A 48,390-nucleotide genomic window follows, 5' to 3' on the forward strand; every position below is an offset into this window, starting at 1 on the left:
GCCGCCGGTGTCGGGCGCGGTGCCGGGCGGCGGCGGGCGCGAGCGCGGCGGCGCTGATGGGGTTGCGCCCCGGGCCCCGGGCCTTAAACGCCGGCGGGGCTGGGGGGCGGCGGGGTCAGGAGGCCACGCGGGCGTCGTGTGTTATCTCGACGTCGCCCGTGTCTGCGAAGGTCAGGCGGCAGGTGTCCGCGCGGTACGTGGCCACCGAGACGGCGGCCGTGCCCGCGGCCGTGAAGTAGCGGGTGGTGACGAGGAGCACCGGGGCGCCGGGCAGGCGGTCCAGCTCCTTGGCGTCGTCCGCGCGGGCCGAGCCGAGCTCGACCGAGCGGTCCTGCCCGTCGAGGACGAGCCGCTGCAGCTCCCGCAGGACGGCGCGGGCGCGCGCGGGTCCCGCCAAGGCGTCGATGGCGGAGAGCCCGGAGACGGAGGCGGCCGGTACGTACAGCAGCTCGGCGGCGACGGGCTGACCCTGCGTCACGCGGGTCCGGCGAACGGTGTGCACGGGCTGGTCGGCAGCGGTGCCGAGGAGCCCCCGGACGGCGGCCGCGGAGGGCACGGCCTCCGTCGCGTCCACGGCCTCCCAGCCGTCGGTGCCCTCGCCGGGCCAGCCGTGCTGCGCGCTGCCGACGGCCACGCCCACCCGCGGCGGGGCGACGGTCGTGCCCACGCCGCGCCGGCGCTGCAGACGGCCCTCGAGCTCCAGCTGCTCCAGCGCTTGGCGCAGGGTCGCGCGGGCGACACCGAAGCGGGCGGCGAGCTCACGCTCGTTCGGCAGCACCTCGCCGACGGCGAAATCCTGGTCGAGCGCCTCGCTGAGGACGGTCTTGAGGTGCCAGTACTTCGGCTCCGGCACCGATTCGAGCTGCGTGGTCCCCACCCTGACTCCTCCTGCAATCGCCGCAATCGCCGTGTTCCAGCGGCAGTTCCGCGCCTTTGTTTATTAAAGGTTCCTGCACTATCCCTCGTGACGATAGGACTACGCACCCCCTTGGTCAAGACCAATGCTCATCCCTTTGCCGGGCAGATCGGGCATATGTATCGAGCCGTTCACGGGATGTTCGCGATCTCCCCCAAGGCGTCCCGCATGCTTGGCACCGGGGGCTACCGGGCAGTAGCCAGGCAGCAGGGCTACTGACACCCTGTCTCGCAAGACACCCACCGCCGCCCCACCGACGAGGAGCAGCATGACCGCCACGGTCTCCTTCACGATCGATTCGCCGCTCGGCCCCCGCACCGCCACCGCCGCGTACGAGCGCAAGGGCGCGGGCGAACCGCTCCTCCTGCTGCACGGGATCGGCCATCACCTCCAGGCCTGGCACCCGGTGACCGACATCCTGGCCGCCGAGCACGACGTGATCGCCGTCGACCTGCCGGGCTTCGGCGTCTCGCAGCCGCTGCCGCACGGGGTCCCGTACGGTCTCGGCACCGTCGCGCCGGCCCTCGGCGCGCTCTGCGCGGCGCTCGGCGTCGAGCGCCCGCACGTCGCGGGCAACTCCCTCGGCGGGCTGCTGGCGCTCGAGATGGGCCGGAGCAACCTCGTCCGCTCGGTGACCGCCCTCTCCCCCGCCGGGTTCTGGACCGAGGGCGAGCGCCGCTACGCCTTCACCGCCCTGCGCGCGATGCGCGCCGGGTCCCGGGCGCTGCCCCGCCCCGCCCTGGAACGGCTCTCGCGCAGCGCCGCCGGCCGGGTCGCGCTCACCGGCACCATCTACGCCCGCCCGGGCCGCCGCTCCGCCGAGGCCGTGGTCGCCGAAACGCTCGCCCTGCGCGACGCCACCGGCTTCGAGGAGACCCTGGCGGCAGGCGGCTCCGTACGGTTCACCGACGACGTGCCCGGGCTGCCGGTGACCATCGCCTGGGGCGCCCGCGACCGGCTCCTCCTGCCCCGCCAGGGCGTCCGGGCCAAGCACGTGATCCCCGGCGCCCGCCTGGTGCGGCTCCCGGGGTGCGGTCACGTGCCGATGAACGACGACCCGGCGCTGGTCTCCCGCGTCATCCTGGACACGACCCGGCAGCGCAACTCATCGGGTGCGGCCGCGCTCTGACGCCGTCTCACCACCCCTCCACTCGCGTCCGCTCTCGTTCATCCGCGGTTCGCGTGGCCGACGCGGGCGGGCCGGTGTGCGGCGGCACACTGGTCCGGCCCGTCCCCGCCGGCCCCTGGAGACGCACCGATGCCCCCGCTGCCGCACACCCGACGCTCCCTGCTCGGCGGTTCCCTCGCCGTTCCGGTCGGCCTCGCCCTGTCCAGTGCCTTCGCCGCACCCGCGCTGGCCGCCCCCGCGCCGGCCGCACCCGGTCAAGCGCACGTCCCCGTCCCCGCCTTCACCCGCTCCGGCCGCCCCGGCGCACCCTGGGGCGTGCAGTCCGGCGAGATCACCGCCCACTCCGCCACCGTCTGGACCCGCTCCGACCGGCCCGCGCGGATGTACGTGGACACCTCCCCGAGCGAGTCGTTCCGCTACGGCGTGCGCCACCACCGCGGCCCGCTGCTCGGTCCCGCCACCGACTTCACGGGCACCACCACGCTGCGCGAACTCCCGCCCGGCCGTCAGATCCACTACCGGGTGGTCCTGTGCGACCCCGACGACCCGCGCCGCACCGGCGAGCCGGTGCACGGCACCTTCCGCACCACCCCCGTCTCCCGCTCCCGCGACGTGCGCTTCCTGTGGTCCGGGGACCTGGCCGGCCAGGGCTGGGGCATCAACCCCGACCTCGGGGGCTACCGCGTCTTCGAGGAGATGCGGCTGCGCGACCCCGACTTCTTCCTCTTCAGCGGGGACACCATCTACGCCGACGGGCCGATCCAGGCCTCCGTGCCCCTGCGCGACGGCAGCACCTGGCACAACGTGACCACCGAGGAGAAGTCGAAGGTCGCCGAGACCCTCGCCGAGTTCCGCGGGAACTTCCGCTACAACCTGCTCGACCGCAATCTGCGCGGATTCAACGCCCAGGTGCCCGTCCTCGCCCAGTGGGACGACCACGAGGTGCGCAACAACTGGTACCCGGGCCAGGTGATCGACGACCCCCGCTACACCGTGCGGGACGTGGACACACTGGCCGCCCGGGCCCGTCAGGCCTTCGGCGAGTACTTCCCCGTCACCGACCTGCGCGGCGGCCGCACCGAGGGCCGGATGTACCGCGTGATGCGGTACGGGCCGCTGCTCGACGTGTTCGTGCTCGACATGCGCACCTACCGCGACGCCAACTCCCCCGGCCGCCAGACCGAGGACCCCATCGGCATCCTCGGCCCCGAGCAACTGGCCTGGATCAAGCGCGAGCTGTCCCGCTCCCGCGCCACCTGGAAGGTCATCGCCGCCGACATGCCGCTCGGCATCGTCGTCGCCGACGGGGCCACGGACTTCGAGGCCGTCGCCCAGGGCGAGCCCGGCGCCCCGCTGGGCCGTGAGCTCCAGATCGCCGAGCTGCTGCGCCACATCAAGCACCAGCGCATCACCGGCACCCTGTGGCTCACCGCCGACGTCCACTACACGGCCGCCAACCACTACGTGCCCGAGCGCGCCGCGTTCCGCGACTTCGCTCCCTTCTGGGAGTTCGTCTCGGGCCCCGTCGGCGCGGGCGCCTTCCCCGCCGGGAAGCTCGACGCCACTTTCGGCCCGGAGACCGCGTACGTCCAGTCCGCGCCGCTCGCCAACATGTCGCCGTCGGAGAACCCTCCGTACTACGGCGAGGTCGAGATCGACGGGGGCAGTGGAGAGCTCACCGTCCGGCTGCGGCGCCAGGGAGACGGCGTACTCTTCACGCGCTCGCTGCAGCCGGGCCGCGTGGGCCAGTAGGGAAATCAGGCCGAAAACAGGGTGAATCGGCCAGATGGATACTTAACCAGTCGGTCACAGACCGTTCGTGATCACGCAACACCCCTGGGTCACAGTGGTCTGCATGACTGACCGCCTTCATGCCTCCGCCCATCGCCCCCAGCGCTCTCAGCGCTCCGGGCAGCCCCACCGCAACCACCGTCACCACTGGCGCCGCGACGTCGTCGAACTGGCCGCCCTGTTCTGCGCCGTCGCGGTCGCCGACGGCATCGCCAATCTCGTCGTGCACGGTCCGAGCGGCCCGATCCTGCTGGTCGTCTCGGCCGTCGCGCTGCTCGTGACGGCGGCGTTCCACACCTGGTGGGCCCGCCGCCACAGCCATGCGCCGCCGCCGCTGAGCACAGCCCCCTCCGATACGGGCACGCCGACGGCTCCCGCCCCGACCGGAACCCCGGCCGGGTCCCCGTCGGCGACCGCGGCCACCAGCGCCCTGTGGCGGATGCGCACGACCGTACGGGACGAGCCCGGCAGCCTCGCCGCGATCTGCACCGCTCTCGCCCGGGGCGGCGTGGACATCCTGACCCTCCAGACGCACCCGCTCCCCGAGGGCGGCACGGTGGACGAGTTCCTGCTGCGCGCCCCGCAGCAGCTGCCCTCCGCCGAGCTCAGCCGGGCCATCGCCGGTGCCGGCGGGCACAGCACCTGGATCGAGCGCGCCGACGCCCACGACCTCGTCGACACCCCGACCCGCGTCCTCGGCCTGGCCACGCGCACCGCGCTCGACGCCGCCGAGCTCCCGCTCGCGCTGCGCCAGCTGCTCGGCCGCTGCACCATCCACTCGATCCCGGCGACCACGCTCTCCGGCCGCCCCAACTCCGGCGCGGACGCCCCCGTCGAGGGCGTCCTGGAAGCCACCGTCATGCGGCTGCGCGACCCTTCGGGCGGCGCGATCACCGTCGAGCGGCCCTACCTGCCCTTCACCCCGACCGAGTTCGCCCGCGCTCGCGCCCTCGTGGAACTCGACGCCCGTCTCGGCCCCCGCGTACCGCGCAGCCAGGACGTGCTGACCCTGCCCGAGGGCAACGAGATCACCATCCGCCGGGCCGACGGATCCGACCAGGCGGCGGCCCGCGCGATGCACGACCGCTGCTCCGACCGCACGCTGTCGCTGCGCTACCACGGCCCGGTCCTCGACGCCGACCGCTACCTCGGCCACCTGCTGAGCCCCCGCTTCGGCCGCACGCTGGCGGCCACGACGGCCTCCGGCAAGCTCGTCGCCCTCGGCCACCTGCTGTGGGACGGGGACGAGACCGAGGTCGCGCTGCTGATCGAGGACGACTGGCAGCGCCGGGGCATCGGCACCGAGCTGCTCGGCCGCCTGCTCTCGATGGCCGTCGAGGCCGGGTGCGACAGTGTGTACGCCGTCACCCAGGCCTCGAACACCGGCATGGTCGCCGCCATGCGCGGTCTCGGCCTGCCCCTCGACTACCAGATCGAGGAGGGCACCCTGGTGATCACGGCCCGGCTGGACGCGACCCCGGTCAGCTCGCGGCTGCCGTACGAGCTTCCTCGTGAGCTCCCTCGCGAGCAGCCCCGCAACCACCAGCGCTGAGCGCCTGGTCCAAGTCGGCCCACAGGTCGTCCACGTCCTCCAGCCCGACCGACATCCGCAGCAGCCGGTCGCTCACGCCCGAGGCGTGGCGGTCGCCCTCGGCCACGATCCGGTGGCTGATGGAGGCCGGGTGCTGGATGAGGGTGTCCACGCTGCCCAGGCTGACCGCCGGGGTGATCAGCCGGACCGCGGCGATCACCTCGTGCGGATCGCCGGCGGTCTCGAAGGCGACCATGGCCCCGCCGATCCGCGGGTAGTGCACGCGCAGCACCCGCGGGTCGGCGGCGAGGCGCCCGGCCAGTTCGGCGGCGCTCGCGGAGGCCGCCCGTACCCGGACCGGGAGCGTCGAGAGGCCTCGTAGCAGCAGGTACGCGGCGAGCGGATGCAGCACACCGCCGGTCGCGAAGCGGACCTGGCGCAGCTTGCGGGCGAAGTCCTCGTCGCAGGCCACGACCCCGCCGAGCACGTCGCCGTGGCCGCCGAGGTACTTGGTGGCGCTGTGCAGCACCAGCCGGGCACCGCTCTCCACGGGCCGCTGCAGGACCGGCGTCGCGAAGGTGTTGTCGACCAGCAGCGGCACCTCCCCGCAGGCGTACGCGGCGGCCCGCAGGTCGATCTCCGCGAGGGTCGGGTTGGCGGGCGACTCGATCATGACCAGTCCGGTGTCCGGCCGGATGGCGTCCGCGATGCCCGCGGGATCCACCCAGGTCACCTCGGTGCCCAGCAGCCCGCTGCCGAGGAGGTGGTCGCTGCACCCGTACAGGGGCCGTACGGCGACCACGTGCCGCAGGCCCATGGCGCCGCGGACCAGCAGGGTGGCGGTCAGCGCGGCCATCCCGCTCGCGAAGGCGACGGCGCTCTCGGTGCCTTCGAGACGGGCCAGGGCGGTCTCGAACCGGGCAGTGGTGGGATTGTCCAGCCGGGAGTAGACCGGCGGCCCCTCCGGGCGGGCTCCGGTGGTGGCGAACTCGTCGATACGAGCGGCCTCCGCCCGGCTGTCGTACGACGGGTAGGTCGTCGACAGGTCGAGCGGAGGCGCGTGCAGTCCGAGCCGCGCGAGATCCTCGCGTCCGGCGTGCACTGCTTCGGTGGCCAGCGACCGTCGTGCGGTCTGGGCGTTCGTCTCCATGGCCGGTACTTTGCGGGCCGGTCCGGTTGTGAGGGGAAAATGCCGTGCTACGTTCGGCCAATGTCCGAATCCGTCCATCTGGATCCGGTCGATCTGCAGATTCTGCGGCTTCTGCAGAACGACGCCCGGACCACGTACCGCGATCTGGCCGCCGAGGTCGGGATCGCCGCCTCCACCTGCCTGGACCGGGTCGCGCGCATGCGCCGCTCCGGGATCATCCTGGGCAACCGGCTCCAGCTGGATCCGGCCAAGCTCGGCCGCGGGCTGGAGGCGCTGCTCCTCGTGCAGGTGCGCCCGCACCGCCGGGAGCTGATCGGGCCGTTCGTCGACCGGGTCCGCTCGCTGCCCGCCTCGCGGGCGGTCTTCCACCTCACCGGGCCGGACGACTACCTCGTGCACGTCGCCGTCTCCGATCCCGCCGAACTCCAGCGGCTGGTCCTCGACGAGTTCACCTCGCGGCGCGAAGTCGCCCGTGTCGAAACCAGATTGATCTTCCAGGAGTGGGACTGCGGCCCCCTGCTCCCGCCCACGTCAGCAGGTTGACGCCAAACGCTGATGACGCGGACCCGTCCCCCGTACGAAGATGACCGCATGTCACAGACCCACCACAGCGACAGCACCGAAGCCACGCGCCTGCCCCGCCAGGTCGCGGACGCCTACGTCGACGACCTCATCACCCTCGACCCGATCACGGGCACCTATCTCGGTGTCGCGGCGAGCTCGGGCAGGCTCCCGGACTACTCCCCGGCCGGCCGCGCCGCGATCGCCGAGCTGAACCGCACCACCCTCGCCCGCCTCGACGCCGCCGAGCGCCTGCCGGGCGCGGACAGCGACGTCGAGCGCCGCTGCGGCCGCCTGCTGCGCGAGCGCCTCAACGCGGAACTCGCCGTCATCGAGGCCGACGAGGACCTGCGCGCGGTCAGCAACATCCACTCCCCCGTGCACTCGGTCCGTGAGGTCTTCACCCTGACCCCGGCCGACACCGACGAGGAGTGGGCCGCCATCGCCGAGCGGCTGCGCGCCGTGCCGGCCGCCCTCACCGGATACCGCGAGAGCCTGCGTCTGGGCCTGGACCGCGGCCTGTACGGCGGCCCGCGCCCCACCGCCACCATGATCGAGCAGCTCACCGCCTGGACCGGCCGGGACGCCGACGGAAGCGACGGGACCGCCTTCTTCGAGGACTTCGCCTCCCGCGGCCCCGACTCCCTGCGCGCGGAGCTCGACGCCGCCGCCGCCGGCGCCACCGCCGCGGTGGCCGAGCTGCGCGACTGGATGACCGAGGTCTACGCCCCGGCCGTCCAGGGGCAGCCCGACCCGGTGGGCCGCGAGCGCTACGCCCGCTGGTCGCGCTACTTCAACGGCACGGACCTGGACCTGGACGAGGCGTACGCCTACGGCTGGGCGGAATACCACCGGCTGCTCGCCGAGATGAAGACCGAGGCGGCCAAGATCCTGCCGGGCGCCGGCCCCTGGGAGGCGCTGGGGCACCTGGACGAGCACGGCACCCACATCGAGGGCGTCGACGAGGTCCAGGCCTGGCTGCAGGGCATCATGGACGAGGCCATCGAGAACCTCGACGGCACGCACTTCGAGCTCGCCGAGCGGGTGAAGCGGGTGGAGTCCCGGATCGCCCCTCCGGGCGGCGCCGCGGCCCCGTACTACACCAACCCCTCCGAGGACTTCTCCCGTCCGGGGCGCACCTGGCTGCCGACCATGGGCCAGACCCGCTTCCCGGTATACGACCTGGTCTCCACCTGGTACCACGAGGGCGTTCCGGGCCACCACCTCCAGCTCGCGCAGTGGACGCACGTCGCGGACCAGCTCTCCCGCTACCAGGCGAGCGTGGGCCTCGTCAGCGCCAACGCCGAGGGCTGGGCGCTGTACGCCGAGCGGCTGATGGACGAACTGGGCTACCTCAAGGACGCCGAGCAGCGGCTGGGCTACCTGGACTGCCAGATGATGCGCGCCACGCGGGTCATCGTGGACATCGGCATGCACCTGGATCTCCGGATCCCGGCGGACTCGCCCTTCCACCCGGGCGAGAAGTGGACGGTGGACCTGGCGCAGGAGTTCTTCGGCCTGCACAGCGGCCGCCCCGCGGACTTCATCGAGAGCGAGCTGACCCGCTACCTGTCGATGCCGGGCCAGGCGATCGGCTACAAGCTCGGCGAGCGCGCGTGGCTGCTGGGCCGGGACAACGCGCGCGCCGCGCACGGCGAGTCCTTCGACCTCAAGGCGTGGCACATGGCGGCGCTGTCCCAGGGTTCGCTGGGGCTGGACGACCTGGTGGACGAGCTGTCGAAGCTCTGAGTCCGGTCCGGGCCCCGAGCCCGGGTGCACGCCACGGCGGGCCGCCCGTTCCCCGAGGGGAGCGGGCGGCCCGTTCGGGCGGGCGGCGGTTCAGCAGCCGCAGTCGTCGGAGTCGGTGGGCGCGGTCAGCGGGTCGGCCTCGGTCCGCTGCCGGCTGCCCTCCCAGGTCGCGACCTCGAAGCCCTCGCGGATCCAGTACTCGATGCCGCCGAGCATCTCCTTGACCTGGAAGCCGAGCCGGGCCAGGGCCAGGGCGGAGCGGGCGCCTCCGTTGCAGCCCGGCCCCCAGCAGTACGTCACCACGGGTACGTCCCTGTCGAGGAGCCGCTCGGCCTGCTCGGGGATGAGGGCGGTGGGCAGGTGGATCGCGCCGGGCACGTGCGCCTGGTCCCAGGACGGGGTGGAGCGGGAGTCGATCAGCTGGAAGCCGAGCTCCACGCCTTGCTCGCGGTGGGCCTTGAAGGCGGCGGCGACATCCGAGACGTCCGCGTGGAAGGCGAGGCCGGCCGCGAAGTAGGCGGCTGCCGCGGCGGGTGCGGCCGGGGGGACCCGGAGCACGGGGTTGGCGGAGATGGCGGGGGCGGAGCCCGCTTCGGTGGTCTGCGGCCGTGTCGTCGTCATGACTGGAAATCTACGAAGTGTTGATCATCTCGGGAAGTGGATTTCCCCGGCCTTTCCCTTGTTCATCCGGGGAATCCCCTGCTAGACCTGCGGCATGACCGGTTATTCCCCTGACGCCACCGACTGGCGGATCCTGGCGGCCCTCCAGCAGGACGGCCGCGCCAGTTTCACCGAGCTCGCGCGCGCCGTGTCCATGTCCGCCAGCGCCGTCACCGAGCGGGTCCGCCGGCTGGAGGAGGTCGGCATCATCACCGGCTACACGGCCGTGGTCGACCACGAGAAGCTGGGCAAGGCCATCCTCGCGCTGGTGCGGCTGCGCTATCCGCACGGCAACTACAAGCCGTTCCACGATTTCCTGGAGGCCACCTCCGAGATCCTGGAGGCCCATCACGTCACGGGGGACGACTGCTTCGTGCTCAAGGTCGCCGCCCGCTCGATGGCACACCTGGAAGAGGTCACCGGCCGGATCTCCGGCCTCGGCCCGGTGACCACCAGCATCGTGTACTCCTCCCCGCTGTCCCGGCGACCGCTCAGTCCGTGACCCCCGCGGCGCGATGGCGCACCACCGAGCCGCCGCGCTGCTTGACGATCTCCAACTGGGCCTGGACGCGGGTGCGCAGGTCGGCGACGTGGCTCACGATGCCGACGCTGCGGTCCCGTTCGCGCAGCGAGTCCAGTACGTCGAGCACCTCGTCCAGCGCCTGGTCGTCGAGGCTGCCGAACCCCTCGTCGATGAAGAGCGTGTCCAGCCGCATGCCGCCCGCCTCGTCGGTGACGACGTCGGCCAGGCCCAGCGCGAGCGCGAGAGAGGCGAAGAAGGTCTCGCCGCCCGAGAGGGTGGCGGTGTCCCGCTCGCTGCCGGTCCAGGCGTCCACCACGTGCAGCCCGAGCCCGGAGCGGCCGCGTCCGCTCGCCTTGGCGTCGGAGTGGACCAGGGTGTAGCGGCCGCCGGACATGCGCAGCAGCCGGACCGTCGCCGCGGCCGCGACCTGCTCCAGGCGGGCCGCCAGGACGTACGCCTCCAGCCGCATCTTGCGCTCGTTGTCGGCGGAGGTGCCCGCGGTGAGTCCGGCCAGCCGGGCCACCCGCTCGTACGCCTCGCGCAGCGGGCCCAGGGCGCGCAGCTCCTGCTCGGCCTGGCGGGAGAGCCGGTCGAGTTCGGCGCAGCGGACCCGGGCGGCGTCCACGGCGGAGCCGGCGGTACGCAGCTTCGCCGCGGCCTGCTGCGCGTACGCCTCGGCGGCGTCCGGCTCGGCGGGCGGCAAGGCCGCGGCGACGGCCGTGTCGCTCTCGCCGAGCCGGTCGGCCAGCATGGCCTCCTCGGCCTGCCAGGCGTCCAGCCGGTGCTGGAGGGCGGTGCGTTCGTACTCCGGGAGCACCGCGTCGGCCGCGGCGTCGGTGGTGTCGAAGCCCGCCCGGAAGGCGGCGTCGGCCAACTGGTCGTCGGCCTCCTTGAGCCGGGCGGCGGTGGTCTCGGCGCGGCGCAGCGCGGTGGCGGCCGAGGTGACCATCCGGACCCGGTCCTCCAGGGTCCGGGCGCGGGCGGCGACACTGGGCTCGTCCCCGCGCACCAGGGCCAGCTCCGCCTCCAGCGAGGCCTGTTCGCGGTCCAGGGCCTCGCGCTGGGAGGCCCGGGCGGCGGCCCGGCGCTCGGCGCCCTGCCAGTCGGAGCTGCGCGCGGCGTGCTCCCGCTCGGCGCGGGCGAGCTGCTCGCGGGCGGCGTGCAGTCCCGCGGCCGCGGCGTGGGCGGCGGCGTGCCGGGAACTCAGCTCCGAGGTCAGGGCGAGGAGTTCCCCGGTGGTGGCGTCCCCGGCGGCGGCCGCGGCCTCGGCGCGGGCCTGGCGCACCGCGGCCAGCTCGCCCTCGACGGTGGCCCGGCGCTCCTCGGCCTGCTCGTAGCGGGCGTGCGCCGCGTCCTCGGCGGCCCGGTCCACGTGTCCGGGGGCCGGCCGGGCCGGAGCGGGGTGCTGCGCGGACCCGCAGACCGTGCACGGCTCCCCCGCCACCAGCGCTTCGGCGAGTTCGGCGGCGATCCCGCGCAGCCGGGCCTCCTTCAGCTCCAGCCAGCGCTCCCGGGCGGCGGTCGACTCCTCGCGTACGGAGAGCAGTTCGCCCGAGGTGCGCTCCGCGGCGGCGTCCAGCTCGTCGCGCCGCCGGGCGGCGGTCAGGTGCAGCCGGGCGGGCTCCAGCTTGCCGGCGAGCTGCTCGGCCAGGGTGGCGGCCTGCTGGGCGGCGTCCACCCGCTCCGCAAGCGCGGCGCGGGTGGCCTCCCAGCGGCCGAGCCACTCGGCGGACTCCTGGTGCTGCTCCTCGGCGGCGCGGACCTCCCGCTCCAGGGTGGCCCGCTCGCGGCCGATCTCGGCGCTGCGCTGCTCGGCCCGGTGGGCGGCGCCCAGGGCTCCGAGGTCCTCGCGCAGCCGCTGCTCCACGGCAGCCAGGTGCTCGGTACCCGCCTCGGCGAGCGCCGGCGGGAGCTGCGCCCGGGCGAGCGTCTCCGCGTGCGCGGCGGCCATGTGCCCGGCGGCCGCGGCTCCGCGCAGCTCCAGGGCAGGGGCCACCAGGGCGCCGCGCCGGGCCCGGTCGAGCAGGCCGCGCACCCGTTCCCGCTCGGGGCCCGCCTCGGCGAGCAGCGCGGAGCGGCGGGCCGTCTCCGCGCGGCGGCGCTGCAACCGGTCCAGCTCCCGCGCCTCCTCGGCGGCCCGCCGGGCGGCGGCGTACCGTCCCTCGACGGCGGCCAGCGCGTACTCCGCGACGGCCAGCCGCTCCCGGGCGGCGCAGCGGGCGACGGCCGCCCAGGCGCGGACCGCGTCGGCAAGCCCGGGGTCGCCCGGCTGGTGGCGGGGCAGCGGCCAGGCCCGCAGATCGGCGCTGTCCCCGGCGGCCTGGGCGAGCCGCTGGGCGGTGGAGAGCACCTTCTCGTCGCCGGCGCGGACCTTGGCCTCGGCGGCGCGGCGGCGCTCGCCGAGCAGGGTCTCGACGGCGGCGAAGCGCCGGGTGTCGAACAGCCGGCCCAGCAGCCGGCCGCGCGCCACCTCGTCGGCCCGCAGGAAGCGCGCGAACTCCCCCTGGGGCAGGAGCACGACCTGGCAGAACTGCTCGCGGCTCATGCCGAGCAGCTGCTCGATCTCCTCACCGATCTCCTGGTGGGAACGGCTGAGCGCGAGCCAGCGTTCCCCGTCGTACTCCCGCAGCCGGCTCTGCGCCTTGTCCTTCGTCGTCCCGGTGCCGCGCTTCTTGGGCCGGTCCTGCTCCGGGCGCCGGGTGATCTCCAGGCGCCGCCCGCCCGCGGTGAGTTCGAGGGTGACCTCGGTCGGGGTGTCGGAGGCGGCGTGGTCGCTGCGCAGGCTGGTGCCGGGGGCCTGACGGGACCCGGGCACCGATCCGTACAGGGCGTAGCAGACGGCGTCGAGGACGGAGGTCTTGCCGGCTCCGGTGGGCCCGTGCAGCAGGAAGATCCCGGCGCCGGACAGCGCGTCGAAGTCGACCTCCTGGGGCCGGGCGAAGGGACCGAAGGCGGTGACGGCCAGCCGGTGCAGCCTCATCGGTGGGTCTCCTGCCGGCTGTCGTCGGCCCGCACCTCGTCGAAGGCGCCCTGCAGCACGGCCCGTTCGGCCTCGTCGGCGAAGCCGCCGCCGCGCACGTGGCTGACGAAGTCCTCGGCGATCTCCTGGTCACTGCGGCCCTTGAGGCGCTGGGCGTAGCTGGTCCCGCCGTCCTCCTCGCGGCCCTCGGGGTCGAAGCCGAGCGCCAGGGTGTGCGGGAAGCGGACGGCGAGCTTCGCCATGGGGTCCTCGGGCCGGACGGCGTCGGTGAGGGTGGCCTCGACCCAGCAGTCCTCGTACGGGGCGTGCGCCGGATCCTCCAGCAGTGCCTCGAGCCGCCCCCGCAGCCGGGCGAGCCGGCGGGGCACGGGGGTGTCGACGCGCTCGGCGCGCACGATCTCACCGGCCGCGCCGAGCTCGATCAGCCACATGCTCTTGCGGTGGTCGGCCTCGGAGAAGGAGTAGGCGAGCGGGGAACCGGAGTAGCGCACCCGTTCGTTGATCGTCTGGCAGCCGTGGAGGTGGCCGAGGGCCGCGTAGTCCACCCCGTCGAAGACGGCTGCGGGCACGGCCTCGACCCCGCCGACGGTGATGTCGCGCTCGCTGTCGCTGGCCTGCCCGCCGGTGACGAAGGCGTGGGCGAGGACCACGGAGCGGGTGCCGGGCGCGCGGCCGGCCAGGTCGGCCCGGATCCGGTCCATGGCCGCGCCCAGGACGGCCTCGTGGCTGACCTTGGCCGCGCCGAACTCGTCCTTGACCAGGGCCGGTTCCAGGTACGGCAGCCCGTACAGCGCCACCTCGCCGTGTACGTCGGCCAGCACGACCGGGTCGGCGCAGCCGGCCGGGTCGGTCCTGAGGTGGATCCCGGCCCGCCCGATCAGCCCGGCCCCGACGCCGAGGCGGCGGGCGGAGTCGTGGTTCCCGGAGATCATCACGGTGGGCACGCCGAGGTCGGCGAGCCGGTGCAGGGCCTGGTCGTAGAGCTCGACGGCGGGCAGCGGGGGCACGGCACGGTCGTAGACGTCACCGGCGACCAGGACGGCGTCGACCTCGTGCTCCCGGGCCGCCTCGACGAGGTGATCGATGAAGGCGGCCTGGGCGGCGAGCAGGTTCACGCGGTGGAAGGAGCGGCCCAGGTGCCAGTCGGAGGTGTGCAGGAACTTCACTCGCCGGCTCCGCCGCGCATACCGTCTCCCCCTGCTGAACAACCCTGCGAACGAACCCTGCCGAACCCGAACCCTGAGCCCTGCCGAACCCTGAGCCCCTCTACGCTAACGCGTCCCCGGGCCCCCTCGGCCCGCTCCACAGGCTCAGGGCGCGTAGGTCTCCCCGCCGAGGGTGAGGGTGGCGCTGCCGGCCGTACTGTCGGCGAGCCAGGCCTCGAAGGCGGGCAGATCGGCCTCCGGGAGGGCGACCTCGATCTCCACGGCGGCCCCGTAGCGCAGGTCCACCACGGTGCGGCCCGTCGAGCGCAGGTCGTTCTGGGTCTTGCCGGCCCGCTGGTGGTCGACGGTGACGGTGGCCAGCCGGTAACGGCGGCGGGTGACGGTGCCGAGCGCGTCGAGGGCCTCGCCGACGACGCCCCCGTAGGCCCGGATCAGCCCGCCGGCGCCGAGCTTCACGCCCCCGTAGTAGCGGGTGACGACGGCGACCGCGAACCGGATGTCGCGGCGCATCAGCATCTGGAGCATCGGGACCCCGGCGGTGCCGCCGGGCTCGCCGTCGTCACTGGCCTTCTGGACGGAGGCTTCGGCGCCGATGACGTAGGCGAAGCAGTTGTGCGTGGCGGTGGGGTGCTCCTTGCGGATGCGCGCAACGAACTCCTGCGCCTCCTGCTCGGTCGCGGCGGGCGCGAGCGCGCAGAGGAACCGCGAGCGGTTGATCTCGGACTCGTGCACACCCTCGCGGGCCACCGTCACGTACTGGTCTGCCTTCACCGCTCCACCCTACGGGGAATCGGACATGTGTCTTTTCGGTTGTTCCCGCTGCGACGCAGACCAGAGCAGCAGGAGGCGGCACCGTGTACGGCGATCCGAAAACCATCCGCAAGATCCTCACCGAGCTCGGCGACACCTGGGCCGTGGTGGGCCTGTCCGACAACCGGGACCGGGCGGCGTACGGCGTGGCCCGGGTGCTCCAGCGGTACGGCAAGCGCGTGGTTCCCGTGCACCCGAAGGCCGAGACGGTCCACGGCGAGCAGGGGTACCCGTCGCTGGAGGCGATCCCCTTCAAGGTGGACGTGGTGGACGTCTTCGTGAACAGCGCCTTGGCCGGGACGGTCGCGGACGAGGCGGTGGCCGCGGGGGCGGAGGCCGTCTGGTTCCAGCTCAACGTGGTCGACGAGGCCGCCTTCGAGCGCACCCGCGCGGCCGGTCTGGACATGGTCATGGACCGCTGCCCGGCGATCGAGATCCCGACGCTCGGCCAAGGGGTCTAGAGCTGTGGCCGGAAAGGTTCACCGCACTAGGAGGCCCCGCCGCGCTGTTCCGCCTCCGACAGCTGCGCCAGCGCGCGCAGCTGGTCCGGCGTGACCCCGTCGGGAATCGGCACGGGAGCCGGGGAGCGCAGCGGCGGCTGCCAGCCCGTCTCGGGTTCCCAGCGGCGTACGATCCGGGCCGGCGCCCCCGCCACCACGGCATGGTCGGGCACCTCGCCCCGTACGACGGCCCCTGCGGCCACCACGACGTTGCGGCCGAGCCGCGCCCCGGGCAGGATCACGGCGCCCGTGCCGAGCCAGCAGCCCGGCCCGATCTCCACCGGGGCGCTGCGGGGCCACTGCTTGCCGACGGGCTCGTGCGGGTCGTCGTAGCTGTGGTTGGTGGAGGTGATGTACACCCCGGGGCCGCAGAAGGTGTCGTTGCCGATGGTGATCCGGGTGTCCGCGATCACATGGCTGTCGCGGCCGATCACCACGCCGTTGCCGAGGACCAGGACGGGTTCGGCGCCGAGGTCGAGGTCCGGCATCATCCCGGCGGTGAGCGTGACCTGCTCGCCGATGATGCAGTGGTCGCCCAGCCGGATCCACGGATCGCCGAAGACCGTGCCCTGCGGGAAGGCGAGCCGGGTACCGTGCCCGATCGCGCCGAACCGCAGCCGTCCGGGGGTCTGCGCGGTCACGGCGCCGGCCCGCTGCATCCATTGCCAGCCCGCGTGCACGGCGCGGTTGGCGAGCCGACGGCGCAGGGCGGTCAGGGATGAGAACGTGTTCTGGTTCTTCGGCACCCGGCCACGGTAGTGCGCGGGGCGGCGGCGGTCCGGATCGCGCTCCTGTGATCTTCACCCCATCGCCGGGGCGGGTGGCCGCGTGCCCTACCGTGCGTGGGGGCGCGACAACCGCAGGACGCACGACGCGAGAGCAGAGGAAGACAAACATGACGCAGCACGCGGCGCAGGCACTCGTGGCGGGCGTGGGCGGGAAGAACCCGGCCATCGACCCCGAGGCGTTCACGGCGCCCACCTCCGTGGTGATCGGCGACGTCACCCTGGCCGCGGGCGCGAGCGTCTGGTACTCGGCGGTGCTGCGCGCCGACTGCGGACCGATCGTGCTCGGCGCCGACAGCAACGTGCAGGACAACTGCACGATCCACGTGGACCCCGGCTTCCCGGTCTCCATCGGCGAGCGGGTATCGATCGGCCACAACGCGGTCGTGCACGGCTGCACGGTCGAGGACGACTGCCTGATCGGCATGGGCGCGACCGTCCTGAACGGTGCGGTGATCGGCGCCGGCTCCCTGGTGGCGGCCCAGGCACTGGTCCCGCAGGGCATGGTCGTCCCGCCGGGCTCGCTCGTCGCGGGCGTCCCGGCCAAGGTGCGGCGCGAGCTGTCCGAGGAGGAGCGCGAGGGCCTCAAGCTCAATGCCGCCATGTACCTCGAACTGGCCAAGCAGCACCGCGCGGCGTTCGCCCCGGCCGAGTAGCCCCCGACGGCGCCGGTCGGGGTGGGGGGAAGCCCCCGCCCCGGCCTCCGACCCGCTCGGCGACCCGCTCGGCGACCCGGCAGGCGATCAGTCGACCAGAACCGCCGGTGCGGCCGTCTTGGCCGCCTTCTTCATGCGGCTGCGGACCATCACGGTCACCGCCAGGCCGAACAGCAGGGCCACGGCCAGCGCCACCCAGGAGAAGCCCTTCAGCCACGGCTCCGCGACGATCCCGATCGTGTAGATGACGGCCGTCGTACCGCCGGCCCACAGGATGCCGCCGAGGATGTTCGCGATCAGGAAGCGCCAGTACGGCATGTGCAGCACCCCCGCCAGCGGCCCGGCGAAGATCCGCAGCAGGGCCACGAACCGCCCGAAGAAGACGGCCCACATGCCCCACTTGTCAAAGGAGCGTTCCGCCACCGCCACCTGGTCCGGCCCGAAGTGCTTGGGGAACCGCCGGCCCAGCCGGTCCAGCAGCGGCTGCCCGCCCTTGCGCCCGATCGCGTAGCCGATCGAGTCGCCGATGATGGCCCCGGCCGTCGCGCAGATCCCCAGGACCACGGGGTCGATCTCCCCGTTCTGGGAGGCCAGCAGCGCGGCGCTCACCAGGATGATCTCGCCCGGCAGCGGGATGCCGAGGCTCTCCAGCCCGATGACCAGCCCCACCAGGAGATAAATGCTGACCGCCGGAATCGTCTCCAGCCATTCCTGGATGTGCACCGGTACGTCCTCCCGAGTCGTCGCCTGCGGAACGGGCAGCTTATCTGCTCGCCACCACAGCCTTTGCCTTCAGCGGGAGTTCGCGGGAGGAACGGCCCGCGAACACCTCGCGACGGCCTGAACCCAGCACCCACGCGTGCTGCTCCGGATCCCAGGACGACAGCGTCCGCGGTGAGATGTCGAGGATGACCCGCTGCGCCCGGCCCGGCCCGAGCGTGAGCCGCCGGTAGCCGGCCAGCGCCCGCACCGGCTGGTCGAGCCTCAGCTCCGGGGACGGGCCGACGTACACCTGGGCCACCTCGGTGCCCTTGCGGCGCCCCGTGTTGCGGACGGTGAACTCCACGCGCAGCCCGCCGTGCTCGGGCCGGACCGTCAGCTTCTCGTACTCCCACGTCGTGTACGAGAGCCCGTGCCCGAAGGGGAACAGCGGCGCCACGTGCTGCGCGTCGTACCAGCGGTGGCCGACGTGGACGCCCTCGCCGTACTCCTGCCGGCCGCCCACCCCCGGATAGCGCAGCGGATCCCCTCCGACCGGGGTGGCGAGCTCGTCGGCCGGAAAGGTCTGGGTCAGCCGGCCGCCCGGGTCCACGTCGCCGAAGAGGATGTCGGCGGTGGCGCCCGCGCCCTCCTGGCCCGGGTAGTACATCTGAAGGACCGCTCCGGTACGGGAGAGCCACGGCATCGTCGTACTGGAGGAGGTGTTGAGCACGACGGTGGTACGCGGGTTGGCCGCGGCCACGGCCTCGATCAGCGCGGCCTGCCCGCCCGGCAGCCCGAGCGAGTCGCGGTCGCTGCCCTCGGTGGCGTCCTCGTACGCGAACAGCACCACGCTCCGGGCCGACCCTGCGGTGCGCACGGCCTCGGCCAGATCCGCGGCCCGGCCGGCCTTCGTGGTGTGCCGGAGCCGCAACCGCTGCCCCTTCGTCCCGCCCTCGGCGGTGACGGCGAGCCGGTGGACGCCCGCCTTGAGCGCGAGGGTGCGGCGGCGCACGGTCAGCCCGTCGGGCGCGGAACCGAGCAGTCCGCCGGCGAAGTACTCGGCCACGCCCTGCCGGACGGGGAACAGCTCGGCCCCGTCCAGCCGTACGCTCGGCCGCTGCCCCGTGTAGTGCACGAGCAGGGTCCACTCGTCGTCGGCCGCGAGGGTGAACTCGCCCTCGTGGCTCCAGGTGCGCCCGGCGTCCACGCCCCGGTCGTCCAGGTCCGCGGCCGGCGTCAGCAGCTTCGCCGGCAGCGGCCGCCCGTACAGGTCCTCGCCGACGGCGTAGTGCACGGCCGAGCCGTTGCCGGCGCGGGCCCGGATGGCTGCGAGCGGGGCGGCCGCGGTGTCCGGGACCACGTGCGCGCTGCCGCCGCCGCTGACGAAGGGGGTCTGCCCGGTGGGCCCGATCACGGCGATCGAGCGGGCCGCCGCGCCGGTGAGCGGCAGCGTGGCGTGCTCGTTGCGCAGCAGTACCGCGCCCGCGGTGGCGACCCGGCGGGCGACCCGGGCGCCCGCCGCCGGCTCCCGCGCGGGCCGGGCGGCGGGCCGGGCCGCCAGCAGCCCGAAGCGGTCCATGGTGGCCAGGATCCGGCGTACCGCGAGGTCGACGGAGGCCTGCGGCACGGTGCCGCCGCGCACCGCGTCGCGCAGGGGGCCGCCGAAGTGGGTGCCGCCGGGCATCTCCATGTCGAGGCCCGCGCCGATGGCGGCGACGGTGCTGTGGGTGGCGTCCCGGCCGGACATCACCCAGCCGTCGAACCCCCAGCGGCCGCGCAGCAGTTCGTCGAGCAGCGGCTTGCTCTCGCAGGCGTAGACGCCGTTGACCTTGTTGTACGCGCCCATCACCGCGCCGGCTCCGGCGGCCACGGCGGCCTCGAAGCCGCGCAGTTCGGTCTCGTGCAGGGTCTGCTCGGCGGCGACGACGTCGACGGTGTCGCGGCCCTGCTCCTGGTTGTTGAGGGCGAAGTGCTTGACGGTGGCGATGAGCCCCTCGTCCTGGATCCCGCGGACCACCTCGGCCACCAGGTCGGCGGTGAGTTTGGGGTCCTCGGCGAAGGTCTCGAAGTTCCGGCCGGCGTACGGGGTGCGGATGAGGTTGACCATGGGCGAGAGCAGTACGTCCTGGCCGAGCGCGCGGCCTTCGCGGCCGATGACGCGGCCGTACTCGCGGGCCAGCGCCGGGTCGAAGGCGCAGGCCAGCATCACGGGCGCGGGCAGTGCGGTGGCCGGCTCGGCGACCCTGACCCCGGCGGCGCCGTCGGCGAGCCGCAGCGGCGGGATGCCGAGGCGCGGTACGCCGGGCACGTAGCCGGCCTGGCCGAGCGGGGCCGGGTCCGGCGCGCCGTGCAGCAAGGAGGTCTTCTCGTCGAGGGTGAGGCGCGCCAGAAGGGCGTCGAGGCGCGCACTGCTGCCGGGCCCCGCCCCGGGCGCGGCCGCCGCCGCGGCTGCGCGTGCTCCCGCGCCGGGCGGAACCTCGGCCACGCACCCCGCGGTCCCGAGCGCGGCGCCGACCGCCCCGAACAGCCGCAGCGCGCGGCGTCTGGACACGGCCTCGCTCATGGGGGCTCCCTGCGGCGTCGGCATCGGCGTCAGTCGGCGGGAGCGGCCCGCGCCGGACCGCTTCCCCGCCCACTGTGCGCCGCCCTCCCGGGGGCTCCGCTCTGACGCGCCACCGCACCGCGCAGGTTCAGCCCTGCGGCGGCTGCGGCACTCCGTCGCGGCCCTGCCGGAGCTCGCCTTGGAGCTGGACCCGCGCCTCGGTGCGGTGGCCGCGCGCGATGTAGTCGCGTACGACGGCCTCCACCGCGTCCTGGGGCGAGCCGATCCCGGCGAGGACCATCACCTCCACCACGAGTTCGGCGTCGAGGCTGATGGCGACCTTCGCACCCTGGGCCACGGCTGCCCCCTCCATCGTCGTCGGAGTCTCGGAGGGGGACTCTATCGCCGCGGCCCGGGTCTGCCTACGCGTTCGGGCGCAGGGTCCAGACGACGGTCATCTCGCCCGTCACGGCCTCGTCCTCGCGCTGGATGGCGATGGTGACGGGGAACTCGGGGCGGCCGCCCGCGTCGAGTTCGGCGACGACCTCGGCGGCCGGGCGGCCGAGGGTGGCCGTGGCCGTGACGACGCCCTTGGCGAGCTTCTTGTAGCCGATCTCCGCCCGCACGGCCAGCGGCACGGCGCGCGAGAGCTGGTCGCCGAAGGCGGCCAGGACGATGGCGCCGCTGGCGGACTCGGCGAGGGTGAACATGGCTCCGGCGTGCGGGCCGCCGACGTGGTTGTGGTAGTCGGGCTGGTCCGGCAGCCGGACGACCGCGCGCTCGGGGGTGGTCTCCAGGAACTGGAGGTTCAGGGTCCGGGCCATCGGCACGGTTGCGGCGAGCAGTTCGCCCACGTTCATCTGGTCTGCGCTCATGGGACGCAATGTTACCCGCCAGTAAATACCTTGGCCAGACCTTCCGCCGGGCCTGCCTCCGGACCTGCCTCCGGACCTTCAACCCCACCTGGAGGGGGCGGCCGTGGATGCCCGCGTCGCCTCCCACTATCGTTACCGGCCATGTGGCCAGGACAGCAGCAGCCGCCCGGGGGCGAGCAGAACCCCCAGGACGCGCACCAGAATCCGTACCAGCAGCAGCCGGGACAGCCGAACCCGTACCAGCAGCAGCCGGGGTACGGCGAGCAGCAGCCCGGCTACGGGTACCCCCAGCAGCCGGGTTACCAGCAGCCCCCGACCGTTCCCGTCCAGCAGTGGGGCCCGGCGCAGCCGGCCGCCCCGAAGCCGGCCGGCGGCAGCAGCCCCTTCTCGACCCGGACCGTGGCCATCGTCGCGGCCGCGGCGGTCGTCGTGGCGGCCGCCGCCACCGGCACCTTCGTACTGACCCGGGACGACAAGTCGGCCGACGAGGCCGACAACAAGCCCAGCACCTCCCCCTCGGCGCCCGCCTCCTCCGGCTCGGCGGCGCCGGCCGCCCCGAGCTCCAACCCGCGTGCCGGCGGTGACGTCAAGCCGGTCATCGCGGGCTGGAAGGTGGTCGTCAACCCGAAGTACGGCACCGCCTTCGACGTCCCGCCGGAGTGGAACGTCCTGACCTCCGGGATGTCCATCGGCTTCGAGGACGAGAACAAGAACGACGGCTCGGCGGTCGTCATGATGTCGGCCCCCGCCCGCCTCAAGGAAGAGTGGTGCAAGGTCGACTCCGACATGAACGGCAGCGAGGAGAAGACCGCGCTGGCCGGCACCGGGACCAAGGGCGGCCAGGGCGCCAAGGACACCGCGGAGGCCGCCTACAACGAGGCCGGCAACTGGGCCTTCGCCGCGTACGCGCAGAAGGCGCCCAAGGGCACGACCAAGGTGACCGCCGCCAAGGAGTACACCACCGCCTCCGGTCTCAAGGGGCACATGGCGACCGCGACCGTGAGCGGTCTGCCGAAGGAGAACAAGTGCTCCTCCGACGGCAAGTCCATCGCCTTCAGCTTCAAGACCGCCAACGGTGACTTCTCCAGCTGGATCCTCTTCGGCGCCGCCGGCGTCCAGGGCGAGGTCCCGCAGGAGACCTACGAGAAGATCCTGAGCACGGTCCGCCTCACCACGGGCTGATCCCCCGCCGAGACCCCCCTGGGCCGGATATCCGTTTGGATTCCCGGCCCGGGGCGGGGATAGTCCGGGGGTGAGTTCTCCCCCCGCCTCCGCCGACCGTACGTCCGCGCCGCGCCGCCGCCGGCCCCCATGGGCCGGCCGCAACTACACCCTCCTGACGGGCGCCGCGGTCGTGACGAACCTCGGCAGCCACGGAGCGCTCATCGCGGCCGCCTTCGCGGTACTGGAGGCCGGCGGGTCCGGCGGGGACGTGGGCCTGGTGGCCGCCGCCCGCACCCTGCCGCTCGTCCTCTTCCTGCTCATCGGCGGCGCCCTCGCCGACCGGCTGCCGCGGCATCACGTGATGGTCGCGGCCAACGCCCTGAACTGCCTCTCGCAAGCCGCCTTCGCCGTGCTCGTCCTCGCCGGGGACCCGCAGCTGTGGCAGATGATGCTGCTCACCGCGCTGTGCGGCACCGGTACCGCCTTCTTCAACCCGGCCGCCGAGGGCATGCTGCTCTCCAGCGTCTCCGGGGAGCACTCCAACCGCGCCTTCGCCCTGTTCCGCATGGCGATGAACGGCGCGGGCATCGGCGGCGCCGCCCTGGGCGGAGCCATGATCGCGGCGATGGGGCCCGGCTGGGTGCTGGCCGTGGACGCGGCCGCCTTCGCCGTCGCCGGCGCCCTGCGCGCCTTCCTCGACGTCGGCCATGCCGCCGAGCGGGCCCCCGCCGGCGGCCTGCTGGCCGATCTGCGCGAGGGCTGGGTGGAGGTCAGGACCCGGCCCTGGCTGTGGAGCATCGTGCTCCAGTTCTCCGTCGTCGTCGCGGTCGTCGGCGCCGCCGAGGCGGTCTACGGGCCGCTGGTCGCCCGGGACCGGCTGGGCGGCCCGGCTCCCTGGGGCCTGGCACTGGCCTTCTTCGGCATCGGCACCATCGCCGGGGCCGTGCTGATGATGCTGTGGAAGCCGCGCCGGCTGCTGTTGGTGGGGACGCTCTGCGTGTTCCCGCTGGCGCTCCCGTCGGCGGGGCTGGCGGTGCCGCTGCCGGTGTGGGGCCTGTGCGCGGTGATGTTCGTGAGCGGCGCCGCCATCGAGGTGTTCGGCGTGAACTGGATGACGACCATGCACCAGGAGATCCCGGAGGACAAGTTCTCGCGGGTGTCCGCCTACGACTGGTTCGGCTCGGTTTCGATGCTCCCGCTGGCCACGGCCGTCGCGGGCCCCGTGGAAAACGCCGTCGGCCGCACGTCCGCCCTCTGGGGCTGCGCGGTCCTGGTGGTCGTCGTCACCGCCGCGGTCCTCGCCGTCCCGGACGTCCGCCGCATGACCCGGCGCAGGCCGGCGCCCGTGAAGGCCTCCGTCGCCACCCCCGCCGCCTGCGCGGCGCCCGCCGAGGCCCGGCCGGCCGGTCTGCACTAAGGGCTGTCCCGTAGTCCCCGGTGGATCAGCGCACGGCGTCAGATGCGGTGCATCGCAAGGCGGAGGGGCGCCCCCATACTGGGCGTATTCGGGCGTTCCGACAACGCAGCGAGGTGCCGTAGCTGGCGTCGTGCGCCCGCCGGGGATTACGGGACAGCCCTTAGCCCAGGCTGAACGCGCCGTCCGGCGGCGGCGGGGACGCCACCGCGTCCGCGTCGGCCACCGGGGCGGCGCCGCGCATGAGCCGCGCCAGGGCCGGGCCCGACTGCACCCGCGCGGGGAACGGGTCCGCCGCGCACCGCCGCGACAGGGCGGCCAGCGGCAGCTCCGCGTCCGAGGCCAGCAGTACCGCGTTGCCGAACCGCCTGCCGCGCAGCACGGACGGCTCCGCGATCAGGGCGAGCTCCCCGAACACGGCCGCGAAGTTGGCCAGCTGGGCACGCAGGAAGTCGAAGGGCGCCCCGTCCGCCAGGTTCGCCGCGTACAGCCCGCCGGGCCGCAGCGCACGGGCCGCCGCCCGGGCGTACTCCACCGAGGTCAGCTGCGCCGGGACCCGCGAGCCGCCGAACACGTCGGCCACCAGGACGTCGGCGCTCGCCGCCGGGGCGGTCTCCAGCCAGGCCCGGGCGTCGGCCGCGTGCACCGTGACGCCCGACCCCTCGGGCAGCGGGAGGTGTTCCGCGACCAGGTCCACGAGCGCGGCGTCGAATTCGACCACCTGCTGGCGGGATCCCGGCCGCGTCGCCGCGGCGTACCGCGGGAGCGTCAGCGCGCCCCCGCCCAGGTGCAGCAGGTCCAGCGCGGCCGCCGGCCGCGCCGCGCAGTCCAGTACGTGCGCGAGACGGCGTACGTACTCGAACTCCAGGTGCTGCGGGTCGTCGAGGTCCACGTACGACTGCGGAGCCCCGTCCACGGTCAGCAGCCAGGCCCGCTCGCCGTCCACGTCCGGCATCAGCTTGGCGGTTCCCTGGCCCACGTCCCGGATGACCGGGATCTGTTCGTCGCTCACCGCTCCATTGTCGGGCCGGTCTCAGCCCGACCAGACCGCCGCCGCCTCGGCGGCGTGCTCGGCGGCCTGCGCCAGGCCCGCACGCGCCGCCGGGTCGCGCCGGGCCGGGTCGAGCACGTTGCGCCCGAAGGCCTTTCGGGCCGCCGCCGACGGGGTGATCAGCAGCACCCGGGCGCCCGCCTCCCGCAACCGGGCGGCCTGCACCGCCGGCGAGGGCACCAGTCCCGATCCGAGCGAGATCGGGGCGATGACCACCACCCGCGCACAGCCGGCGGCCAGGTCGGCATTGGTGGCGGACCGGATCCCTCCGTCGATGAACCGGCGCCCGCCGACGGTCACCGGCGGCCACACCCCGGGCACCGCGCAGCTCGCCGAGACCGCGTCGACCAGCCCGGCCCCGCTGTGCCGGTCGAAGTCGGCCGGCTCGCCGGTCAGGGCGTCGACGGCGGTGACGACGAGGCGCCGTTCGGGCCACTCGTGCGAGACCAGCCGGGCCTCCAGCACCTTGCGCCGCTCCGCCTCCGCCCCGGTGTCGGCGGCCAGCGCGTAGGCGCCGACCCGCCGCCGGTACGCCGTCGCGTCGCGCGAGCGCAGCATGGCCACGGCGTAGCGCGCGAACAGTCCCGCACCCAGCTTCGCCGCGACCTCCCCTGCGGGGTCGCCGAGTTGGCGTTCGTACAGCTCCTGTGCGGTGAGCAGTCCGGAGGCCAGCTGGGCGCCGACCACCGATCCCGCGGAGGTGCCGACGACGAGGTCGGCGGTGGTGAGGTCCACGCCGGCGCGGGCGAGGCCGTACAGGATGCCGTACTCCCAGCCCACGCCGGTCAGTCCTCCGCCGCCCAGCACCAGTGCCGTGTCGCCGCTCATGGCCGCCCCCTCCGCTCATGCCTGTGGTGACGGCAGTCTGGCGCAACCGGACTGCCGTCACCACGGCGGGGGCGGGTCAGCCGAGTACGGCGGTCACCGTCCCCGCGCCGACCGTGCGCCCGCCCTCGCGGATCGCGAAGCCGAGCCCGGCCTCCAGCGGGGTGTCCCGCCCGAGCTCGACCGTCATCGTCACCGTCTCCCCGGGCCGGGCCACACCGGCCTCGCCGAGGTCCACGTCCCCGACCACGTCGGCGGTGCGGATGTAGAACTGCGGCCGGTATCCGCTGGCCAGCGGGGTCGTACGGCCGCCCTCGCGGGCGGAGAGCACGTACACCCGCGCGGTGAAGCGCCGGCTCGGCGCCACGCTGCCGGGCGCGGCCACCACGTGCCCGCGGCGCACCCCGTCGCGCGGTACGCCGCGCAGGAGCAGTGCGACGTTGTCCCCGGCCTCGGCGGACTCCATCGGCTTGCCGAAGGTCTCCAGCCCGGTCACGACCGTCACGACCGGCTCGCCTTCGTCGCCGAGGACCGCCACCCGGTCGCCCATCCGTACGCTGCCCCGCTCGACGGCGCCGGTCACGACGGTCCCGCGTCCGGTGATGGTCAGGACGTTCTCCACCGGCATCAGGAACGGCGCGTCCGTGTACCGCACCGGCATCGGGACGTACGTGTCCACGGCGTCGAGCAGCGCCTCGATCGCCGCGGTCCAGCGCGGCTCGCCCGCCAGGGCGCCGAGCCCGGAGACCCGTACGACCGGCGCGCCGTCGCCGCCGTAGCCGTTGGCGGTGAGCAGCTCGCGGACCTCCAGCTCGACCAGGTCGGTGAGCTCGGGGTCGCCGGCGTCGGCCTTGTTGAGGGCCACCACGATGTGGTTGACGCCGACCTGCCGGGCGAGGAGCACGTGCTCGGCGGTTTGCGGCATGACCCCGTCGAGCGCGGAGACGACGAGGATCGCTCCGTCGAGCTGCGCGGCGCCGGTGACCATGTTCTTGACGTAGTCGGCGTGGCCGGGCATGTCGACGTGGGCGTAGTGGCGGGTGTCGGTCTCGTACTCGACGTGCGTCAGGTTGATGGTGATCCCGCGGCGGGCCTCCTCGGGGGCCCGGTCGATGCGGTCGAACGGCACGAAGGAGGCGCCGCCGCGCTCGGCGAGGACCTTGGTGATGGCGGCGGTGAGGGTGGTCTTGCCGTGGTCGACGTGACCCATGGTGCCGATGTTGAGGTGCGGCTTGGTGCGCACGAAGGCCGTCTTGGCCATGATGTTCTTCCCGTGTGATCCGAAGCTGGAACGGGACCCCTGGAGCGAGCCGACCCTCCCCCTGTGGGGTCCGCCGGACTGTCCGGGAAGGGTCAGCTTCGTGCGCCGTCGAGTGCGGCGGGTGCCTCTGCGAGGACGGCAGCCTTCGGCGCGTCCGCGACTGCGGACGGCGCTGCGAGGAAGGCGTACCGGAACATGGGGCCGATCCTGCCGCAGTGGCCGCGGCCCGTCGAATGAATATCCGCGCGCCTACAGGTTCTTCAGCGCCTCGCGCACCGAGAGATCGCCTTGCGGATGAAGAAGTCCGGATGGGCCGCCTGCCGCCGGCGCGGGGTGTCCTTGGTCACCGCCCGGGACAGCCGCCGCAGCGGGTGCGGATCCCGACGAAGGGCGCCGCTCCCCGTTCGACAGCATGAGGCCCAGATTACGGCGCGGGGCCATCCGGGTCGGTTAGTCTCCCGGAATGTCCCTCCTCCTCGCGCCGTGGACCCGGCTGGCGCTGCTCGTCGTGCTGCTCGCGGCGGCCGGCGTCGGCGTGCTGCTGTACGAGCCCCAGCGCCTCCTGTCGGAGGGGTGGCCCCCGGGGCTCCCGATGGGCACGGCGGTGCTGCTCTTCGCCGCGACGTACGGACTGTGCACGGCGGCCTTCGTGCCCCGCCCGCTGCTGAACCTCGCCGCGGGGGCCGTCTTCGGCACCCAGTTCGGCCTGGCCGCGGCCGTCGGCGGGACCGTGCTGGGCGCGGGGATCTCCTTCGGGCTCGGCCGGATCATGGGCCAGGAGGCGCTGCGCCCGCTGCTGCGCGGCCGCTGGCTGAAGGCGGCGGACAGCCAGCTCAGCCGGCACGGGTTCCGCTCGATGCTCGCCGTCCGGATCTTCCCCGGTGTCCCCTTCGCGGCGGCCAACTACTGCGCCGCCGTTTCCCGCTGCGGCTGGCTCCCGTTCCTGCTCGCCACCGCGATCGGCACGGTTCCCAACACCGGCGCCTATGTGATCGCCGGCGCCAGCGCCTCCTCCCCCGGATCCCCGGCCTTCCTGGCCTCCTTCGGCTTCATCGCCGTCTCGGGAGTGGTCGCGGCGGCCGTCGCCTGGCGCAAGCGGGACCGGCTCGCGCCCGTGCTTCCCCGCGAACTGACGCCGTCGCACCCCCCTGTGGTCACGGCCGCACCACACGGGCCCTAGCATCGGACGCGAACTTCCCGACGATCACAAGGACGAGCACACCCCGACATGAGCTGGTTCGAATCCCTAATCCTCGGTCTCGTCCAAGGGCTCACGGAGTTCCTCCCGATCTCCTCCAGCGCCCACCTGCGGCTGACCGCGGCGTTCGCCGGCTGGCACGACCCGGGTGCGGCCTTCACCGCCATCACCCAGATCGGCACCGAGGCCGCCGTGTTGATCTACTTCCGCAAGGACATCGCGCGGATCATCTCCACGTGGTTCCGCTCGCTGTTCAAGAAGGCGCTGCGCTCGGAGCAGGACGCCAAGATGGGCTGGCTGGTGATCGTCGGCTCGATTCCGATCGGCGTCCTCGGCCTCGCCTTCAAGGACCAGATCGAGGGCCCGTTCCGCGACCTGCGGCTGATCGCCACCACCCTCATCGTGATGGGCGTCGTGCTGGGCATCGCCGACCGGCTCGCCGCACGCGACGAGGAGGGCGGCCGGCACCGCGCCATCCGCGAGCGCAAGACCCTCAGGGAACTGAGCGTCAAGGACGGTCTGATCTTCGGCCTCTGCCAGGCGATGGCCCTGATCCCCGGTGTCTCCCGCTCGGGTGCGACGATCTCCGGCGGTCTGCTGCTGGGCTTCACCCGTGAGGCGGCGGCCCGTTACTCCTTCCTCCTCGCCATCCCGGCCGTCCTGGCATCGGGCGCGTTCGAGATCAAGGACGTGGTCGAGGACCCGGGTCACATCTCCTGGGGGCCGACGATCTTCGCGACGGTCATCGCCTTCGTCGTGGGCTACGTCGTCATCGCCTGGTTCATGAAGTTCATCTCCAGCAAGAGCTTCATGCCGTTCGTGATCTACCGGATCGCGCTGGGCATCGCCCTCTTCATCCTGGTGGGAACGGACGTACTGAGCCCCCACGCGGGCGAGTCGGGCCAGTAGGGCGCCGGCGCTCACTGCTTCGCGTGAACCGCAGGCCGCCCGGGAACGTTCCCGGGCGGCCTGCGCGTCGTTGTCCCCGAGGAGACCTAGAGGGTGTAGGCAAGCAGCAGGGGGTGTCCCATGGGTCGAGTGGTGCTGGAGCGGTTTCCGGCCGGAAGTCCGAGGGGGAGCTGGCCCGCCGAGGAGTACGCGGCGCAGCGGATGCGCGAGGGTGTGCCGGCCGAGGTGGTGATGGACCTGGCCAGTGACGCGTTCCTCGTGGTCGTGCGCCAGCGGGAGGCGCTTTCCCGTCACTGATCACCCGTACGGAGATCCGGTGCGCGCACGCCCCTTGGCCTCCGGGTCCCGCAGCCCCACACTGACCCGATGACGCAGCGTGTGGACCTCGCGACCGTAATGGACCGGCTCGCGATCGACGAGGTGGTGACGGGGTACGCGGTGGCCGTGGACGACGGCGACTGGGCGGCCTACCGCGCCCTGTTCACGCCGGGCGGGCGGGCCGACTACAGCTCCGCCGGCGGGATCGAGGGTCCGGCCGGGGAGGTCGCGGACTGGCTCGCGGAGACCATGAAGCTCTTCCCGGTGCGTCAGCACCTCATCGTCAACCGGCTGGTCCGGCTGGCGGACCTGGGCGGCTCCCCCGGTGACTCGGCGGAGGTGCGGGCGGACTTCGTGAATCCGATGCGGCTGGCCGGGGAGGAGTCCGACGCCGCCGTGACCACGCCCAACTTCGTCGCCGCCGGGCGCTACGCCTTCGCCCTCGTCCGCACCCCCTACTCGGGCTGGCGGCTGTCCCGCGTCACGGTCCACGAGAAGTGGCGCCACCTGTCGGCCTGATGCCGGGTCGGCCCGGCTGTTCCACACTGGAAGCGGAGGCGCGTCTTGGTCCAGATGTCCGACCGGTGGTGTCGTGCGGCGGCCGCGGTCGCCGCCGGGGCACTGCCTTGCCTCGCCTTCCCCGCCCCCGCGCTCTGGTGGTTCGCGTACGTCGCCCTCGTGCCCTGGATGCTGCTGCTGAGGTCCGCCCCCACCGGGCGGCGCGCGGCGCTGGAGGGCTGGCTGGGCGGCGCCGGCTTCATCGTGGCCGTGCACCACTGGCTGCTGCCCAGCCTGCACGTGTTCCTGGTGCCGCTGGCGGCGCTGCTGGGCCTGCTGTGGATCCCCTGGGCGCTGCTGGTACGGGAGTTGCTCGGCGGGGCCCCGGCGGCGGGTCGGGCGACCGCCGCGCTGGTGCTCGTACCGGCGGGGTGGCTGCTGTCCGAACTGGCCCGGTCCTGGCAGGGGCTGGGCGGGCCGTGGGGGCTGCTCGGTGCCAGTCAGTGGCAGGTCCCGCCGGCGCTGCGGCTGGCTTCGGCGGGCGGGGTCTGGCTGGTGAGCCTGCTGGTCGTGGCGGTGAACTGCGCGCTGGTGCTGCTGATCGCGGTGCCGGGGGCGCGGGCCCCCGCGGTGGCCGGGGTGACGGGCTGCGCCGTGCTGACCGGGGTGGTGTGGCTGTGGACGCCCCGCCCGGAGGTGTCGGGCTCGCTGCGCGTGGCCGTCGTACAGCCGGGCATGGTGGCGGAGGGTCCCACGAGCGCGGAGCGGCGGTTCGCGACCGGGGAGCGGCTGACCCGGAACCTGGCCGGGCAGCGGGTCGACCTGGTGGTGTGGGGCGAGAGCAGCGTCGGCGAGGACCTGACGGCCCGCCCGGACCTGGCCGCCCGGCTGGCGGCCCTGTCGGCGCAGGTCGGGGCTCCGCTGCTGGTCAACGTGGACGCGCACCGCTCGGACCGGCCCGGCATCTACAAGTCGGCGGTGCTGGTCGGCCCCCAGGGGCTCACCGGCGACCGGTACGACAAGATGCGCCTGGTCCCGTTCGGGGAGTACATACCGGCCCGTGCCCTGCTCGGCTGGGCCACCTCGGTCGGCAAGGCGGCCGGCGAGGACCGCATGCGCGGCGCGGCCCCGGTGGTCATGGACCTGCCCGGGGGCGTCCGCGTCGGCCCGCAGGTGTGCTTCGAGTCGGCCTTCCCCGACATGAGCAGGCGACTCGCGCGCGAAGGCGCCGCCCTGCTCGTCGCCCAGTCGGCCACCTCCAGCTTCCAGGACAGCTGGGCACCCGCCCAGCACGCCTCGCTGGCCGCACTGCGCGCCGCCGAGACCGGCCGGCCCGTGGTGCACGCCACCCTCACCGGCATCAGCGAGGTGCACGGACCGTCCGGCGAGCGGATCGGCCCGGCCCTGCCCACCTCCGCGAGCACGGCGCAGGTCTACGAGGTGCCGCTCGCCCGCGGCACGACCGTCTACCTGCGCTTCGGGGACTGGCCGGTGGGCGCGGCGCTGGCCGCCCTGGCCGCGTACTGCTCGGTGCAGGGCGCCCGTTCGCCCGTACTCAGGAGGCCTGCTCCAGAGCCGAGCGCACCACCCGCTCGCACAGCTCGTGGGTGAGCAGCGCGTCCCGGGCGCTGATGGTCTTGCCCGCCGCCACGGATTCCAGGAAGGCGTCCACGACCTGCTCGATGCCGCGCTGGCGGGCGACCGGCACCCAGTCCCCGCGCCGCCGCACGGTGGGCTGGCCCCGGTGGTCGATGACCTCGGCGAGGTTGACGACCTGCCGCTTGGTGTCCTGCCCGGACACCTCGAGGATCTCCTCGGTGGAGCCGGACCGCCGGTTCATGATGCCGACGGCGGTGAAATCCGGGCCCGACATCTGGAGCGTCACCTGGTGCATGAGCCCCTCGCGCACCACGGCCCGTACGTCGATGTGGTCGGCCTCGCCGGGCAGCAGGAAGCGCAGGGTGTCGACGACGTGGATGAAGTCGTCCAGGACGAAGGTCCGCGGGTCCTCGGGCAGTCCGACGCGGTTCTTCTGCATGACGATCAGCTCGCGCGGGTGGTCGGCGCACTGCGCGTAGCCGGGCGCGTGGCGGCGGTTGAAGCCGACGGCGAGCGAGACCCCGCGCTCCTGCGCGAGCTCCACCAGCCTCTGCGAGTCCGCGAACTCGTAGGCGAGCGGCTTGTCCACGTACGTGGGCACGCCCGCCTCCAGCAGCCGTCCCACGATCTCGGGGTGGACGGCGGTCGGGGCGTGCACGAAGGCCGCGTCGAGCCCCTGCGCGAGCAGTGCGTCGAGATCGGTGTGCAGGCGCCCGGCCGGGATGTGGTGGAGGGCCCCTACCCGTTCCAGGGTGGCGGGGGTGCGGGTCTGCAGGTGCAGTTCCAGCCCCGGGCGTGTGGTGAGGACGGGCAGGTAAGCCTTCTGCGCGATGTCGCCGAGTCCGATACAGCCGACCTTCACCGGATCCTCCAGGTTGTTCCTCGTGGGACTTGCGCAGCCTAATCGCTGGTGGCGGCGCGTGCGTTCGACCAGGATGTGGACCATGACCATCAGTGCTGCATCCGACCGCAACGAACCCTCCACCACCGCGAACGAACGGGACATGCTCGACGGCTGGCTCGACTACCACCGCGCCACCCTCGTCTGGAAGTGCGAGGGACTCCAGGACGAGCAGCTTCGGCTGACCCCGCTCGCGCCCTCCGAGCTGAGCCTGCTGGGCCTGGTACGGCACATGGCGGAGGTGGAGCGCTACTGGTTCCGGGAGATCATGCTGGGCGAGGAGCTCCCCGAGCTGTACTGCACCGAGGAGGACCCGGACGGGGACTTCAACGTCACCGGCAAGGACACCTGGGCCCGGGCCGAGCAGGTGTGGCAGACCGAGGTCGAGCAGGCCAAGCAGGCTGCCGCGGGACGGTCCCTGGACCTGCTGTCGGACGCCGGGAGCCACCACCGCGGCGAGGAGTTCAGCCTGCGCTGGGTCTACACCCACATGATCGAGGAGTACGCCCGCCACAACGGCCACGCGGACCTGCTCCGCGAGCACATCGACGGCTCCACGGGCGACTGACCTTCCCGTCGGGCGGGCGAGCAGCCGTCACCCGTGCGGGGTGAATATCGGCTGCGGGTTTTCCCAACGGGGTCCTCGCCCAGCAGAGTTGCACGGGTGCATCCAACCCGAACCACTACGAAGCTGCTGCTCGGAGTCGCCTGTGCCGTCTCGGCTGTCTCCGGCTGTGTGAATGTGACCCCCGCGCCCATGCAGTCGGCGGCCGCCCCCGGCACCTCGGGTGCGCCGCCGCGGCACGGGCCGCGCGGCGGGCCGGGGGCCGCGGCGCCGGTGGTCGTCGAGGCGCCCGCCCTGGAGGCGCTGAAGGCACGTCCGGAGCGGTCCGCGCGGCCGGGCCCCTCGGCCGCGGCGGCCGCCCGCCGGTCCGCGTCGCAGGGCGCCACCGCGCACGGGGCGGTCCCGGAACCTGCGGACGCGGACCCTCCGGTCCCGGACATCCCTGAGCCGCAGCCTCCCGCCGGGCACGCCGGTCACGCCGGTCACCCCGACGGCCGGCCGGGGGGCCGCCGCCCGCACCGCCAGGGCCCGGACTCTGAGGTGCCGCGCGAGCTGGCGCGGGAGCTGCCGGTGCGGCCGGCCGACGTGTGCGCGCTGGGCCGCCGGCACGGGCGCTGGCACCCGGACAGCCCGGAGGCCCGCATCTGCGCGGGTGTCCACGGCGACTGAGGGCCTGCGCCCGCCGCCCCCGCGCCCGGAGAGTCACGGCCACGGCCACCGGCCTACGGGTACTGCTCCGGGAACGGCCGGGGCCCCTCGCCGGGTTCCGCGGCGAGCCGCCGCTCCAGCCGGGCGATGGCGGCCCGTACGCCGTTCCCGTACCCGTCGTCGCCCAGCGCGCCGGTGGCCGCCCGGGCCCGTGCCAGGTGCACCCGGGCGGCCTCGGGCCGCCGCAGTTTCACGTAGTCGGCGGCCAGGCTGAGGTGCAGCGACGGGTAGAAGACCCGTACGGCCTGGTCAGGCCCGTTGCGTACGCCGTCTCGGGCGCCCTCGCGGACATCCTCCGCCCGGGCGCCCTCGGCGAGCCCGTCGGCGGCGGTCAGGGCCCGCAGGTCCCACGCCAGCTCTTCGGCGGGGTCGTCCTGGGCGTCGGCCATGTAGTGCGCGAGCGTGCACCGGTGGAGGGAGTGTGCCTCCTCGCCGATCTCGGACCAGATCTCGCCGAGCCGGTTGCGGGCCTCCTCGCGGTCCCCTGCGTGCAGCAGGATGACCGCCTGGCCGATCCTGGTCATGACGGCGTCCTCAGACGCCTCCTGCTGCTCCGTCAACGGGGCCTCCGGCTTGCTCTGCCAGACCTGCCGCGGTCTGGTCGTCAAGACGCTAGTGCTGCGACCGGAAAGGTTCACCGGGGCGCGCCGCCCGGTGAACCTTTCCGGCCACAGCACCAGCCGGAGGCACCGGCAATGGCGCCGAGGCGCGGTGGGGCGTCAGCCCAGGTCCGGGATCCGCCAGTCGATCGGCTCATGGCCCTGTGCGGCGACGGCCTCGTTGATCTGCGTGAAGGGCTGGGAGCCGAAGAACTTCTTGGCCGACAGCGGGGAGGGGTGGGCCCCCTTGACGACCGCGTGCCGCTCCTCGTCGATCAGCGGGAGCTTCTTCTGGGCGTAGGCGCCCCAGAGCACGAAGACCGCCGGGTCGGGACGCTCGGCCACCGCGCGGATGACCGCGTCGGTGAACTTCTCCCAGCCCTTGCCCTTGTGCGAGTTGGGCTCGGCCTCGCGGACGGTGAGCACCGCATTGAGCAGCAGGACGCCCTGCCGCGCCCACGGCATCAGATAGCCGTTGTCCGGGATGGGCGTACCCAGCTCGGCCTGCATCTCCTTGTAGATGTTGCGCAGCGAGGGCGGGGTCTTGACCCCGGGCTGCACGGAGAAGCACAGGCCGTGACCCTGGCCGGCGCCGTGGTACGGGTCCTGGCCGAGGACCAGCACCTTCACCTGGTCGAAGGGCGTGGCCTCCAGGGCGGCGAAGACCTGCTCGCGGGGCGGGTAGACCGGCCCGTTCGCCCGCTCCTTCTCGACGAACTCGGTGAGTTCTTTGAAGTAGGGCTGCTCCAGCTCCCCGCCGAGGACGGGGAGCCAGGACTCGGGCAGCATCTGGGTCACGTCTACAACCTCCGGTACAAGTCGCGCAACTGCGTCGTGCAGCGCTTCAGAACCTACCGGGGGCCACTGACAACGCCCCACCCGAGTGTGCCGTCGCGGCGGCTACCAGCTGGTCTTGCGGTACAGCTCCCACATCTGCATGACCGTCTGCGGGTCGAGCGCCCGCTCGGCGCCCGCGATGTCCTCGCGCGCGGCGACGTACAGCTTGCCCTGCCACAGCGGCAGCAGCCGCACGTCCTGGGCGAAGATCTGCTGGGCCTCTTCGAACTCGTGGACGCCGGCCGACCGGTCGCTCTCACGGCGGGACTTGGGCAGCAGGGTGCTCAGGATCTCGGCGGGCTCGTAGGGGGTGCCGACCGCGTTTTCCTTGCCGACGAACGGCGCGATGAAGTTGTCCGGGTCCGGGAAGTCGGGGAACCAGCCGCGGCCGAAGACCGGGTACTCGCCGTTCTTGTAGCCCACCTGGAAGGCCTTCCAGGGCTGGCCGCGCAAGTTGATCTTGAAGAGCTCGCTCGCCTCCAGCTGCCGCTTGATCTCGGTGAACTCGTCGGCGGTGGAGGCGCCGTAGCGGTCGGTGGTGTACCAGAAGGTCAGCTCCACCGGCTGGGTGATCCCGGCGGCCTTGAGGATCTTCCTCGCCTTTTCGACGTCCGCTTGGCCGTACACGTCGTAGAAGGGCGTCTTGTGGCCGACGACCCCCTTGGGGACCATCGAGTACAGCGGCTCGGCGGTGCCCTGGTAGACCTTGGAGACGATCTCCCCGCGGTCGATGACCTGGGCGATGGCCTGGCGTACCGCGGGCTTGGCGACCTGCGGGTCCTTGGGGTTGAAGACCAGGTAGCGGATCTCCGCGCCGACGTTCTCGACGACCTGGACGCCCGCGTTGCGCGACGCGGGGGTCTGCAGGTCCTTGATCTGGACGGCGGAGAGGCCTCGGTAGGTCGCGTCGATCTCCTTGCCCTTGAGCGCCGAGATCATCTTCGCGGAGTCCGTGAAGTAACGGATGGTGACGCCGTCGTTGCGGCGGTTCGCGAAGCCGGTGTAGCTGCCGTTGCGGCTCAGGACGGCCTCGGCGCCCTCTTTGTAGGACTCGAGCACGTACGGGCCGGAGCCGGTGACCTTCCCGTCGTCGCGCAGCTTGTCGGCCGGGTAGTCCTTGGGCGCGACCAGCGAGGCGGCGGGCGATCCGAGGACGTAGGGGAAGGTGGCGTCCGAGGTCTTCAGGTGGAAGACGACCGTCAGCGGGTCCGGGGTCTCGATCTTGTCCAGGCTGCCGAAGAGGCCCTTGGGGCCGTTCTGGGAGTTGATCGTCCGGATCCGGTCGAGCGAGTGCTTGACCGCCTTGGCGTCGAGCGCCTCGCCGTCGGAAAACTTCAGCCCCTTGCGCAGGGTGCACCGGTAGGACTCGCTCGCGGCGTCCGTGAACTCGCAGCTCTGCGCGGCGTCCGGCTGGGGCTTGGTGGAGCCCGTGGGGAAGGCCAGCAGGGTCTGGTAGATGTTCCGGTACAGCTCCCAGGAGCCGTCCCAGGCGTCGGCGGGATCGAGGGTGGTCGGCGTGCTCGTCGTGCCGACGACGATCCGCTTCGCACCGTCGCCACTGTCGTCCGAGAGCAGTCCGCATCCGGCGAGCAGGGATATGGACGCAAGGGCCGCAGTGATCTGCAGGCATCTGGTCCGGTTGAACACGTGCACGCTCCTCGATCAGCCAGGGGTGCGGCAGACCCTACCGCAGTGCCCCACAAATCCAATGGGCAGGTTTCGTGGGGCACTTGACCGGTTCCGTGCGTATTCGGTATGCATTTGACCAGCTAACGGGGTCAAAAGCGTCCGACTATCGGTCAGTGCACTCCGGCATTGAGGAACATTCCTCCGTCAACGACCAGAGTTTGCCCTGTGATCCATTCCGCTTGTGCAGATGTAAGAAATGCGGCAGCCCCTCCGATGTCCTGCGGGACCCCGAGCCGGCCGAGCGGATAGGCCGCCGCGGCCTCCTGCTCGCGGCCCTCGTAGAGCGCCTGGGCGAACTGGGTCTTGACCACCGCGGGAGCGATCGCGTTGACCCGGACACCCGGTGCCATCTCATGGGCGAGCTGGAGGGTGAGGTTGACCATGGCGGCCTTGCTCATCCCGTACGCGCCGATGAAGGGCGAGGCGGAGATGCCGGCGATGGAGGCGATGTTCACGATCGCGCCGCCGTTGTCCTTCTGCCAGGCGTGCCAGGTCCGCTGCGCGAAACCGAGCGCCGAGATCACATTCGTCTCGAAGACCTTGCGCGCGACCCCGAGGTCCAGGTCCGCGATGGGACCGAAGACCGGATTGGTGCCGGCGTTGTTCACCAGGAAGTCCACCCGCCCGAAGGCCTCCATGGTGCGCTCCACCGCGACGGCCTGGTGGGCCTCGTCGTGCGCCTTGCCGGCCACGCCGATCACCCGGTCCGCGCCGAGCCGCTCGACGGCCTCCTTGAGCGCGTCCTCATTTCGCCCGGTGATGCAGAGCCGGTCGCCGCGGGCGACCAGCGCCTCGGCGATGCCGTAGCCGATGCCCCGGCTGGCGCCGGTGATCAGCGCGACCTTGCCGCTGTCGACTCCGGTGCCGGTGCCGGTGCCGGTGTTGATGCCGCTTTCCTTGCTGTCCGTCATGGCCGTACGTCCTGCCTCTCGCGAACTCGTCAGTTGAGCGGGCCGCCGGCCACGTACATGACCTGGCCGGAGACGAAGCCGGCGGCCTCGCCCGTGAAGAACGCGATGGCGTTGGCGATGTCGTCCGGGCGGCCGACGCGCTGCACCGGGATCTGGGTGGCGGCGGCGGCCTGGAAGTCCTCGAAGCCCATGCCGACGCGGGCGGCCGTCTGGGCCGTCATCTCGGTGACGATGAAGCCGGGGGCGACGGCGTTCGCGGTGACGCCGAACTTGCCGAGCTCGATGGCCAGGGTCTTCGTGAGGCCCTGCAGTCCGGCCTTGGCGGCGGAGTAGTTGGCCTGGCCGCGGTTGCCGAGGGCGGAGCTGCTGGAGAGGTTCACGATGCGGCCGAACTTGGCCTCCACCATGTACTTCTGGCAGGCCTTCGACATCAGGAACGCGCCGCGCAGGTGCACGTTCATGACCGTGTCCCAGTCGGTGTCGCTCATCTTGAAGAGAAGGTTGTCGCGCAGCACCCCGGCGTTGTTGACCAGGATGGTCGGGGCGCCGAGCTCGTTCGCCACGCGCTCGACGGCCGCCTCCACCTGCGCGCTGTCGGAGACGTCGCAGCCGACCGCGAGGGCCTTGCCGCCGGCCGCCGTGATCGCCTCCACGGTGTCCTTGCAGGCCGCCTCGTCGAGGTCGAGTACGGCGACCGCCCGGCCTTCGGCGGCCAGGCGCACGGCGGTGGCCGCGCCGATGCCCCGGGCCGCCCCGGTCACGATCGCGACGCGCTGCTCGGTGGTGGACATGCTGGATCTCCTCGCCTTGAGAAACGGCGGCCCAGAGGTGAGCAACCGCTTAGTAGCTTCAGCTGAGGAGACGCTAGGAGCCCTGGCACCCGGTGTCAACGGCTCCCCTGCCCCGCCTGGGGGTCAGCGGACCAACAGGTCCAGCAGTCGCTCCACCTCCGCGGCGGGATCGGCCGTCAGGCCGGTGTGCACGGGCCCCGGCTGGACCACCGTGCTGCGCGGCGCGATCAGCCACCGGAACCGGCGGCCGGGATCGTCTCCCGCCGCCTGCCCGGCCTGCTCACCGCCCGTGCACACGCCTTCCACCGCGCGCAGGGCTGCCCGCACGCCGGCCACATCGGCCTTCGGGTCCAGTGCGAGGAGCTTGGCCTCGTCCAGGTGGGTGCGCGCAGCCACGTAGGAGTGCGCACGGCAGTAGACGATCACGCCGGCGTTGAAACACTCGCCGCGTTCCATCCGGGGCACCACGCGCACCAGCGCGTACTCGAACACGTCCCGCTTGGTCACTCGCTGTCGCTCTTCTTCCGGTGGGGCTGGGGGGCGAGGCGCTCGGCGAGCCAGCCGGGCGGAGCCGAGCGGGGCTTCACCTCGGCCTCCATCGAGATCCTCTCGTGGATCGTGGCCGCGCGCGGCAGCAGCACGTCCACATAGGCGCGGCGCACCGCGTCGGTGGTCTCGAAGCCGGGCTCGTCGACCAGCCACTCGTCCGGGACGTCGGCGGCCACCTCCGTCAGCAGCTCCTCGGTGACCAGGGGCGCCAGCGCGTCGGCGGCGGCCGCGATGTCGGGGCCGACGGGGGCCAGGACGTGGTCGGAGGCGTTGTACGGCTTGGCCGCGGCGGCCTCGGCGGTGGGCCAGTTGTGGTGCCAGATCATGGTGGCGCCGTGGTCGATGAGCCAGAGGTCGCCGTGCCAGACCAGCATGTTGGGGTTGCGCCAGGACCGGTCGACGTTGTTGATCAGTGCGTCGAACCAGACCACCCGCCCCGCCTCGACGGGGTCCACCTCGTACGCGAGCGGGTCGAAGCCGATCGAGCCGGGCAGGTAGTCCATCCCGAGGTTCAGCCCGCCGCTCGCCTTGAGCAGCTCCTGGACCTCCTGGTCGGGCTCGCCGAGCCCGATCACCGGGTCGAGCTCCATCTGCACCAGCCGCGGGACCCGAAGTCCCAGCCGCTGGGCCAGGCGGCCGCAAATGACCTCGGCGACCAGGGTCTTGCGGCCCTGGCCGGCTCCGGTGAACTTCATGACGTAGGTACCGAGGTCGTCGGCCTCGACGATCCCCGGGAGCGAGCCGCCCTCACGCAGCGGCGTGACATAGCGGGTTGCGGTGACTTCTGTCAACATCTTCCAAGGCTACACGGCCCGCAACCCTGCACATCCAAGGCGCCCCCAGGGAATAACCCGCCCGTCCGAGCCCCGACCAGTCAACACGGCCGCAGCACGGTCCGCAATCAGTCCTGAGGAGAATCCGGGGAGTCTCAGCCGAAGGGCCATGGCGTCACCTCGGGGCCTGATCGCAAACGGCTGCGGCTCCTGCCGGATCCGCAGCGCCGCGGGGTGCGGCGCCCCGTCGCGCCGGTGCCGCTGATCAGGGCCTCCTCGGTCGTTGCCGACACCCGTCGTTCGCCGCTCTCGACCCTTCAGGGCATCGCCCTGGCATGCCCGGGCGGGCCTGACCGATCCGACTGGCGCCGATCCCGCCGGCGGCCACACCTGGCCCGCCGCCCACCCCTTGGCCGCGATGAGCGGCGACAGCCGGACGTCGACCAACTGCGCCTTCCCGGCGGCGTGTCGTCGCCCGTGCGGCTCGACGAACCCGACGACCACCTCGGCACCGGCCGCGGCAAGCCGCTGCCCCTCGTCCGGCATGGCGTACGTCTTTCCCACCCCCGGGGCGGCCCGAGGTAGATCCATCCGCAACCGTCCGCACACCACGATGAGCAGTTGGGCCCAGCCGAACAAGCGCGGGCGGACGAGTGCCGGCGCCGCCAGGGCAACATCCAGCCTCGGCTGAGCATCGCGACACCGGACGCGGGAAGGAAGCCACAGGTCAAAAGCCTGCTGGGCAGGAACCGGGCGCACCGGCGATGTGCATGACGTGCAGAGTGCGCGCTGCGTGCGAAGTCTTGATGCTCAGCCGTCGCACGACGCTCACACGGGACACAGAGGGCGTGGGGTCATGGCAGTGCGGTGCCGAGTAGGCGTACGCGGACGGAGGCAGGTCGACCGATTCTGCCATCGGGCTCTTCTCGGCGGTCTCCACTTCCCGCAACGTAGCCATGGCGGCAGCGCCACCTGTCGCTGGGTGTGGGGGCGCCAACCCGGCGGCTGTAGCGCATCCGCGCCCGCTCCGGCCAAGGCTTCTGCCCTCGCGTGTCAGACCGATACCGGCTTGCCGCTATTGACCTGGCTCCATTGCGCCGCCCAGGAATGGCGTAGATCAGCGTTTCGGGTGAAGTGTTCATGGCGAAGTACTTTGACTATGGGCTTACCACCGGTTGCCGGACATCCTGCTGTCGCTGTTTTTCGCCTGCCCCGAGGCGGGCGGCCCGCCCCGGCGCTGGGCCCGCGGGTCGATGTTGAGGCGGAGCGGACCACGCGCGTGCTGGCCGGGGTGGCGACCCATGCCGGACCTGTCGAGCGGGCCCTCGCGCTGCGGCACGCCGCCTCTGCTGCTGGTGAATTGGCAGCCGCGCTGTCGCATCAGGCTCCGGCCGTGGCCGGTGAGGCACTGCCGGCCGAGTCGACCAGCCAGTCCTTCTTCCGGGTCCGGGAGGAAGAGCTGTCCGATCAGCAGGCCGCCCTGCACGGCGTCCTGGTCATCCACCGCGCTCTTCAAGACCTCTGTGATGCTCCGTTGTCGGGCGGCGACCTGGCACTGGAGCTGGCCGGGATGCGTCAGGCGGTAGTCGACCTCACAGGCGCGACCGGGGGCACCGGCCGTGACTTCGACCCGCCCCTCGGCGTCCCAGAGCCTGGTACGGGGGCGTCGTTGGAGGAGGTGTGGAGCGCTCGGTGGCTCATCGGTCACCAGGTCCACGTCTTGTTCAATGTCTGCGCCGCGGTCGCCGTGGCCGACGCCGCCGGCCATCTGCGGCACGGCGACAGCGACGCCACACTGCTACGGCTGGCAGACGCGACGGTGTACGTGCGGGGTTTCCCCGCGGCCATGACCCACGCCAGTACGGTCCCGGCCGATTACTACATGGCGGCGATACGCCGGACCATGGCGCCTCCGTCGGTGGACGTCCCGTTGAGCGGGCGCCAGCACCGCGGATACAAACTGTTCCGGGCAGCGATGAGAGACCTGCTGTCCGTGGTTCCCGACACCTACGAGCACCTGGCGGCCCGCGCCCCGGAACTGGCCGACGCGCGGGGCGCCCTCCTCGAAGCCGACATCGTCGATGGAGAACGACACGTCACCCTCGCGTACTCGATGGTGCACCTGGATCGGTCCATCGCGCAGAAACCTGAAGGGCCCGACAACGCCGTCGCCGAACTGCGGCTCATGCGGCATCGACGCGCTGCCCAGTACGCCTCCCTGATCCGGTTCGGGGACCACTACATCGCCGACGCCGTGGCCGGCCTGCGTCACACATGAGCCCGCGCGTGCGCCGCCCCATCCCCAGCAGGAGACTTCGATGGCCGAGACGACGCCCGACACCACCCACCGCAGCGGCCTCGGCCGGGAGCTTGAACGGGCGGATACCGACGCGTGCGAGCGAGTGGCCCGCACCCTGTGCACCGGCGGGAACGACCAGGTCGACAGCCCCGAGTGGGTGGCAAGGGCCCGGGACGCCTGGGAGGACCTTCCGCTACGTCTGCGCCGCGAGGTCCGCCGGTTTCGAAGGCACTCCGGCCCGATGGGTACCTTGGTGATCGGCGGCATGCCCGTCGATCAGGCGGCCCTGCCCCCGACACCGACCGTACCCGGCTCGGTCCAACGCAAGGCCACCGTCCCGGCCGCGGTGCTCACCATGGTGGCCTGCGGACTCGGGGAGCCTCTCGCCTACCTGGCTGAGAAGTCCGGCGCCCTCGTGCAGGACGTGGTACCCGTGCCCGGGCAGGAGACCTTCCACGGCAACGCAGGATCGGTTCCGCTGTCCTTCCACACCGAGAACGGCTTCCACCCCCACCCACCCGACTATGTGGTCTTCCTGTGCGTGCGCGCCGACCACGACCGGATCGCCGGCATGCGCATCGCCGGCATCCGCCAAGCACTGACTCTCCTCACCCCGGCCAGCCGCCAGGCCCTGTTCACACCGGAGTTCACCACCACCCCACCGCCCTCTTTCAGCCCCGACGCCGCCACGAGCAACGCAGATGCCGAGCCGCGACCGGTGCTCTCCGGAGCAGCGGAGGACCCCGACATACGCATGGCCCAACTCGTCACCACCCCGCTCACCCCCCGGGCGGCCGCAGCTCTGAGCGAATTCGGCCGCGCCTGCGAGGCGAGTGCCAGCACCCTGCGCCTGACACCCGGCGACCTGGTCGTCATCGACAACCGCGTCACCGTCCACGGACGCACCGCCTTCCACCCCCGCTACGACGGAGCAGACCGCTGGCTACAACGCACCTACGTCACCACCGACCTGCGCCGCTCCCGCGACCACCGCCCCCACGACGGCCACATACTCACCCGGTGACCCATCCACCGGAAGCACAAGTCCCCAGGGACCTCGACCCGCGCGAGGGCATCCCCCATGCCACGACGGAGGCGCTCAAAGCCGCAGCCGAAGGCGCGCCGCTCCCTCCCCAGCAGGGCGGAACCGGCGCCCCCTGACAAAGCGGCCTCAGTGGCCGGCCTCTCCCCGGACCACCCGCCGTGGCCGGAGGTGAACCGGGGCCGCGTCGTGGCGGGGTAGGCCGCCCTCGCCCGGACGTTGCGAAACCCCCACCTCACACGGGGGGGTGAGGCGGTGCGTGGCCCGGGGCGCGCCCTCCTATGAGGTGCGGAAGGCGAGGACGACGTTGTGGCCGCCGAACCCGAAGGAGTTGCTGAGCGCCGCGGCCACGCGCTGCCTGACTGCGGTCTTGGTGACGAGGTTGAGGTCGATGTCCGGGTCCGGGGTGGTGAGGTTGGCGGTGGGCGGGATCAGAGAGTGCTGGATGCTCAGCACGGTGAGGGCGGCTTCGACGGCGCCGGTGGCGCCGAGGGAGTGGCCCAGGACGCCCTTGGTGGAGGTCACCTGGGGTCCGTGGGGCAGGACGGCGCGCAGGGTGTGTGCTTCGACGGCGTCGTTGAGGCGGGTCGAGGTGCCGTGCGCGTTGACGTAGCCGATGTCGCTTCCGCTCATTCCCGCGTCGGTGAGGGCGGTGAGCATGGCCTGCTTGATGCCGCGGCCCTCGGGGTGGGGCGTCGTGGGGTGGTAGGCGTCGGTGGTGGAGCCGCAGCCGGCGAGCAGGGCCCGCGGACGGTGCCCGCGGGTGACCGCGTCCTTGGCGCGTTCGAGGATGAGGATGGCTGCGGCCTCGCCGAGCACGAACCCGTCGCGTGCCTGGTCGAAGGGCCGCGATGCGGACGCGGGATCGTCGCAGCGGACGGAGAGGGCGCCGAGCTGCGCGAGACCGGTCACGATCAGCGGCGTGTTGCACGCTTCGGTGCCGCCGGCGATGACGACATCGCACTGCCCGGAGGTGAGCAGGTCGCGGGCGATCACGATGGCGGTCGCGCCGGAAGCGCAGGCGGTTCCGGTGGCCAGGCTCGGACCCTGGGCGCCGCACGCGAGGGCGACCTCTCCCGCGGGGGTGCTGGGCCCGATCATCGGCAGCAGCAGGGGTGAGACCCGCCGGGGCCCGAACTCCTGTAGACGCCTGCCTTGGGTTTCCCAGGTGTGAGAGGCGCCCACCCCGCACCCGATGACGACTCCTACACGCGCACCGTCCCAGGTGTCGGGGTCCAGCCCCGCGTTGCGCAGGGCTTCTTTGGCGGCGATGACGGCGAGTTGGCTGGAGCGGTCCAAGCGGTGCGCGGTGCGGCGTCCCAGTACATCGGCGGCGTCCAGGGGAGGCAGGGAGCAGCAGAAATCGACCGGCAGACCGGCGAGCTGCGCGCTGGTGGCGGCCGTCGGCTTACCGTCCAAGACTCCTTCCCAGGTGGCCTCCACGCCGATCCCGGCAGGAGTGAGCATGCCGAGGCCGGTGACGGCGATGGCGGGGCCGTTCATCACCCGCCACCTTCACGCGCAGCCGGGCGTGGAACAGCGATGGCTTTGTTCACGTCGGCCGTCACCGCCCGGCGGCTTCGGGTTTGCGTGGTGTCACGGTCTACGCCTGCTGTGGCTGGGCGGCGGGGGTGGGCTGCTGTGCGGCCTCGGCCAGGGTGGTGTCCAGGGTCATGCCGTCCGCGCGGGTGCCGGATTTTTCGGCTGCCATGACGGCCAACTCGGTCAGGGACAGGGAGTCCATGTCCAGCTGGCGGAAGGTGGTCTGCGCGGTGACGTGCGAGGTGTCGATGCCGATCTCGAACAGCATCGCGACGAGCCTGTCGTACATACGGTCTCCATGGCGGAAGGAAAGGGTGGTAGGCGCTTGGCCCGCGGCGGGTGCGGCGGTACGGGTGGTGATGTGGGCGGCGAGCGCATCGATGCTGGGGTGGCGCCTCATGTCGGCGATGGGCAGTGTCACGCCGTACCTTGCTTCGAGGTCGGCTGTGATGATCACTTCTTCCATCGAGGTGACGCCGAGTGCGTCCAGGGGCGTCTGCGGGTCGATGTCCTGGGTGGCGACTTCCAGGAGCGCGGCGAGGTGACCTGTCAGCCAGTGGCGGATCTCCACCGGGGTGGGGGGCTGGCTCACGTGACCTCGTTCCGGGGCGTGGCGTCTGTGGCGTTCACCGTTGAGAGGTAGTGCTGGCGGCAGTCACCGCGCCGGAGTTTGCCGCTGGTGGTACGCGGTAGCGTGCCGCGCCGGGCCGCGACCACGTCGTGGGGACGCACGCCGTGGCGTTCGGCGACCGCCGTCTGGACCCGGCGGCGCAGGCCGATGTCCTCGGCGACGCCGGGACCGGCGGCGAGTTCGACCATGACGATCAGACGGTCGCCTTCGGCGTCGGTGCCGGGTACGGCGAAGGCGGCCACGCCGCCGGGTACGGCTTCACCGATGGCGCGGCGGACGGTGTCCTCGATATCGCTCGGGGCGTGGTTGGCGCCGTGGATGATGACGACGTCCTTCAGCCGGCCCAGCACGAACACCTCCTCTTCGTGCAGGAACCCGTGGTCGCCGGTGCGCATCCAGCCGTCCTGGCTGCCGTCCGCGGTCTTGAGGGTGCATTCGAACGACTCGGCGGAGCGCCCGGGCCGGCGCCAGTAGCCGGCCGCGATGTTGGGGCCGCGGAGCCAGAGCTCTCCGACCTGTCCGGGTTCCTGCTCGACGCCGCGCGGGCTGCGGCCGGTGGCGGCAAGTACTTCGTCGCAGACGAGGGTGGCGCCGTCGTCGGTCTCCACGGTCACGGTACGGGTGGTCTCGTCACGGGCGGCCCGGGTGGCCGAGACCCCGAAGCGGATCGTGACGCCCAGGCCGGTGAGCCCACGGGTGACCTCTTCGCCGGCGCACGGCTCCCAGCCGGTCAGCAGGGCCTGGTCGCGGACGAGCAGGGTGACGGAGGAGCCGAGCGAGCGCCACGCGGTGGCCATCTCGCAGGCCACCACTCCCCCGCCGATGACGACGAGCCTCTCGGGCACCGCATCGGCCGTGGTGGCCTGCCGGTTGGTCCACACACCGATCCGGTCGAGTCCTTCGACCGGCGGCAGCGCGGGTTCCGTGCCGGGGCTGAGGACGACCGCGAGCCGGGCCCGAAGGGTGTGGACCGCACCGTCGGCTCGGGTCACCTCCACCCGGCGCTCTCCGGCGAGCCGGCCGTGCCCTCGTGCGAGAGGTATGCCGGCGCCGTTCAGCCAGCCGGCCTGACCGGTGTCGTCACCGCGGCCGGTGAACCGGTCGCGGCGGGCCAGGACCTGCGCCGGGTCGAGCGCCGCGGTCACCGCCTGCCGGGCCCCGTCGACCGACCGTGCGGCCTCCCGGGCCGCGCCGGGCCGCAGCAGGGCCTTGCTCGGCACGCACGCACGGTAGGAGCATTCGCCGCCGACCATCTCGGCCTCCACGACGACGGCCGTCAGCCCTGACCGCACGACCCGGTCGGCGGCGACCTCGCCGCCCGGCCCGCCACCGATCACGACGACGTCGTACGCGTCCTCCATCAGCCGTGCACCAGCGGGGTGTCCACGAGGTGCTCGGCCAGGAACCACACCTGCGCCTCGCCGGAACGGATGACGTCGGAGACGAGCAGGTCGGTGCTGCCCTCGTCGCCCTCGGCCGCGATCCGGGCGGCGGCGTCCCGCGCGTCGATCAGGATCCGCTCGTGTGCGTCGAGGAGCCGCGACAGCATGACGGGGACCGGCTCCACACCGTCCGGCGGCCGGGGAATCGCGGTCAGCTCCGCGACGTGGCGCGGGTCTGCGACCGCGACGCCGCCGAGGCTCTGGATCCGCTCGGCCAGCACGTCCACGACGGCCAGTTGGGCCTCCGCGTGCTTGTCCAGCATGAGGTGGAGCGAGTAGAAGGTCGCCCCGCGCATGAGCCAGTGGTGCTTCTTGTAGAGGGAGTACAGGATCTGCGTGTCGGCGAGTACGCGGTTCAGCCGCTGGCACGCGTACATGCGGGTGTCGTGGCCGAGGCCGATCGGCAGCTGCTTGAGCGTGCCGAACGCCTGGGTCTCGGCGCCCTTCTGGTGCAGCAGCGGCTGGCCGCCGTCGATCGGAGGTGCGGTGGGTGATGCGGTGATCGCGGTTTCCATCAGGTGCTCCTGGTCGGATGGGTGGGAGGGTCCGGCCGCCCGGGAGGGGGCGTAGGGCGGCCGGACCCGGTCAGCGGGGCGTGCGGTCAGCGCACGCCGTGGGTGGCGGTCTGCGAAGCCGCCGGGGCCGTCCGGTGCAGGACGAGCCGGGTCAGCAGCCCGCTGCCGAGACCGGCCACGAGCGCGAGGGCCGCCCACCACAGCGGGTACGGCGTGAGGCCGAGGGCCGCGTCGAGGGACCGGGCGCCGGGGCCGGTGGCGGCGAGGGCGGCGGCGGTCCCGATGAGGACGAGCGGATACTCGTATCCGTCGTTCTGCACCCAGAGGCCGTTGTGCCACTTCACGGTGAGCGCGACCGTCATGACCCCGATGACCCCGGTAGCGGCGAGCGGGGTCAGGAGGCCGGCGGCGAGCAGCAGGCCCGATCCGATCTGGCCACCGCCCGCCGTCAGGGCGGTGAGGGCTCCGCCCCGGAAGCCGTCGGCGCGGAACTCCTCCGTGCCGCCGTCGAGCCCCCTGCCGCCCAGGTGCGAGCTGATCTTCTGCACCCCATGGCCGGCGACGAGCAGGCCCATCAGCAGACGCAGGATCAGAAGGCCGGTGTCCAAGGAGGTCAGCCGGCCGCGTGCGCGCCGATGACGCTCTGCGCGTACACGACACCCAGGCCGTACGCGCCCGCGTGGGCCTTGACGATCTCCATGACCGCGCCGTACGTCTCCTGACGCGCCCAGTCGCGCTGCAGCTCCAGGAGCACCTGCACCCAGGTCACCGGCACCGCGCCGGCGGCGATCATCCGCTGGAGGGCGTGCTCGTGGGCGGCCGGGCTGACGCCGCCGGAGGCGTCGGAGACGACGAACACCTCGTATCCCTGCTCAAGGGCGGAGAGCGCGGGCAGCACGAGGCAGACCTCGGTCCACAGGCCGGAAAGGATGATCTTCTTGCGGCCGGTCGCCTTGACCGCCGCCACGAGCGCCTCGTCCTCCCAGGCGTTCATGGTCGTACGGTCGATGACCTCGTGTTCGGGGAAGACCTCGGCGAGCTGTGGCAGCAGGGGCCCGGAGAACGACTCGGCGGCGACCGTGGTCAGGACGGCCGGCACATCGAAGGCCTGAGCCGCCTTGGCGAGACCCACCGTGCTGTTGATGATCGCGGCGCGGTCACCGCTTCCGGTGCCGAAGAACATCTGCGGCTGGTGGTCCACGAAGAGCATGACGGCGTTGTCGGGCGTCAGGAGGTCCGCGCTCGGGCCGGCCTGGACCTTGGTGATGTCGAACATGGGGGGTCCTTACGTTGTTGGTGGGTTGATTCCGGTCACTCGTAGGATCGGGAGACC

48 protein-coding genes are annotated in these 48,390 nt (G+C 72.9%); 19 read left to right on the plus strand and 29 right to left on the minus strand.

The features are described from left to right. Positions 1 to 115: 115 nt before the first annotated feature. Entirely contained in the window at positions 116 to 877 is a 762-nt protein-coding gene (locus ACFWBF_RS24780; RefSeq protein WP_385605705.1) for a GntR family transcriptional regulator, read from the minus strand. A 307-nt stretch (positions 878 to 1,184) separates the two neighbouring features. On the opposite strand from ACFWBF_RS24780, the gene ACFWBF_RS24785 reads away from it, so the two are divergent. The 3 genes from ACFWBF_RS24785 (at position 1,185) to ACFWBF_RS24795 (ending at position 5,388) form a co-directional block, all read left to right on the plus strand. Next, entirely contained in the window at positions 1,185 to 2,045 is an 861-nt protein-coding gene (locus ACFWBF_RS24785) for an alpha/beta fold hydrolase (RefSeq protein WP_385605707.1), read from the plus strand. Positions 2,046 to 2,174: 129 nt separating this feature from the next. Next, entirely contained in the window at positions 2,175 to 3,797 is a 1,623-nt protein-coding gene (locus tag ACFWBF_RS24790; protein ID WP_385605709.1) for an alkaline phosphatase D family protein, read from the plus strand. A 103-nt stretch (positions 3,798 to 3,900) separates the two neighbouring features. After that, a complete protein-coding gene (locus tag ACFWBF_RS24795) occupies positions 3,901 to 5,388 on the plus strand; it encodes a GNAT family N-acetyltransferase (protein ID WP_385605710.1) in 1,488 nt (495 codons plus the stop codon). Here the strand turns inward: ACFWBF_RS24795 and ACFWBF_RS24800 are convergent. Next, positions 5,318 to 6,517, minus strand: a complete 1,200-nt coding sequence (locus tag ACFWBF_RS24800; RefSeq protein WP_385605712.1) for a trans-sulfuration enzyme family protein — start codon at positions 6,515 to 6,517, stop codon at positions 5,318 to 5,320. The two genes, ACFWBF_RS24795 and ACFWBF_RS24800, sit on opposite strands and share 71 nt — an antisense overlap. 60 nt (positions 6,518 to 6,577) lie before the next feature. Between ACFWBF_RS24800 and ACFWBF_RS24805 the strand changes: the two genes are divergently transcribed. Further along, the gene (locus ACFWBF_RS24805; RefSeq protein WP_385605714.1) at positions 6,578 to 7,060 is read left to right on the plus strand and encodes an Lrp/AsnC family transcriptional regulator; all 483 of its coding nucleotides are present in this window, start codon (positions 6,578 to 6,580) and stop codon (positions 7,058 to 7,060) included. A 48-nt stretch (positions 7,061 to 7,108) separates the two neighbouring features. Then, positions 7,109 to 8,827 carry a DUF885 domain-containing protein gene (locus tag ACFWBF_RS24810; protein WP_385605716.1) on the plus strand — a complete coding sequence of 573 codons (1,719 nt, stop codon included), beginning with the start codon at positions 7,109 to 7,111 and terminating at the stop codon, positions 8,825 to 8,827. Between the two features lie 90 nt (positions 8,828 to 8,917). Here the strand turns inward: ACFWBF_RS24810 and ACFWBF_RS24815 are convergent, their stop codons facing one another. Continuing rightward, the gene (locus tag ACFWBF_RS24815; RefSeq protein WP_385605718.1) at positions 8,918 to 9,448 is read right to left on the minus strand and encodes a rhodanese-like domain-containing protein; all 531 of its coding nucleotides are present in this window, start codon (positions 9,446 to 9,448) and stop codon (positions 8,918 to 8,920) included. A gap of 94 nt (positions 9,449 to 9,542) precedes the next feature. Here ACFWBF_RS24815 and ACFWBF_RS24820 point away from each other — a divergent pair, with 94 nt between their 5' ends. Further along, a complete protein-coding gene (locus ACFWBF_RS24820) occupies positions 9,543 to 9,989 on the plus strand; it encodes an Lrp/AsnC family transcriptional regulator (protein ID WP_385226348.1) in 447 nt (148 codons plus the stop codon). Here ACFWBF_RS24820 and ACFWBF_RS24825 read toward each other — a convergent pair. The 3 genes from ACFWBF_RS24825 to ACFWBF_RS24835 form a co-directional block, all read right to left on the minus strand. After that, positions 9,979 to 12,990 carry an AAA family ATPase gene (locus ACFWBF_RS24825; RefSeq protein ID WP_385605720.1) on the minus strand — a complete coding sequence of 1,004 codons (3,012 nt, stop codon included), beginning with the start codon at positions 12,988 to 12,990 and terminating at the stop codon, positions 9,979 to 9,981. The genes ACFWBF_RS24820 and ACFWBF_RS24825 overlap by 11 nt on opposite strands. Further along, entirely contained in the window at positions 12,987 to 14,156 is a 1,170-nt protein-coding gene (locus tag ACFWBF_RS24830) for an exonuclease SbcCD subunit D (RefSeq protein ID WP_385605721.1), read from the minus strand. Before ACFWBF_RS24830 ends, ACFWBF_RS24825 begins: the two co-directional genes overlap by 4 nt. Positions 14,157 to 14,300: 144 nt before the next feature. After that, a complete protein-coding gene (locus ACFWBF_RS24835) occupies positions 14,301 to 14,927 on the minus strand; it encodes a YigZ family protein (RefSeq protein WP_385605722.1) in 627 nt (208 codons plus the stop codon). Positions 14,928 to 15,010: 83 nt separating this feature from the next. On the opposite strand from ACFWBF_RS24835, the gene ACFWBF_RS24840 reads away from it, so the two are divergent. Further along, entirely contained in the window at positions 15,011 to 15,427 is a 417-nt protein-coding gene (locus ACFWBF_RS24840; protein ID WP_385605724.1) for a CoA-binding protein, read from the plus strand. A gap of 26 nt (positions 15,428 to 15,453) precedes the next feature. On the opposite strand, the gene ACFWBF_RS24845 is transcribed toward ACFWBF_RS24840, so the two are convergent. After that, on the minus strand, positions 15,454 to 16,212 hold the full coding sequence (locus tag ACFWBF_RS24845) for an acyltransferase (protein ID WP_385605726.1): 759 nt from the start codon (positions 16,210 to 16,212) through the stop codon (positions 15,454 to 15,456). 149 nt (positions 16,213 to 16,361) lie between these two features. Between ACFWBF_RS24845 and ACFWBF_RS24850 the strand changes: the two genes are divergently transcribed. Continuing rightward, complete coding sequence (locus tag ACFWBF_RS24850) at positions 16,362 to 16,907, plus strand: gamma carbonic anhydrase family protein (RefSeq protein WP_385605727.1); 546 nt, start codon at positions 16,362 to 16,364, stop codon at positions 16,905 to 16,907. An 87-nt stretch (positions 16,908 to 16,994) separates the two neighbouring features. Here ACFWBF_RS24850 and ACFWBF_RS24855 read toward each other — a convergent pair whose 3' ends face one another. From ACFWBF_RS24855 to ACFWBF_RS24870, 4 genes are all read right to left on the minus strand, one after another. Further along, positions 16,995 to 17,630 (minus strand): DedA family protein, encoded by a 636-nt coding sequence (locus ACFWBF_RS24855; protein ID WP_385605729.1) that lies wholly within the window; start codon positions 17,628 to 17,630, stop codon positions 16,995 to 16,997. Between the two features lie 40 nt (positions 17,631 to 17,670). After that, the gene (locus ACFWBF_RS24860; RefSeq protein ID WP_385605730.1) at positions 17,671 to 20,172 is read right to left on the minus strand and encodes a beta-glucosidase; all 2,502 of its coding nucleotides are present in this window, start codon (positions 20,170 to 20,172) and stop codon (positions 17,671 to 17,673) included. Between the two features lie 127 nt (positions 20,173 to 20,299). Next, positions 20,300 to 20,524: a DUF2191 domain-containing protein gene (locus tag ACFWBF_RS24865; protein WP_385605732.1), complete on the minus strand. Its 225-nt coding sequence runs from the start codon at positions 20,522 to 20,524 to the stop codon at positions 20,300 to 20,302. A gap of 49 nt (positions 20,525 to 20,573) precedes the next feature. Next, a complete protein-coding gene (locus ACFWBF_RS24870) occupies positions 20,574 to 21,026 on the minus strand; it encodes a DUF4442 domain-containing protein (protein WP_327363359.1) in 453 nt (150 codons plus the stop codon). Positions 21,027 to 21,167: 141 nt separating this feature from the next. Here ACFWBF_RS24870 and ACFWBF_RS24875 point away from each other — a divergent pair, with 141 nt between their 5' ends. After that, complete coding sequence (locus ACFWBF_RS24875) at positions 21,168 to 22,208, plus strand: hypothetical protein (protein ID WP_385605734.1); 1,041 nt, start codon at positions 21,168 to 21,170, stop codon at positions 22,206 to 22,208. 70 nt (positions 22,209 to 22,278) lie between these two features. Continuing rightward, positions 22,279 to 23,607, plus strand: a complete 1,329-nt coding sequence (locus ACFWBF_RS24880; protein ID WP_385605736.1) for an MFS transporter — start codon at positions 22,279 to 22,281, stop codon at positions 23,605 to 23,607. 160 nt (positions 23,608 to 23,767) lie between these two features. Here the strand turns inward: ACFWBF_RS24880 and ACFWBF_RS24885 are convergent, their stop codons facing one another. From ACFWBF_RS24885 to tuf, 3 genes are all read right to left on the minus strand, one after another. Further along, complete coding sequence (locus tag ACFWBF_RS24885) at positions 23,768 to 24,559, minus strand: spermidine synthase (protein WP_385605773.1); 792 nt, start codon at positions 24,557 to 24,559, stop codon at positions 23,768 to 23,770. Between the two features lie 78 nt (positions 24,560 to 24,637). Then, the gene (locus ACFWBF_RS24890; protein WP_385605738.1) at positions 24,638 to 25,483 is read right to left on the minus strand and encodes a patatin-like phospholipase family protein; all 846 of its coding nucleotides are present in this window, start codon (positions 25,481 to 25,483) and stop codon (positions 24,638 to 24,640) included. Between the two features lie 76 nt (positions 25,484 to 25,559). Then, positions 25,560 to 26,741, minus strand: coding sequence for an elongation factor Tu (gene tuf / locus ACFWBF_RS24895; RefSeq protein WP_385605740.1), 1,182 nt, complete (start codon positions 26,739 to 26,741; stop codon positions 25,560 to 25,562). A 463-nt stretch (positions 26,742 to 27,204) separates the two neighbouring features. Between tuf and ACFWBF_RS24900 the strand changes: the two genes are divergently transcribed. The 5 genes from ACFWBF_RS24900 (at position 27,205) to lnt (ending at position 31,275) form a co-directional block, all read left to right on the plus strand. Further along, entirely contained in the window at positions 27,205 to 27,921 is a 717-nt protein-coding gene (locus tag ACFWBF_RS24900) for a TVP38/TMEM64 family protein (protein ID WP_385605741.1), read from the plus strand. A 48-nt stretch (positions 27,922 to 27,969) separates the two neighbouring features. Beyond that, complete coding sequence (locus ACFWBF_RS24905) at positions 27,970 to 28,848, plus strand: undecaprenyl-diphosphate phosphatase (RefSeq protein WP_385605743.1); 879 nt, start codon at positions 27,970 to 27,972, stop codon at positions 28,846 to 28,848. A 120-nt stretch (positions 28,849 to 28,968) separates the two neighbouring features. Beyond that, positions 28,969 to 29,145, plus strand: coding sequence for a hypothetical protein (locus ACFWBF_RS24910; RefSeq protein WP_385226314.1), 177 nt, complete (start codon positions 28,969 to 28,971; stop codon positions 29,143 to 29,145). A 69-nt stretch (positions 29,146 to 29,214) separates the two neighbouring features. Next, positions 29,215 to 29,685, plus strand: a complete 471-nt coding sequence (locus tag ACFWBF_RS24915) for a nuclear transport factor 2 family protein (RefSeq protein ID WP_385605744.1) — start codon at positions 29,215 to 29,217, stop codon at positions 29,683 to 29,685. A 54-nt stretch (positions 29,686 to 29,739) separates the two neighbouring features. Next, positions 29,740 to 31,275, plus strand: coding sequence for an apolipoprotein N-acyltransferase (lnt, locus tag ACFWBF_RS24920; RefSeq protein ID WP_385605774.1), 1,536 nt, complete (start codon positions 29,740 to 29,742; stop codon positions 31,273 to 31,275). Here the strand turns inward: lnt and ACFWBF_RS24925 are convergent. After that, positions 31,220 to 32,125, minus strand: a complete 906-nt coding sequence (locus tag ACFWBF_RS24925; RefSeq protein ID WP_385605746.1) for a Gfo/Idh/MocA family protein — start codon at positions 32,123 to 32,125, stop codon at positions 31,220 to 31,222. The two genes, lnt and ACFWBF_RS24925, sit on opposite strands and share 56 nt — an antisense overlap. A gap of 82 nt (positions 32,126 to 32,207) precedes the next feature. Between ACFWBF_RS24925 and ACFWBF_RS24930 the strand changes: the two genes are divergently transcribed. Both ACFWBF_RS24930 and ACFWBF_RS24935 read left to right on the plus strand, forming a co-directional pair. Beyond that, the gene (locus ACFWBF_RS24930) at positions 32,208 to 32,732 is read left to right on the plus strand and encodes a DinB family protein (protein WP_385605748.1); all 525 of its coding nucleotides are present in this window, start codon (positions 32,208 to 32,210) and stop codon (positions 32,730 to 32,732) included. 96 nt (positions 32,733 to 32,828) lie between these two features. After that, positions 32,829 to 33,398 (plus strand): hypothetical protein, encoded by a 570-nt coding sequence (locus ACFWBF_RS24935; protein ID WP_385605749.1) that lies wholly within the window; start codon positions 32,829 to 32,831, stop codon positions 33,396 to 33,398. Between the two features lie 53 nt (positions 33,399 to 33,451). Here ACFWBF_RS24935 and ACFWBF_RS24940 read toward each other — a convergent pair whose 3' ends face one another. The 8 genes from ACFWBF_RS24940 to ACFWBF_RS24975 all read right to left on the minus strand — a co-directional run bounded on the left by ACFWBF_RS24940 (position 33,452) and on the right by ACFWBF_RS24975 (position 40,177). Continuing rightward, entirely contained in the window at positions 33,452 to 33,997 is a 546-nt protein-coding gene (locus ACFWBF_RS24940) for a hypothetical protein (protein ID WP_385605776.1), read from the minus strand. 159 nt (positions 33,998 to 34,156) lie between these two features. Further along, positions 34,157 to 34,825, minus strand: a complete 669-nt coding sequence (locus tag ACFWBF_RS24945) for a uracil-DNA glycosylase (protein WP_385605778.1) — start codon at positions 34,823 to 34,825, stop codon at positions 34,157 to 34,159. A 111-nt stretch (positions 34,826 to 34,936) separates the two neighbouring features. Further along, on the minus strand, positions 34,937 to 36,520 hold the full coding sequence (locus tag ACFWBF_RS24950) for an ABC transporter substrate-binding protein (protein WP_385605751.1): 1,584 nt from the start codon (positions 36,518 to 36,520) through the stop codon (positions 34,937 to 34,939). Between the two features lie 152 nt (positions 36,521 to 36,672). Further along, complete coding sequence (locus ACFWBF_RS24955; protein WP_385605753.1) at positions 36,673 to 37,473, minus strand: SDR family oxidoreductase; 801 nt, start codon at positions 37,471 to 37,473, stop codon at positions 36,673 to 36,675. A gap of 29 nt (positions 37,474 to 37,502) precedes the next feature. Beyond that, the gene (gene fabG / locus ACFWBF_RS24960; RefSeq protein WP_385605755.1) at positions 37,503 to 38,264 is read right to left on the minus strand and encodes a 3-oxoacyl-ACP reductase FabG; all 762 of its coding nucleotides are present in this window, start codon (positions 38,262 to 38,264) and stop codon (positions 37,503 to 37,505) included. Between the two features lie 123 nt (positions 38,265 to 38,387). Beyond that, complete coding sequence (locus ACFWBF_RS24965; RefSeq protein ID WP_385605757.1) at positions 38,388 to 38,771, minus strand: DUF3037 domain-containing protein; 384 nt, start codon at positions 38,769 to 38,771, stop codon at positions 38,388 to 38,390. Then, positions 38,768 to 39,607, minus strand: coding sequence for a HipA family kinase (locus tag ACFWBF_RS24970; RefSeq protein ID WP_385605758.1), 840 nt, complete (start codon positions 39,605 to 39,607; stop codon positions 38,768 to 38,770). Before ACFWBF_RS24970 ends, ACFWBF_RS24965 begins: the two co-directional genes overlap by 4 nt. A gap of 9 nt (positions 39,608 to 39,616) precedes the next feature. Continuing rightward, on the minus strand, positions 39,617 to 40,177 hold the full coding sequence (locus tag ACFWBF_RS24975) for a hypothetical protein (protein WP_385605779.1): 561 nt from the start codon (positions 40,175 to 40,177) through the stop codon (positions 39,617 to 39,619). An 802-nt stretch (positions 40,178 to 40,979) separates the two neighbouring features. On the opposite strand from ACFWBF_RS24975, the gene ACFWBF_RS24980 reads away from it, so the two are divergent. Both ACFWBF_RS24980 and ACFWBF_RS24985 read left to right on the plus strand, forming a co-directional pair. Further along, a complete protein-coding gene (locus ACFWBF_RS24980; RefSeq protein WP_385605759.1) occupies positions 40,980 to 41,864 on the plus strand; it encodes a hypothetical protein in 885 nt (294 codons plus the stop codon). Positions 41,865 to 41,904: 40 nt separating this feature from the next. Then, positions 41,905 to 42,909, plus strand: a complete 1,005-nt coding sequence (locus ACFWBF_RS24985) for a TauD/TfdA family dioxygenase (protein ID WP_385605761.1) — start codon at positions 41,905 to 41,907, stop codon at positions 42,907 to 42,909. Between the two features lie 297 nt (positions 42,910 to 43,206). On the opposite strand, the gene ACFWBF_RS24990 is transcribed toward ACFWBF_RS24985, so the two are convergent. The 6 genes from ACFWBF_RS24990 to ACFWBF_RS25015 all read right to left on the minus strand — a co-directional run bounded on the left by ACFWBF_RS24990 (position 43,207) and on the right by ACFWBF_RS25015 (position 48,333). Next, on the minus strand, positions 43,207 to 44,430 hold the full coding sequence (locus ACFWBF_RS24990; protein ID WP_385605762.1) for a beta-ketoacyl-[acyl-carrier-protein] synthase family protein: 1,224 nt from the start codon (positions 44,428 to 44,430) through the stop codon (positions 43,207 to 43,209). 100 nt (positions 44,431 to 44,530) lie between these two features. Further along, complete coding sequence (locus tag ACFWBF_RS24995) at positions 44,531 to 45,061, minus strand: phosphopantetheine-binding protein (protein WP_385605764.1); 531 nt, start codon at positions 45,059 to 45,061, stop codon at positions 44,531 to 44,533. Beyond that, positions 45,058 to 46,461 (minus strand): FAD-dependent oxidoreductase, encoded by a 1,404-nt coding sequence (locus tag ACFWBF_RS25000; RefSeq protein WP_385605766.1) that lies wholly within the window; start codon positions 46,459 to 46,461, stop codon positions 45,058 to 45,060. Before ACFWBF_RS25000 ends, ACFWBF_RS24995 begins: the two co-directional genes overlap by 4 nt. Continuing rightward, positions 46,461 to 47,057 carry a Dps family protein gene (locus tag ACFWBF_RS25005; RefSeq protein WP_385605768.1) on the minus strand — a complete coding sequence of 199 codons (597 nt, stop codon included), beginning with the start codon at positions 47,055 to 47,057 and terminating at the stop codon, positions 46,461 to 46,463. Before ACFWBF_RS25005 ends, ACFWBF_RS25000 begins: the two co-directional genes overlap by 1 nt. Positions 47,058 to 47,143: 86 nt before the next feature. Further along, positions 47,144 to 47,665, minus strand: coding sequence for a DoxX family membrane protein (locus ACFWBF_RS25010; protein ID WP_385605770.1), 522 nt, complete (start codon positions 47,663 to 47,665; stop codon positions 47,144 to 47,146). A gap of 5 nt (positions 47,666 to 47,670) precedes the next feature. After that, positions 47,671 to 48,333: a hydrolase gene (locus ACFWBF_RS25015; RefSeq protein ID WP_385605772.1), complete on the minus strand. Its 663-nt coding sequence runs from the start codon at positions 48,331 to 48,333 to the stop codon at positions 47,671 to 47,673. Between the last annotated feature and the right edge of the window lie 57 nt (positions 48,334 to 48,390).

Source organism: Streptomyces sp. NPDC060028 (assembly GCF_042736725.1).
GTDB lineage: Bacteria > Actinomycetota > Actinomycetes > Streptomycetales > Streptomycetaceae > Streptomyces.

Bases quoted from the DNA above. Each gene is read 5' to 3' on its own strand.
- ACFWBF_RS24805 (WP_385605714.1), top strand. From the start codon at position 6,578: ATGTCCGAATCCGTCCATCTGGATCCGGTCGATCTGCAGATTCTGCGG.
- ACFWBF_RS24975 (WP_385605779.1), bottom strand. From the start codon at position 40,177: ATGGATCTACCTCGGGCCGCCCCGGGGGTGGGAAAGACGTACGCCATG.
- ACFWBF_RS24990 (WP_385605762.1), bottom strand. From the start codon at position 44,430: ATGAACGGCCCCGCCATCGCCGTCACCGGCCTCGGCATGCTCACTCCT.
- ACFWBF_RS24910 (WP_385226314.1), top strand. From the start codon at position 28,969: ATGGGTCGAGTGGTGCTGGAGCGGTTTCCGGCCGGAAGTCCGAGGGGG.
- ACFWBF_RS24825 (WP_385605720.1), bottom strand. From the start codon at position 12,990: ATGAGGCTGCACCGGCTGGCCGTCACCGCCTTCGGTCCCTTCGCCCGG.
- ACFWBF_RS24875 (WP_385605734.1), top strand. From the start codon at position 21,168: ATGTGGCCAGGACAGCAGCAGCCGCCCGGGGGCGAGCAGAACCCCCAG.
- ACFWBF_RS24955 (WP_385605753.1), bottom strand. From the start codon at position 37,473: ATGACGGACAGCAAGGAAAGCGGCATCAACACCGGCACCGGCACCGGC.
- ACFWBF_RS24885 (WP_385605773.1), bottom strand. From the start codon at position 24,559: ATGCCGGACGTGGACGGCGAGCGGGCCTGGCTGCTGACCGTGGACGGG.
- ACFWBF_RS25015 (WP_385605772.1), bottom strand. From the start codon at position 48,333: ATGTTCGACATCACCAAGGTCCAGGCCGGCCCGAGCGCGGACCTCCTG.
- ACFWBF_RS24795 (WP_385605710.1), top strand. From the start codon at position 3,901: ATGACTGACCGCCTTCATGCCTCCGCCCATCGCCCCCAGCGCTCTCAG.
- ACFWBF_RS24850 (WP_385605727.1), top strand. From the start codon at position 16,362: ATGACGCAGCACGCGGCGCAGGCACTCGTGGCGGGCGTGGGCGGGAAG.
- ACFWBF_RS24890 (WP_385605738.1), bottom strand. From the start codon at position 25,483: ATGAGCGGCGACACGGCACTGGTGCTGGGCGGCGGAGGACTGACCGGC.
- ACFWBF_RS24860 (WP_385605730.1), bottom strand. From the start codon at position 20,172: ATGAGCGAGGCCGTGTCCAGACGCCGCGCGCTGCGGCTGTTCGGGGCG.
- tuf (WP_385605740.1), bottom strand. From the start codon at position 26,741: ATGGCCAAGACGGCCTTCGTGCGCACCAAGCCGCACCTCAACATCGGC.
- ACFWBF_RS24800 (WP_385605712.1), bottom strand. From the start codon at position 6,517: ATGGAGACGAACGCCCAGACCGCACGACGGTCGCTGGCCACCGAAGCA.
- ACFWBF_RS24865 (WP_385605732.1), bottom strand. From the start codon at position 20,524: ATGGAGGGGGCAGCCGTGGCCCAGGGTGCGAAGGTCGCCATCAGCCTC.
- ACFWBF_RS24790 (WP_385605709.1), top strand. From the start codon at position 2,175: ATGCCCCCGCTGCCGCACACCCGACGCTCCCTGCTCGGCGGTTCCCTC.
- ACFWBF_RS24900 (WP_385605741.1), top strand. From the start codon at position 27,205: ATGTCCCTCCTCCTCGCGCCGTGGACCCGGCTGGCGCTGCTCGTCGTG.
- ACFWBF_RS24905 (WP_385605743.1), top strand. From the start codon at position 27,970: ATGAGCTGGTTCGAATCCCTAATCCTCGGTCTCGTCCAAGGGCTCACG.
- ACFWBF_RS24820 (WP_385226348.1), top strand. From the start codon at position 9,543: ATGACCGGTTATTCCCCTGACGCCACCGACTGGCGGATCCTGGCGGCC.
- fabG (WP_385605755.1), bottom strand. From the start codon at position 38,264: ATGTCCACCACCGAGCAGCGCGTCGCGATCGTGACCGGGGCGGCCCGG.
- lnt (WP_385605774.1), top strand. From the start codon at position 29,740: ATGTCCGACCGGTGGTGTCGTGCGGCGGCCGCGGTCGCCGCCGGGGCA.
- ACFWBF_RS24810 (WP_385605716.1), top strand. From the start codon at position 7,109: ATGTCACAGACCCACCACAGCGACAGCACCGAAGCCACGCGCCTGCCC.
- ACFWBF_RS25005 (WP_385605768.1), bottom strand. From the start codon at position 47,057: ATGGAAACCGCGATCACCGCATCACCCACCGCACCTCCGATCGACGGC.
- ACFWBF_RS24915 (WP_385605744.1), top strand. From the start codon at position 29,215: ATGACGCAGCGTGTGGACCTCGCGACCGTAATGGACCGGCTCGCGATC.
- ACFWBF_RS24785 (WP_385605707.1), top strand. From the start codon at position 1,185: ATGACCGCCACGGTCTCCTTCACGATCGATTCGCCGCTCGGCCCCCGC.
- ACFWBF_RS24930 (WP_385605748.1), top strand. From the start codon at position 32,208: ATGACCATCAGTGCTGCATCCGACCGCAACGAACCCTCCACCACCGCG.
- ACFWBF_RS25000 (WP_385605766.1), bottom strand. From the start codon at position 46,461: ATGGAGGACGCGTACGACGTCGTCGTGATCGGTGGCGGGCCGGGCGGC.
- ACFWBF_RS24985 (WP_385605761.1), top strand. From the start codon at position 41,905: ATGGCCGAGACGACGCCCGACACCACCCACCGCAGCGGCCTCGGCCGG.
- ACFWBF_RS24870 (WP_327363359.1), bottom strand. From the start codon at position 21,026: ATGAGCGCAGACCAGATGAACGTGGGCGAACTGCTCGCCGCAACCGTG.
- ACFWBF_RS24815 (WP_385605718.1), bottom strand. From the start codon at position 9,448: ATGACGACGACACGGCCGCAGACCACCGAAGCGGGCTCCGCCCCCGCC.
- ACFWBF_RS24945 (WP_385605778.1), bottom strand. From the start codon at position 34,825: ATGCTGCCCGAGTCCTGGCTCCCCGTCCTCGGCGGGGAGCTGGAGCAG.
- ACFWBF_RS24970 (WP_385605758.1), bottom strand. From the start codon at position 39,607: ATGTTGACAGAAGTCACCGCAACCCGCTATGTCACGCCGCTGCGTGAG.